Genomic DNA, 57,671 nt, shown 5'->3' with positions numbered 1-57,671 from the left:
ACAGGAATGTCGAGATTAGGTACAAATTGGCAAGAAGCCGCTGATTTTGTGCAGTTGGTACAGGGATTACCTCTTCTTGATATTGCCAGCATTTATTCTCACCTAGCAACAGCCGATAGTCCTGATGCTACAGTCATGCAAGAACAGCATAGGAGATTTGAGGAAGCGATCGCACAAATCAAAGCTAGAGGCATTGCAATTCCCAGCTTGCATTTAGCAAACTCAGCCGCTACCCTTGCAGATCCAAAATTACACTATGACATGGTGCGTGCAGGTTTAGCTATTTACGGACTCTATCCCGCATCCCATTTAAAAGACAAAATCAAATTACAACCAGTTTTACAACTCAAAGCACGTGTCACCCACGTCAAAACCATAGCTCCTGGAACTGGTGTTAGCTATGGCCATCAGTTTATCGCACCTAGAGAAATGCGTCTTGCCGTTGTTGGTATTGGTTATGCAGATGGAGTTCCCCGCAATCTTTCCAACCAAATGCAGGTATTAATTCGCGGTCAGAGAATACCACAAATAGGCACAATTACAATGGATCAAATCATGTTAGATGTCAGTTCTATACCCGATATACAAGAAGGTGAAATAGTCACCCTACTAGGAGAACAGGGAACAGAACAAATCACAGCCGATGATTGGGCTAATCAATTAAATACCATTTCTTGGGAAATTCTCTGCGGCTTCAAGCATCGTCTACCCCGTGTAGCTGTCATGTAGGGGAATGGGGACTGGGGATTGATTTGATCCATTCCCAATTCCTGATTACCTCTTGCCATCCATAATTTGTTATGCTAGTATTAGTTACTAATGCGGATATGGCGAAATTGGCAGACGCGCTAGATTTAGGTTCTAGTTCCGAAAGGAGTGAAGGTTCAAGTCCTTTTATCCGCACTTATAGAAAATAAATATATTTTTAGCTTGCTTTCTGCGTATTCTATGTAGAAAGGGAGATTCATAAATACAATTTTTTATTATCGTTTAACCGAATCGCAACTAAATAGAACAGAGAACTTAATCAACAGCTTTCCCATCTATAAATTTGGGATAAAAATAAGTATTTAAACGAACTTCACATAATATAGTGTTGACACTTTTTGCGTAATTACCCAAAAATACCGGATAATTGCAGTGTCAGTAGGTAAATTAATGAAAACTTACAAATTATTGAAGATTTGATCATCTTTAATTAACACTGTTATTGTTGAGTTTTACTACAAACCAGAATATCAGACCTTGTATTGAGGACTACAAACTATTTGATGTTTTATACTTGATTTTAATTGTGATGTATGATGCGAATTAAAATCACAAGTATTGAATTTAGCTGAAGTAAAAGCAAAATGATGACAGCACCTCTAGGTAGTTACAGGTTGTTTCATAAACTACATCCGTTATCCTTGTTGGCACAATTAAGTACTAGAAAAGTAACTGGTTGTTTAAATGTATTTACTGATGTAGTATCTTGGTCAATATACTTAGAAGGAGGTAAGCTAACTTATGCTACTTATTCGGATCAAGTATTTGAGCGTCTTGAGATTCATTTACAACGCTTAAATCAGCAAATTCCTACTTTCAACAGTGTAACTTATGAACAGATGGGATTGATGTCAACAGCCAAGACCAAAAATAAATTGATAGCAAACGCAGATTATCATGCTATTTGCTGGTTGGTGCAACAAGACTATATCACCTCTGCACAAGCCGGAATGTTGATAGAAGAATTGGCTAAAGAAGTACTGGAATCATTTCTTGGCTTAAAAGAAGGTAACTATCAACTTAATGCCGATAATTACTTAAATGAATTACCAAAATTCTGTCACTTGGATTTGCAATTAATAGTTGAACACTGTCAAAAACCGTTAAGACATCGGCAAAATATTCAAAACACAATTTCATCTGTTAGCAGTTCGGAAACTCAGATTAAACATAAAAAACAACTAGGAGAAAAATTAAACAAAGATTTGCAATCAAATTCTCAGGCAAAGTTATATACAATTGCTTGTATTGATGATAGTCAAACAGTGTTAAATTCTATTCAACATTTTTTAGATGAACAGAGATTTTCTGTGGTAATGATTAATGATCCGATTAAAGCTTTAATGCAAATCATTAGAAGTAAGCCAGACTTAATTTTACTAGATGTAGAAATGCCAAATTTAGATGGTTATGAACTATGTTCATTATTACGGAGGCATTCAAGTTTTAAAAATACCCCCATTATTATGGTGACTGGTAGAACAGGATTTGTTGATAAAGCAAAGGCTAAAATTGTCAGAGCCTCAGGCTATTTAACCAAGCCTTTTACTAGAGAAGATTTGCTGAAAATGGTATCTAAACATATCGGCTAATTTAGTAATTACTACCGATAAAACCAAATGTAAGTTTTGTTGAATTAAATCAATGACAAATTCCAAATTAACCCTTTATTATCAACCTGGTAAAAATTCCTTAGCAGATAGCTACCTGAAATTTCAACTCAATCAACAAACTACTGCTGTTTTATCAATTGATTATACCCAAGAAGCGATTATTATCCCTGTAGAGTCTGTGACTTCTATGCCTAATATGCCGGCATTTATTTTAGGATTAATGAATTGGCGTAGTCGGATTATTTGGGTAATTGATCTGCCAAAAATGTTTAATTTAGAAGGAATAGATCATCCTCTCCGACAGTACAATATTATTGTCGTTAAGGTAGAATCAATGCTTTTGGGTTTAGTTGTCCAAGAAATTAAAGGTACAGCTAAATTTAGGGCTGATGATATTCATTCTCCTGTAGGACAAGTGGCGACTAGTTTAGTGCCTTATTTGTGTGGCTGCGTCGAGCAAAAAGAAGAAATATTACTGGTCTTAGATGCACAGAATATTGTAAATTATGCTAATGCTCGCGGTGATTAATTGAACAAGGTAATAAAAATCAGGTTTTACTGGTATTATTACATAAATTTAGGGGAAATTAATTTTATGTTTAATAAAACTGATACTACTCAGAGTGGGAATACCCAAAAAAAAGTATCTCTGAGAGCATCATCGAAAGTTACTGATCATAGAATAGAAATGGTTAGCCAGTCTCATGTCAACACGGCTGGAAATTATCCTGGAAATCATGCCGTGAGGTATTTACAGCAACTCACATTAAGAACGAAAGCGGTAATTTTGGCGATCGCACTCGGCACCTTACCAGTATTCGGACTGGGCATGATGGCTTATAATTTCGGTAGTAAATCCATTAGTAAGCAAATTGTCAGCAATCAGGAAGCTCAAGCCCTGAGCTTAAGTGACACTATTAACCGTTTTATGTTGGCAAAATATGGAGATATTCAAGTTATCTCAACTCTACCATTTTTAACCAACGCTCAAGTTAGTAAAAGTACGAGTATTCCTGAACAGCAAGCAGTGCTAAACCGCTTTATTACAGCTTATAAAGCCTATGACCATCTAGCGGTTTTTGACCTGAATGGAAAAGTGATTATTCAATCTAAAGGTGGAACTAGTACTCAGGAAAAAAATCTGAAATATTTTCAAGAGGTTATACAAAATAATTCTCCTGTTATTAGTCAACCAGAAACATTAAAAAATAACGAAGTGGTTATTTATGTTGCTGCACCGATTCAAGATATAGCAACACAAAAAACTATTGCTGTGGTCCGCACACGTATACCCATAAAACTATTAGTAGAAACAATCAAAAATTATGTAGCTGATAGTGATGACTATTATTTAGTCGATGCTAAGGGCAAGTTTTTCCTCAGTCTCAAGCCGGATTTATTAGGTCAAGAAGCTACAGTAATATATCCTGGTTTAGCTAACCCTCTGGATATCCAAAATGTTGATAGTTTTACAGGAATTCAGACTATTAAACAACAGCCAGAACTAGTCAGTTATGTGCCATTTAAAAAACTAGCAGGTTTACCTGATCTGAATTGGCAGTTAATTTTGGCTAAAAATGCTGCGATCGCTTTTGAGCCGCAAAGACAATTTTTGATGCTTGTTGCTCAGAGAACCGCACTAGTAGCATTATTGTTCGCATTGCTTGCAGCTTGGTTAGCGCAGGGTATAACAAAGCCAAATTCCCAAGCATCAGCAGGAGTAGAAACTGTAGTTGAAAATGAGCTCAAAATTGGGTTGGCAAATCAACCAGATGAACAACTAACCGCCGCAATTAAAGAACAAGATATCAAGGTTAGTAGAGAATCTATAAATGAGCAGGAATGGCAACAACAAGACACACTACATTTGCAACTTCTCAATTTACTCAGCCAAGTAGAAATTGCCGCTAAGGGAGATTTGACAGTACACGCTGATGTAATAACTGGTGAAGTTGGGACTATTGCCAATGTTTTCAATTTGATTTTAGAAAACCTCCGCGATATTGTTACTCAAGTAAAACAGGCTGCTAGTCAAGTAAATACCTCCCTTGACTCGAATGAAAGTACTATTCGTGACTTAACACAAGCAGCAATTACACAAGCTAATGATATCAACCGCACCTTAGCCGCAGTTGACCAAATGACCAATTCTATGCAAGCTTTAGTAGATGGCGCTCAAGAAGTTACTACTATTGCCAATCATGCTCACCACACCGCTACCAAAAGTGGAAAAGCAATGGATTTGACAGTACAAAATATTTTGTCTTTGCAAGAAACCGTAGGTGAAACTGCTAAGAAAGTCCGGCGTTTGGGAGAATCTTCTCAACAAATTTCCCGTGTGGTTTCTTTAATTAATCAAATTGCTATGCAAACTAACTTATTAGCAATAAATGCAGGAATTGAAGCTGCGCGTGCCGGAGAAGAAGGTCAAGGTTTTGCTGTTGTAGCTGAAGAAGTAGGTGAACTAGCAGCTCGCAGTGCGGCTGCAACCCAAGAAATTGAGCAAATTGTCGATAAAATTAAACGGGATACAAATGAAGTTATGCAAGCAATGGAGGTGGGAAATACTCAGGTAATTGAGAGTACACAAATTGTCGCTGATGCCAAGCAAAGTTTGAGTGAGATTTTAGATGTTTCTCAACAAGTTGATACTTTGGTAAAATCAATTGCTATGGCTTCAGATTGTCAATTAGAGACATCACAAATTGTGAGACAATTGATGCAAGATATCTCTGAAACTTCACACCATAGTGGTGATTCTACCCAGAAAATTGGAGAATCCTTACAAAGAGATATGGAAATTTTTCAGAATTTACAAAAAAATATTGAGAATTTTAAACTCAATTGATTAAGTAATTTGTTCTTGGCTAATAATTAATAACCAACGACTAAGGACTAATGATTTATGACTAATGATAAAGAGCTTGAAATTCAGATGCAGTTTTTAGAAGAAGCAACTGATTATTTAAATACATTAGAAAGTATTTTGCTAGAAATTGATACTAGTAAACATATTGATTTAGATAAAATTAATGCTGCCATGCGGGCTGCCCATTCCATTAAAGGTGGTGCAGCGATGATGGGATTTAGGTTATTGAGTAATTTAGCTCACCGATTAGAAGATTCTTTTAAGGTTCTCAAAACTCGCAAAAAATCTCTAGAAATTGATACTCATTTGCAGAGTTTGTTATTATCTGGAGTTGACTGGCTACGGCAGATTGTAGAGTTGTTGTCAGAAAAAAAATCTCCCGAAGATAAGTGGTTAAGAACTTTTTGTTATCCAATTTTTGATGAACTGCATGACCGTTTAGGTGATCCTTCTCCAGAAGATATCACTACCATGTTATCACCAGAAGATGGACAAGAAATTATTCCTCTACTGTTTGAAACGGAAGTCGAAGAGTGTTTGCAGAATTTAGAATCTTTATTGGCAAATAGTTCAGAAACTAATTTACAGTCAGAAGTAGGAGTGATGGCTGCTGAGTTGGGTGGTTTGGGAGAAATGCTTCAGTTACCTGCTTTTACCCAGCTTTGTGAGTCAGTTACCAAGTATTTAGAAACTCAGCCTCAGCGTTTTGTAGAAATTGCTCAGTTAGCATTGCAAGCATGGAGGAGATCTCAAGCTTTAGTTCTGACAAATCAACGTAATAGCTTACCAACAGAAATTAAGTTAAATGAAGTAGTTATTAGCGATATCCAAGAACAGATTATTGAGCCTGTACAAGTAACAATACACGAAAATTCACTGATTGTAGAAGCGTTAATTCCTGATTTAACATCTCTAAAAGTAGAATTACCCCCAGAAATTAATGCTGTTGAGTTTCCTGAACATAATATAGCATTTACTCAAGAGATTCCCTCTATAGATTATAAATATATTGAACGCAAAGGCGAAATAATTGGTGTTTCTAAAGATAAGGAAATTCATGAAAATACAGTCCGAGTTCCGAGTAAACAATTAGAAGAAATTAATGATTTATTTGGAGAAATAATTATTCAGCGGAATGGATTGAATTCCCAATTAGAAAGATTACGCAAACTGGTATTAGGACTGAGCCAACGAGTGCAAATTCTTGACCAAGAACATCAAGAAGTGCGTTCGGCATATGAGAAAATTATTACCCAAAGTGTCTCTTCTGGAGTATTAACTTCAGGGGAAGAGGTGCAAGATTCTGGGGTAAAAGGTTTAGAAATAGATCGCTATCAAAAATTAAACCTGCTATCTCAGGATGTGATGGAAACAATTGTTCAGGTAGCAGAAGTTACGAGTGATATTCAACTCAGTGTCGATGATACAGATCAAATTGCCCGGAAGTTGAATAAAACATCTAAGCAAGCGCAGAGAAAATTAACGCAAGTGCGAATGCGTCCTTTATCTGACTTAGTAGAGCGTTTTCCGAGAGCAATCCGTGATTTAAATGTTGAGTATGGTAAAAATGTGCAGTTAAAAATTGAAGGTGGTAAAACCTTAATTGAACGCACTATTTTAGAGGCTTTGAATGAGCCGCTAATGCACTTGTTACGTAATGCATTCGATCATGGGATTGAAGATCCAGCTACCCGTCACGCTCAAGGGAAGCCAGAACAGGGATTGATTGAAATTAAAGGATATCATCGGAGCGATCGCACAATCATTACCATGAGTGATGATGGTAGAGGCATTTCTCTAGAAAAAATTCGCCAGCGCGCTCTAGCTATGGGCTTAGATACAGCATTAATAGCTACTGCCAGTGAAGAAGAACTACTAACACTGATTTTTGAGCCAGGTTTTACCACTTCTGATCAAGTCACAGCTTTATCTGGCCGTGGTGTGGGCATGGATATAGTTCAAAATAACCTCAAACTTGTGCGAGGTGATATTACAGTTGATACACAGCCAGGAATTGGTACAACTTTTACATTATCAGTACCATTTACACTGTCTGTAGCGCGAGTTTTATTAGTAGAAAGTGATACTGGTAGCGGTATCAACCACCGAATGGTTTTGGCATTTCCTACAGATGTAGTTGCAGAAATCTTTTTATTAGAAAATGATCAAGTTTTTTCAATGGATGGTGGAGAATTTCTCAAATGGCAAGATACCATGCTACCCTTAATGCGTCTAGGTAATTACTTTGAGTTTAATTGTTCCCATTACAATAATTTAGAAATAGAAAGTCCCACGGGAATCAATGCCAGTAGCGTATTAATCATTAAAAATGATCATCAACCAGTCGCCGTACAAATAGATCGTTGCTGGGGTGAACAAGAAGTCGCAATTCGCCAAGTTGAAGGCAACATACCTTTACCAGATGGTTTTAGTAACTGTACAATTCTCGGTGATGGTCGGGTAGTGCCACTAGTAAATACAAGTGAATTAGTATCTTGGATTACTAGCAATCAACGTCCTCATAGAAGTAATAAATTACCTACAACTAAATTAAAAACAGCTTTTCTCAAACCACCAAAGAATCAACCTCTAGTCAGACCTAGCCACCAAAAGGGCATGATTTTAATTGTTGATGATTCGATTAATGTCCGTCGTTATTTAGCTCTAACTTTAGAAAAAGGAGGGTATCAAGTCGAACAAGCTAAAGATGGTCAAGACGCTTGGGAAAAATTAGAAAGTGGTTTAAAAGTGCAAGCTGTAATTTGTGATATTGAAATGCCACGTCTGGATGGTTATAGCTTTCTAGAACGTGTCAAATCTCATGATGATTTAAAAAGTCTTCCTGTTGCCATGTTAACTTCTCGTAGTAGTAACAAACATCGCCAATTAGCAATGCAATTAGGAGCGCGAGCTTATTTTTCTAAACCTTATAATGAACAAGATTTGTTGAGAACATTGGAAGAGATAATTTTTAGAATAGCAGAAACTGGATCTGCTAATAATTGAATCATTTATATAGTAATTATATTTGATTTTTGGTAAGCATAAGCCTAACGGCAATATGCTTACAATTATGATATCACCCAAATCAGATTCGGTTTTAAGCAGGCTGTTCGTTTCTAGTTGGTTCAGGACTAGATTCTTCCATGGGGGGAGCCTCTTTCTTTTTATCCTGTTGTTCAGTTTGTTGTACTTGTTGCAGGTGAATGTTATTTACCTGGGTAATAAATTGTTCTACAGATTGACTAATCCGCTGTTGTTGTTCAGCTTCATCAGTGACATCATAACAACGATAAGCTGGGGTAATTCCCAATATAAATTTCTCTTGTTCTGCTTCTAATAACTCAACAATTGTGTTAGCAGCAACCGCATTCTTTTGAAAAGGAAAAGATGTGACTATACTAGCAACAATAGAAGCAAGAGCCGGACAAATTACTGGCAGCCACTTCAACCAAGATTGTCCAGCTTCTAATTTATCTACCAAAACTAGAATTGGTGTGACACCAGACAAAATAACAGTAGATATTTGCAAGATATAGTAAAGATTTCTTGCCCAATTTCTAGTGCCTCTGTAATCATCAATTAAGTCTTGACAATACTCCAAAGCTTTAGCTCTAGCGGGAATAATAGTATTGTTTTCCAAGGAATTACTATGAGTTAATAAAGAGGTGTAAATCTCAGCTTTTTTTTCCAGTTCAGTCTTTTGCGCTTCCTTACGAGCATTGTTTACAGAGTTTCTATTGAGTAGAAACAAAAAAATTGCAACAGCTAAAGCTCCGGCTCCAACTATTACATATTGTTGATTGCTAGAATCGAAATAAAGAATAATTGCCGCACTAATAAAAACAGCTGCTAATAGATAATCAATCAGCTTTAAGAACAACAACATTTTTTCACCTGACTAAAAAAACAGATTTAGACCTACAGGCAATTTGCAAATGAGTTTTTGCCTGATACTCAATTTAAAATTCAGTGAAGTGAAAATCCCGGTAAAGGGCTATTTTCACAAACAAACTTGTATATTATATGAAAGTAGTATTAAATACAAGTTAAAATTTATTAAAATTCAATGAGTATCTAGTAGACATAGGAGTGGAAAAGAATATAGAGTTGAGAATCCCTAGCCATAGAACGTCTCTACAAGGGTTCGATTAATGACATTCAAAAAATGAATATGCAGCTAGTACAAAAAAGCAGGAGTTATGAGGGAATAAAGCTTTAGATAGTTATTTTCTCTATGCTGTACTCAAATTTTAAACACTGAGGAAGAAAACAATTAAAATGATGCTCAGAGTCAAGGCAAAGATTAAAGCATATTCAACTCTACGACTAAAAAATCCGATTAAGGCAATTAAGCATATAAAAAGAATTGTAATACCTATATATTGCTCTTTTTGCAAACCTCTCGCTATTAATAAGTCTTTACCTGGTGTTTGTTCAGAGGGTATTTCTTGAATATTTTTATTAGTACTTTTTGTCATGATCAAATACATTGTGATGGAGATATTTTATGAAATTGAGAAGCTATCAAATAGAAGATACACCAGAAATTATAAATTTATTTAATGACACTATTCATAATATAAACGTGCGTGATTATAACAAAAAACAAATAGAGGCTTGGGCTTCAGCTAAGTTAGATATCGAAATGTGGATTAACCGTTTGAGTAATAGTTTTACTTATGTTGCAGAAGAGAATAACCAAATCATTGGGTTTAGTAATTTAGAAAAAAATGGTCATATTGATTGTTTTTATTGTCATCATGCTTTTCAAAGGCAAGGAGTTGGAACAAAAATCTTAGATGGTATAGAGTTACAAGCTAAATTTTTAGGAATAACCAAGTTATTTACAGAAGCTAGTATCACAGCCAAGCCTTTTTTTATTAGTAAAAACTTTATTGTAGTAAAAGAACAAGAAGTAGAATATCGAGGTCAGTTATTTATTAATTTTGTGATGGAAAAAATATTGAATAATTCAATTGAGAAATAAAATATATGACTTAGATAAGTTACACACTCAATGTCTCATGTAGGATGCGTCAGACCTATAAGAGTATTCCAACTAAAAAATGTCTAGGATTGTCATTTTGACAGCGCAACGTGGCGTAAGCAATACAAGATGCAGTTTAGTGAAAAATCTAGAAGATGCTTCACTCCGTACTCTGCTCTAAGGGACTTCCAGAAAATAAATGATCTCATCTTGTGGTGCAGGCCGAAAAGCCTGCTAAATAATACAAGGACGGGCAGGATGCCCATCCCACAAGATTGGATCATCTTTTTTGTGGAGTTCTCTTAAGAGGATGTTTGAAAAGTGGTGACTGATTTATTAAAAACTTTATATCCTCCTAAATCCTCCTTTTTAAGGAGGACTTTAAGCAGGTTATTCCCCTTTTTTTAAGGTGGATTAGGGGGGATCTAGATACAAGCGTAGACTTTTCAAACACCCTTTAAGCAAGCTACAACATGACTAAGCATTTTATTTCTTGGAACACTATAATAGAAAATATAATAATATGTAAAATTCTGTAAAAATTGTCATCTTACTAAAGATATATCAATTGTTTATTCCATTAGCAAGAAGCTTTTATAAGCTTATATATCTAGAGTAAATCCAAGCAAATATAGAATTCATATTTTTCTATATTTTACCGACAAAGTTACTGTTTAATCATTGTCAATAACTTCAATTTCTATTTAGGAAATTCTATTTAGGAAACTACCATTATGACCACCCAAGAACAGCTACATCAATGGCAGGAATTAGCCCAACAGTTGCGTGTTGATAGTATTCGCGCTACGACTGTCGCCGGTTCTGGTCATCCTACTTCTTCTATGTCTCCCGCTGATTTAATGGCAGTTTTATTATCTAAATATCTCCACTACGACTTCGATCATCCAGATAACCCGAATAACGATCGCTTTATTCTCTCTAAAGGACACGCTGCACCGTTGTTGTATTCGATGTATAAAGCAGCAGGCGTGATTTCTGACCAAGAATTACTATCTCTACGCCAGCTTGGTAGTCGCTTAGAAGGTCATCCTACACCTGTTTTCCCTTGGGTAGATGTAGCTACAGGTTCTCTAGGACAAGGCTTACCCATTGGTGTGGGAGTGGCTTTAGCAGGTAAATATTTAGACCAATTACCCTACAACATTTGGGTATTATTGGGGGATAGTGAAACAGCAGAAGGTTCGGTTTGGGAAGCTTTTGATCATGCCTCTCACTATAGTTTAGATAATTTAATTGCGATTATTGATGTCAATCGTCTCGGTCAACGTGGTCAAACTGAATTAGGCTGGAATACACAAGCTTATGCTAATCGTGCCAAGGCTTTTGGCTGGCAAGCTATAGAAATTGATGGTCACAATTTAACAGAAATTGATCAAGCATTTAGTGCTGCTGTGGCTGTAAATGACCGTCCCACAGTGATTATTGCTAAGACAAAAAAAGGTAAAGGAGTAAAGACTTTAGAAGATATAGGCGGTTGGCATGGTAAAGCTTTGAAAGCAGAACAGGAACAACAAGCTGTTGCCGAATTGGGTGGAGAACGTCACATTACTATCACTGTTGATCAACCAGAATCACATAGCCAACCAGCTGTACTAGGAGTACCTCAACCCCTACAACTGCCCACATATAAAAAAGATCAGAAAGTTGCTACCCGTCGCGCTTATGGTGATGCTTTATTAGCTTTGGGAACATCACAACCTGATGTAGTTGTCCTGGATGCTGAGGTGAATAATTCCACATATGCTGAAGATTTCGCTGAAGCCTTTCCTGAACGCTACTTTGAAATGTACATTGCTGAACAGCAAATGATAGCAGCAGCGGTAGGTTTGCAGGTAAGAAAATACAAACCCTTTGCTTCTACCTTCGCAGCATTTTTAACTCGTGCTTATGACTTTGTTCGCATGGCGGCTGTATCTCGTGCCAACATTAAGTTAGTCGGTTCCCATGCTGGTGTCTCTATTGGTCAAGATGGTGCTTCTCAAATGGGATTAGAAGATTTAGCGGCTTTTCGCGCTGTGTGGAATAGTACTGTGTTGTATCCTAGTGATGCTAATCAAACTGCTAAACTAGTAGCACAGATGAGCGATGCCTACGGCAAGCAAAGCGATCGCACTGGCATAGTTTATCTTCGCACCACCAGAGAAAGCACGCCTGTAATTTATAGCAGTGAAGAAACATTTCCCATTGGTGGTAGCAAAACTCTCCACCGTTCCCACGAAGATCAAGCCACTGTTATAGGTGCAGGTATTACCCTCCACGAAGCCCTCAAAGCTTACGACAAATTGAAAAATGAAGGGATCAAAGTCCGCGTTATTGATGCCTATTCCGTTAAACCCATAGATGTGCAAACATTACGTCAAGCCGCAAAAGATACTAACGGTAACTTAATAGTTGTGGAAGACCATTGGCTAGAAGGTGGTTTAGGTGACGCTGTGTTGGATGCCTTTGCCGGTAATAGTAGCACTCATCCTTACAAAGGTTCGCAACTGCAAATTATTAAACTCGCAGTTCGAGATATGCCCACTTCCGGTACACCAGAAGAACTACTCCATGCTGCTAAAATTGATGCTGATGCCATTGTGGAAACTGTGAAATCGCAAGTTAGACAACTGGTGGGAGTATCTTAGGAGACTTCCAAATAAAAAAGTCGTTTTGATGCTATCGGTAGGGGTAAAGCAAAAGCTCATTGGTGTAAACTTAACGTAAGGGAACTCCACAAAAAAGATGAACTGCTTGCAGCAGCGCTTCGCTATCCAATTTGTGAAATCAAAACGACTTTTCCTCCCCCTGCACCCTGCCCCCTGCCCTCACAAATACGGGATATTTTTTTATTTGCAAGTCTCTAAAACCTATAACCCGACTAGGAATCAATTCCCAGTCTCATAGCAAAAGTCATCTAAAGAGATGACTAAAAATGCGAAAAAATCCCCAGTTTACTTTAGTAAACTTTAGTTATTAGCCCGGAAATTCATTTCTGGGCGGGTGTGGAGTCCAACAAATAAGCTATTTCTAGCTTAAGTTGATACCTATAAGCATGGCTAAACCCCTACACATCTAGGTTTTCCCTTATTTTGCAAAAGTCAATTTCCCAACGGCGTTTAGTATAAATAATATTGACAAAAAGCTTGACTCCATTTAGCATTGACCACTGATGACCGATATTACCAATTAAAGGTGGTGTAATGGTGCAGGGGAGAAAATGTGGTCAAGTTTTAGAGATCGCTTTCAGCACTGCGCTTGGCGCGATCGCTCTCTTATTATCTCATCCTCTGACAGCGATTGCATCTGTCAAAAATCTCAACATTAATCCTGCACCATCAATAGCCCAGCAGCAAACTTTCACTCCAGCACAAGAAGAAGCGATTGCTGAAGCAAAACAATTATTTGCAGAGGCCGGAAAACTGCAACAACAAGGAACAGCAGAATCATTTCAGCAAGCAATCACCAAATATGAAGCCGCACTCAAAATTTGGCGCAAATTGGGAGTCAGTTCTTCTGAGGCAGCTACACTTGTAGGATTAGGAGGGATTTATCTTGATTTAAACCAAATTCCTAAATCCTTAGAATATTATCATCAAGCATTAGCTATTAGACGAAATATACAAGATACAAAAGGACAATCTACTATTATTTTGTTTATTGGTAATGCCTACGTTAAATTAGGTGAAAAACAAAAAGCTATTGAATTTTATCAGCAATCTCTATCTATTCTGAAAACCGAGAAAAATCAAGACTATATTATTTTTGTACTTGATGCTATTGCCAAAACTTATGCAAGTATTGGAGACACAAACAAAGCCTTAGATTATTATAATCAACAATTAGAGATTCAGCGGGCTAATAATGATAAATCTGGAGAAGCAGATACATTAGAAAGTATTGCTACAAACTATGCAAATTTAGGAGAAATCAAACAAAGCATTAACTATTTAAATCAGTCTTTAGAAATTCGCCGTCAACTAAAAGACTTATCTGGACAAGCCAAAGGTCTGGGAATGTTGGGTTTATTATATGGTTATGCTGGTCAAACAGAACTAAGTATTAATTCCTTAAATCAAGCTTTAGAGATACAAAAAACAACACAGAAAAACCTTTCTGGTCTAGATTTACAATTGAATTTATTACAACAATCAACTATTCTTTCTAGTGTAGCTGGAACTTATCTAACTTTTTATGAATACAGCAAATCTTTAAATGCGTTTGAAAATGCACGTTCTCTACTTAAACAAATTACCAACCCTATTTTACAACCAGAATCTTTTGAAGCTAAAATTTTATATAATATTAGTCTGATTTACCGGCAAACTGGTCAAAAACAAAAAGCACTTGATGTACTAAATCAAGCATTAGAACTACAACGCAAAAGCAAAAGTCCTGAAGAAGCCAGAACTCTGACATCTCTTGCAGATGTTTATCAATCAACTGGTGAATATCAAAAAGCAATTGATTTTTATAACCAAGCATTGACAATTCAGCGACAAACACAGAATTTTCTAGAAGAAGCAACAACCTTGAGATATATTGCTAAAATATATCAATATTTAGGCAATTATCAGTTGAGTATTGAAACTTTAAATCAAGCATTAACGAAGTTTCAAAAAATGGACGATTTCAGTGGTTTAGCTCAAACCATGAATAATATTGGAGATGTTTATAAAGAATTAAAAGATTATAAATCAGCATTGAAATATTATACCCAAGGATTAGAAATATCCCGAAAATTGGAAGATATTAACCAAGAATTAGCGATAACAACAGGGATAATTAGAGTACATGAAGAATTAAAAAATTATCCCCAAGCCTTAGATGCTGCTAACAAAATATTGATTGCGTCACGTCAACGCAAAAATAGCTTTAGTGAAGCCACAGCTTTAGCTTATTTGGGGAGAATTTATTTAGCGTCAGGAGATGATCAAAAAGCCCTAGAAGCTTCACGTCAGGCTTTATCTGGATTTGAAAAATTGGGTTATCCTGCGGCACAAGCTAATATATTTGGTAATATCGCTAAAACTTACAATTCCTTAAAACAGTATCAACCAGCGATTGAGACTTATCATCAAGAATTGCAACTCAGGCAAAAATTGGGCGATCGCACCGGAGAAGCTGATACACTCTACTATATCGCCCTCACAGAGCGCAATCGAGGCAATTTAGCCGCTGCCATTACCCCCATTGAAAAAACCATTCAAATAGTCGAAAGCATTCGCACCACAGTCACCAGCCAAGACTTACGCACATCCTACTTTGCCACAGTCCAGAAATATTACCAATTTTACATCGACCTGTTGATGCAACTGCACAAACAACAACCATCAAAAGGTTATAATGCGATCGCACTCCAAGCCAGTGAACGCGCCCGCGCCCGGAGTTTATTAGAAATTCTCAACGAAGCCAATGCAGACATCCGCCAAGGTGTAGATCCTCAACTCCTCACCCAAGAACGCAACCTCCAACAACAACTTGATGCTTTAGAAAAACGCCGCATTGAAATATCAAGCAAACCTGACAACGCCAAACAAGAACAAGCATTCCAACAAGAAACAACCAATCTATTAGAACAATATCGCCAAATCCAAGCAAAAATCCGCGCCACCAGCCCCCGTTACGCAGCCCTCACCCAACCCCAGCCATTAACACTCAAAGAAATTCAACAGCAAGTATTAGATGAAAATACCTTGCTTTTAGAATACTCCCTTGGTGAAGAACGCAGTTATCTTTGGGCAATTACAAAAACAAGTATTTCTAGTTATGAACTTCCTCAAAGTGCAGAAATAGAAACCCTAGTTAAAAACTTCCGTAACGAAATTGTCAAACCTACATCAAATAAAAAAACAATAACTACAGCAGCAGCATCTTTAACACAAATATTGTTAACACCCATAGCCCAACAATTAGGAAAAAAACGCTTAGTTATAGTTGGTGATGGTGCTTTACAATATATACCGTTTGCAGCTTTAACAATACCAAATACCCAAACATACCAACCATTAATTCTCAATCACGAAATTATCACTTTACCATCAGCTTCTACAGTTGCACTACTGAGACGGGAACAACAAACAAAGAAAACTGCAACTAAAACCTTAGCACTTTTAGCAGATCCAGTATTTACAAAAGATGATGAACGGCTTAATATTGACAGACAATTACCTAAAATACAGGAAAATAACAACTTAAATAGCCTAGCATTGAAAAGAGCCATACTCAATACAGCTATAAAATTTCAAAGATTACCTTTTACCCGCCAAGAAGCCCAAGAAATTTTAGAATTAGTTCCAGAAAATAAAAAATTACAAGCTTATGATTTTGCGGCTAATCGAGAATTTGTTACCAATAAACAACTGAGCGAATATCGAATTTTACACTTTGCAACTCATGGGATTTTTAACAGCGAACAACCAGAATTATCAGGAATAGTTTTATCTCTATTTGATGATCAAGGAAAACCGCAAAATGGTTTTTTACGTCTTCACGATATTTTCAACCTTAACTTATCAGCAGATTTGGTAGTTTTGAGTGCTTGTCAAACAGGTTTAGGACAGGAAATCAAAGGAGAAGGATTGGTAGGATTAACAAGGGGATTTATGTATGCAGGTAGTCCTAGAGTTGTAGTAAGTTTGTGGAATGTCGATGATCAAGCCACATCATTACTAATGCGGAAATTTTATCAAAAAATGCTCACAGGTGGATTGAAACCCTCTGCGGCATTGAGACAAGCGCAGATTGAGATGTTACAGGATGAGCGTTTTTCTAAACCTGATTATTGGGCAGCTTTTACCTTACAGGGTGAGTGGAGGTAATAAATCAAAAAGCCTAAATAAATTAAAATCAAAGATAGATTTATAGCGTTTTTGGATAAAATTATAAAAACACTTATTTTCAACTATTAATAGAAAATCAATATTCCTAAATGCTAAAACCATCTCTGTCCTGTTTAAATTATTGTCCTCTTGCTTTCTTGGTTTGTACATTGTTATTGTCCTCTCCTGGTGTAGCAACTACTGGCTATAAGTCTGTCAAGATAGCCCAACAAACACAGACAACATCATCAAATTTCAAAATTTCTGCTGACAAAGCCTTTGCAGAGGCAGACAAACTATATCAAATAGGCTCAGTAGAATCATTGAAACAGGCAATTACAAAATTTGAACAAGCAGTCATACTATATAGTCAAGCTGGTGAAAAAGGGTTAGAAGCCTTATCTCTTGCTTATATGGGCTATATCTACTCGTCCTTGGGAGAAAAGCAGAAAGCATTGGAGTTCTACAACCAAGCATTACCCATATTCAGGGAGGTAGGGGATAAAGGTGGGGAAGCTAGTCTCCTCACTGTCATGGGCTTAGTCCACTCCGACTTGGGAGAAAAGCAGAAAGCATTAGATTTCTATAACCAAGCATTGCCCATATTAAGGGTAGTGGGCAACAGAATTATGGAAAACAGTATCCTCAGTGTCATGGGCTTAGTCCATTCCGACTTGGGAATATTAAGGGCGGTGGGAAATAGAAGCATGGAAGCCACTACCCTCAACAACATTGGCTTAGTCTATTCCGACTTGGGAGAAAAGCAGAAAGCATTAGATTTCTATAACCAAGCATTACCCATATTCAGGGTAGTGGGAAATAAAAATATGGAAGCCACTACCCTCAGCAACATTGGCTTAATCTATTCCGACTTGGGAGAAAAGCAGAAAGCATTAGATTTCTACAACCAAGCATTCCCTATATTAAGGGCAGTAGGAAATAGAGGTATGGAAGCCACTAATCTCAAAAACATTGGCTTAGTCTATTCCGACTTGGGAGAAAAGCAGAAAGCATTGACATTCTACAACCAAGCATTGCTTATGTATAGGTCAGTAGGAGATAGAGTAGGTGAAGCGAATACTAACCGCAACCTTGCGTCTCTACAACGTAGCCAAGGGAACCTCGCTGAAGCTTTTCAGCAGATGCAGTATGCCATCAATATTATTGAAGAATTACGCACTAAAATCACTAGTCCAGAATTACGCACTTCTTACTTTGCCACTGTCCAAAGTTATTACAAATTCTATATTGACCTATTGATGCAGCTACACAAACAGCAACCATCAAAAGGATACGATGCGATCGCACTGCAAGCCAGCGAAAGCGCCCGCGCCCGTAGTTTGTTAGAACTTATTACAGAAGCTAATGCCGATATTCGTACTGGTGTAGATGCCAAATTACTGCAAGCAGAACGGAATATACAACAACAACTTGATAATCATGAAAAACACCGTATTCAATTACTCAGTGGTAAATACACATCAGAACAAAAACGAGCTTTAGAAACACAAACCGCTAAACTTTTAGACCAATATCAAGACATTCAAACAAAAATCCGTATTAACAGCCCTCGTTATGCTGCTATTACTCAACCACAACCATTGACATTAGCACAAATTCAACAACGAGTCTTAGATGAAGATACCATACTTTTAGAATATTCTCTAGGTGAAGAAAAGAGTTATCTTTGGGCAATTACTAAAAGAGGAATGACAAGTTATGAACTTCCTAAAAGTGGCGAGATAGAAACCTTAGTTAAAAACTTCCGTAATGAAATTGTCAAACCTTCATCAAATAAAAAAACAATCGTTAAAGCATCTGCACAATTAACAAAAATCTTAATAGAACCAGTAGCAGAAAAGTTAGGTAATAAAAGATTAGTTATCGTTGGTGATGGGGCTTTGCAATATTTACCCTTTACAGCTTTATCAATACCCAATAGCCAGAAATATCAACCATTAATAATCAATCACGAAATTGTCACTTTACCATCAGCTTCTACAGTCGCACTGCTTCGCACTGAACAAAAAGGACGTAAAACCGCACTGAAAAGTTTAGCAATGTTAGCAGATCCGGTGTTTACAACTGATGATCAACGTTTTATTGATAAAGGAAAACCAACAAAACTAAACACAGATAATTTAGAAAATCTGGTTTTAAAAAGAGCCGTAGGTAATACAGAAATCCAATTTAACCGTTTACCATTTACTCGCAAAGAAGCAGAAACAATTTTAAAGTTGGTTCCTAAAAATCAAAGTTTACAAGCTTATGATTTTTCTGCTAATCGTGATTTTGTAACAAATCCCCAACTCAGCCAATATCGAATAATTCATTTTGCTACTCACGGTATTATAGACAGTAAACAACCGGAATTATCCGGTTTAGTCTTATCACTATTTAATGATAAAGGTAAACCAGAAAATGGCTTTTTACGTTTGCATGATATTTTCAATTTAAACCTATCAGCAGATTTGGTAGTTTTGAGTGCTTGTCAAACTGGTTTAGGTGAAGAAATCAAAGGAGAAGGATTAGTTGGTTTAACAACTGGTTTTATATATGCAGGTAGTCCTCGCGTGGTGATGAGTTTGTGGAATGTCGATGATGAGGGGACTTCGGTACTGATGGAAAAATTTTATCAAAAAATGCTCAAAGATGGTTTAAAACCCTCTGCGGCATTAAGACAAGCACAGATTGAGATGTTACAGGATGAGCGTTTTTCTAAACCTGATTATTGGGCTGCTTTTACCTTACAGGGTGAGTGGCGATGATTCAATAAATCACAGTATCAATCGAAAATTTTTAACTCGTAACCAAATAGCCATCTTCCATCTTAACTATGCGATCAGCGATATCTAAAATGCGGTTATCATGGGTGACAAGCAAAATTGTACAACCTTGCTCTTTAGCTAATTGCTGCATTAAATTGACCACATCTCGTCCCGATTTACTATCTAAAGCTGCTGTGGGTTCATCCGCTAAAACAAGTTGAGGATGATGTACCAAAGCACGAGCGATCGCAACTCGTTGTTTTTGTCCCCCAGAAAGTCCATCAGGATAATAATTCAATCTTTCGCCTAAACCCACAGTAGTTAACATAGCTGCGGCGATAGCTTGCGCCTCTCGAAAGGAAATACTATGATTATTTTCAAAAGGTATTTGCACATTTTGTTGAGCAGTCAGAAAACCTAACAAATTGTGCGCTTGAAAAATATAACCAATATTTCGCCGCACCTGCACCATATCATTTTTATTCGCACCACAAAGTTCTTTACCCAAAATTTTGAGGCTACCTGATTGTACAGAACGTAAACTACCAATTAAAGTTAATAAAGTAGTTTTACCAGAACCAGAAGGGCCTGTCATAATCACAATTTCTCCTGGGAGAATATCCAAATTAATATTAAACAAAGTTTGTTTTTTTAATCCCCCTTCACTATAATAGTGATTAAGGTTAGAAACAGAGATAGCCGGGAAATTATTCATAGTCTTTATTTCTAAAAAATATCAGCAGGATCAGCAGATTGTAATTTTTGCATGGCTATCAATGCAGAGATAGAACACATTAATGTTGTCAAAATAAATATCAAAACTGCTCTTTCTAAAGTCATCATGATTGGTAACAGAGTTGCCTGTTTGGTAATCATATATAAACCTTGAGCAATAGTAATTCCAGGAATAAAGCCAATAGCTGCTAGAATTAATGCTTCTTGAAATACCACAACAATTAAATAGCTATTTTTACAACCTATTGCTTTCAAAGTTGCATATTCTGGTAAATGATCAGAAACATCACTATAGAGAATTTGATACACAATTACCGCACCAACCATAAAGCCAATGATTGCACCTAATGTAAAGGTAAATCCTACAGGTGTGCTAGTATTCCAAAAGCTTTTTTCCCTAGCCATGAATTCCTGTTTAGAAATAACCTGAACATCATTTGGTAGTTTGGCTTTTAAATTGGCTATTACCCAATCTAAATTCGCTCCAGATTCTAACTTAATTAGTCCAAAATCAATTAATCCTTTCTCTCTCTTTTTTCCAAATAAGCGGAGGAAATTGACATCACTAGTGATGATATTTCCATTTACACCAAAAGAAGTACCTAAACGGAATAAACCCACAACATTAATTTGACGATTGTTTAATTCTGTGGTGACAGTATTATTAGTTTGAATTTGGGAAACAACAGTACCAAATTCTTTACGAGAACCACGATCAAATAAAACAGTATCGGCCTCTCTTAATTTGTTTAAATTCTCTTTAACTCCAGCTAAATTCACTACTTGTTCTTCTGGATTAAAGCCAATAGCATAAATATTCCAAGTTTGTTGATTATCGGGATTTTTCCAGGGAAGAGAACCTAAATAAATAGGACTTACAGATTGTACACCTGTGAAACCTAATGTTTGATATAATCTCCTTTGAGAAAATTGATCTAATGAAATTAAGGATTTATAGCGAGAACTAACTAAAACAATTTCTCCTTCTAAACTGTTATGTAGTTGTACTGCACCATCAAATAGAGCTTCACGAATGCCAAGTTGTAAAAACATTAACACATCTGCAAAAGCAATGCCAGCAATAGCAACTAGCATTCGGGATTTTTCTCTTGACAACTGTAACCATGCTAGTGGTATTTTGCGTTTCCACATATTTTTTCTAATCCGAATTATTATTTAATTGAATTGCTACTTTTACTTTAGAGTTAGTTAAAGTTGTAACTCGTTGACTAGATTCTGGATTGAGGCGGATTTTAACTTCTACAACTCGCGCATCTATATCAGCCGCAGGATCAGTATTGAGTACATCTTTCTTGGCGATTAATAATCCTACTTCTTCAACATTTCCTGCTAATATTCCCGGTAAATTGAGTTGAGTAATAGTTGCCGATTGTCCTATTTTTACGCTATTAATATCGGCTTCATATACTTCAGCAACTACATACATTTGCTCAGTTTTTCCAATTTCTACAATGCCTTTATCACTGACAATTTCTCCTCCCCAAGTATGAACTTTAAGAATTTTTCCATCTTGGGGAGAACGCACATAAGCTAAATCTACATCTGCTTGAGCTTCACGGACTGCGGCTTTTGCACTTTCTATTTCGGCGACTGCTATTTGGATATCGGTGGGACGTATTTCTGCAATTTGATTTAAAGTTGCTCTGGCTTGTCTGAGTTTTTCTCTGAGGGTTTCTGATGTCTGAATCCGGTTAGCAATAGCTTCTTGCAGATTTGCTTCTGCTGTTTCTAAAATCAATTTTTTACTATCACGGATGGATGTAGAAATAGCACCTTCTACTTGTAAGTATTCATGCCGTTGATATTCTAATTGAGCATTTTTTACTTCTGCTTCCAACCGTTTGACTGTGGCTATTCTTGCTGCACTTTGTTGACGTAATTCTGCTTCTAATTCACTAATTGTCGCTATTTGGGTGGCGATTTCTCCCTGCTTTGCACCAGCTTTTACCCGTGCTAATTGAGATTCGGCTACTTTGACTTGTTGCTTGGCGCGATTTAGTGCTGCTAAACGGCGATCGCTACTATCCAAAATAGCAATTACTTGTCCTTTCTTAATGTTTTCACCTTGCTTAACTAATAGTTCATCGACTCGGTTACTACCCACGATTTGCGACACCGACACTTGAATAACTTCCCCTTGGGGTTCAATTCTTCCCAAAGCCGTAACCGCTTTAATTGCTGGAAGACTTTCTGCTGCTAGGGTGGTGGCGTTCTGATCGCTATTTTGTCTCCTGATTAAAAAATATGATGATGCTGCAATACTGGTGACAGCTAAAACTAGGGTACTAACAATGAGCGATCGCACTGACAAGTTAGCTTGCTTGGGATACTTGGAGGTTTTGGCTGGTTCTAGGTCAAAATTCTGCACTTAAGTCTCCACCTGAATTAATTTACTCAATTTAGTTAATTAAACTTTTTTTATTCAACTTGTTGTGTACAAAATTTAGTGTAACCTAAAGAAAATATCTGTCAAGTAGTTTTTTATGGGTTTACCGCAAGCCATTTTGACCTGTTTAATTGAAAAACCCCATAGTGGCTATGACCTTTCCAAGGTATTTAGCGAATCAATCGGTTGTTTTTGGAACACATCACAACAGCAAATTTACCGGGAACTGAGCAAATTAGAATCACAGGAGTTAATTGTTTCCGAGATTATTCCCCGTCAAGGACGCTTAGATAAAAAAATCTACTCAATTACAGAATTAGGTAAACAGCATTTATTAGAGTGGATGCGACAACCCAGCGAACCCGACATAATTAGAGAAGACATATTAGTAAAAGTTTTTTCTGGTAGTTTAGTACCAGCTAGTGTACTGATAGAAGATGTAAAACGCCGTCGTCAAATACATATAGAAAAATTGTCCAAATATCGGCAAATTGAGCAAGAGAAATTCCCTAATCCAGAAACATTAACTAGAAAACAAAAGCTCAGATATTTAGTTTTAAATGCGGGTATTCGTTATGAATTAGAATGGATAGATTGGTGTGATGAAGCCTTAGAGGTTATCAAAGATCCTCAACAATAATCAACCAAATATACCCCTGAACATTTAAAATATATATCTCCATTTTTTCTATTATTTATTTTTCGGGGATTGATACCTGATACCGTTTCTTTCAGTATTTAACCGAACATGATATTAGAGGATGGTTGAAAAGTCACAAAGTATACGAGAAACCCCTTTCCATAAACGCATAGAGGCTTCCCGTAGAGTACCTCTCCCCTAGAGAGACTTTGATTCTTACTTCCCAAATCTTGTAGGGAAGAGATTAGAGTTAGGTTTCCAAGGCTTTGATGTTACCAAAAATACTTTTCAAACGTCCCCTAAGAGGGTTATCCAAAGATTGTGTATCTGAACTGAGTAGTATTACTTCCCTTTTATCTACTTCTCTATCTTTAGTTCTATTTCTATCAGCAATCTCATATCTCACCAGACTTCAGTCATCAGCAAGAGGACAAATAGAAAAATAATTTCTACTATTGTGAATAGAAATAAGCAAAATTTGGTTGCAAACACAGTATGCCGCTTCATAAACTCGAAAATTTTGATCCCAACTATCGGGAAACTTTTGGAGGAGATGATATTAAAACCTTGCATCTCTACACAGAAGGTGGAGTAAAAATCGGTAAAATTAATAATGCCTTAGTTGATGATGATGGAAGATTTCGATATCTAGTCATTGAGACTAATATAGGATCTAACTTTGAGAAAAACATATTACTACCTATTGGACTCGCTCACATCAATTATCCGGCAAAATCTGTTTATGTTGATGGACTAAGTAAACAGCAAGTAGAACAATTACCTGAGTACCATGAAAACATAGTTGTTGATCATGATTATGAAGAACAGGTACGCAGTGTTTATCGCTCTCCTAGTGGTGCTGTAAATTATAATCCTGAAACTTACACTTACGAACAAGAACCGCATTTATATGCTTTGCATGATCAATATCATCAAACTCTCAAACTGTATGAAGAACGTTTAATTACCAATAAACACCGTGTCAAAACCGGAGAAGTAGCAGTTGGTAAACATATTGAAACAGAAACAGCACGGGTTACAGTACCTATTCAAAAAGAACGTGTTGTCATTGAGCGAGTTCAACCCACAGGTGCAGAAACGTTAGTAGATCCTAATGAAATCCATTTTCAAGAAGGGGAAGTAGCTCGCATAGAAGTTTATGAAGAAACACCAGAAATTCATAAAGAAGCATTTGTTCGAGAAGAAGTGCGAGTGAGAAAAGTAGTAGATCGGGATATGGTAGAAGCGCAAGATGTCATTCGCAGGGAGGAGCTAGATATTGATACTTCTGGTACATTACATTTACAGGAAAATAGTGATAAAGTCAATCACTGAAAATGTTTACATGGTAGTGTACAATTCCTGATTTTTGATTAGATTTGATTGGAATTTATCAACTATAGCAATCCTAATTTAATTTATTTGTGTACGAGTTTAACATTGTTAAACCCTAGCCTAATAGAGGAATAGTAATGAATTTGTGAAATACATTTAGGGTTTTGATGGATATTTTCTACTCTACATATATTTTAAAAATTAAATAGGATTGCTATATAACTTCAAGTAAATCTGTAGTTAGATTTGGTAATAATAACCAAGAATCTAGAGTTTGAGTGATTAAAGCGATTAATCTGAGATGGCACGCTGCACCATGTAACCTATAGGAATATAACTACAGCACAATTTTGCCAATATTCTTTAATGTTTGTATTACTATCACCAGCAGTATCTATCACTTTTGATAATTCTATTCCCAAAATAATTCATTCAATAGAAAGAGGAAAAATAGCGAATGAATTTGTAGCATAAAAATCAAGAAATGCTGTGATATTCCGAGGTTAAAATATAATGGTTCTTTACAAATTAGAAGACTTTGATCCTCAGTACCGCGATAGTTTTGAAGGTAATGACATTAAGGGTCTAGGAGTATATACAGAAAGCACAGATGAAAAGATAGGTACTGTACATGATGCTTTAGTTGACGAAGAAGGACATTTTCGCTATTTAGTAGTTGACTTAGGCTTCTGGATTTTTGGGAAGAAAGTTTTGATGCCTATTGGACGTACCCGCATCGACTATAATACTAAGCGTGTTTATGCTATTAGTTTAACAAGAGATCAAGCAGAAAATTTACCTGAGTTTAACGAACGTTTAGCGACAGATTACGACTACGAAGAACGGGTACGTGGAGTATATCGCAATCCCCAGTACCGCACCTCAAGTGTAGAAGCATCAGACCGCCTAGAATCACCAACACCTGTAGAATCCACAGGGGTAGGAAGAACCTCTGCAAGAACTACATCAACCGACAACCGGGATACTTATCGCTACGAACAGGAACCTGAGTTATTCGATTTAAATGAGCAAAATAATCAAAATCTGAAATTGTATCAAGAACGGCTGATTACCAGTAAACATCGCCGCAAAATGGGAGATGTTACCGTTGGGAAGCACGTAGAAACCGAAACTGCACGAGTATCAGTACCCGTAGAAAGAGAACACGTTGTTGTCGAACGTATCACACCTGAAGATGCTGGTAGAGCCGTAGCTCCCGGTCAAGCCGACTTCCGAGAAGGTGAAGTAACTCGTGTGGAAATCTACGAAGAAACACCAGAAGTTCGGAAAGAAGCTTTTGTACGTGAAGAAGTTAGAGTCAAAAAAGTTGTAGAGCAAGACACCGTTGAAACTCAAGCAACTGTACGTCGTGAAGAATTAGATGTGAATGCGCCTAATCTACCTATTGAAGAACGATAATTTTGACTTTGAGCAAAATGAATTCATTCATAACTAATTAATTAATCAAAGCCAGTACAGGTGGGGCTTTTTATCAGCTTTACCTGTATTTGTAATTGGATACATTGTCAGCACTCAGAATCAGAAAAAGAATGTATGAAATTCTCACTACCAAACATTTAATATAAATATTCTGTACTGAAAGACCGAAAGATATTTACAACTGAAATAGATTTGTTTTTAAATAAATAGCCACATCATAAAAAAAATATATGCTTGAATATTTAAATTCAGAAACACCTGGTGAACAAAAACAATCCAAAAATACCTCTATGGAAGAGCAAGAGAAAATTATTCCTCTTCTGGAAGAAAGATTGTTTGTTGGTAATAGCAAACAAAAAATTGGAGAAGTAATTGTTCGCAAACAAATCGAAACTCAGATGATACAAATTCCTGTCCGTCGGGAAAAACTGATTATTGAGCAAGTAAGCCCAGAACATAAACAACTAGCCGAGATAGATTTAAATGAAGGAGATATTTCGGAAATTTTAACTACAGCAGAAACATCGGAAGTGACCAATTTTGAAAGTGGTTTAATTGTTAGTGGAGAGTTCAGTTCACCAAAAATTGCCAGCTTAATTTTAAATGCTATCAACCTAGAAAAAGATCAGGGCTGTCAGCACATAAAAATATCAATCCTCGTAGAGAATGAGTCCCAACAACAAAGGTATCAAGAATGGTTTAACCGTTGTACTTCTAGTTAGTTATCGGGTGGGCAATGCCCACCTTTTTCATGAATTATGAGGTGTATATCTTTTTCGATTATATATTGCAAAAGCTAACACTAAAAATGTTAGCCCTCCTGCTAAGTATAAAGGATAGCCATAGGTTATAGGGTTAGATTGTTTTACAATCAGTCCGGCAATTACAGGACCAATAGCATTAGAGATACTTAAATAAGAAGCATTCAAGCCCAATACAGTTCCCTGAAGATCAGGTTTAGCATTGAGAGAAATTAAAGTGCTAATCATTGGTTGTACGAGAGAATTAAACAGCGAAAATAAGATGCTGATAATTACAAAATAAGTAATATTAGGCCAAACAGGCATTAATGCAAATGATAGACTACGAAAGAATAGACCTAAAAACAAAATTTTAACTACATCAAATTTCTTGCTCATCACAGACACTCCCCAGGTTTGCATAATTACTCCTAGTGTGCCAAAGACTAAAAATAGGAGTGTTAAAGACTGACTAGTTTGATCTAAAACCTTGATAAAGTAAGGTTGAAAAGCATAGGTAAACATAGTAAAAGTCGTACCAGTTAAAAAATTAATGAATAGCAAAATGCCAACTCCTGGCATTACTAAACCTTTAATTAAATTTCCTAAACCCAAATCGAATATATTACTAGATTTTGTAGCCTTATTTTTGAGAGTTTCGGGTAAGAAGAAAATAGTCATTAGCAAAGCCACAAGCGCAACTCCACCAGAAACTAAAAATGCAGTTCCCAAAGAAATTTGCTGTGCTAATAAACTGATAGCTGGCCCTAAAACAAAGCCTAAACCCATTGCAGCCCCATAAATACCAAATGCCTGGGCGCGATTTTTAGGACTGGTAATATCGGAAATTACCGCTTGAGCCACAGAAGCATTACCACCTGTGATCCCATCTAAAAATCGGGCAAAAAATAACAGGCTTGCAGTTGTTGCAGTTCCAGCTATACAGTTGGCAATGACAGTCCCGGCTAAACTTATTATTAATAAAGGCTTCCTGCCAAAACGGTCAGAAAGTTTGCCAATGACAGGAGTTGCAAAAAATTGAGCTATAGAGTAAATAGAAAATAATAGACTGGTTTGGAAATCGCTCAGGCCAAATTGTTTGCCATAAAGATAGATAATAGGAATTAAAATCGTCAGACTCAGGGAGTTAACAAAGGCAATTAAAGCAGTAATCCAAAAATTGCGATTCATCAGTAATTAATAACCACCAGGTTTATACTTTATGGCTGTATTCAACTCCAGTCATAGTACCATTCACCATGCTTTCAACTACTGTTCATGAAATTTAGACACAAAAAACCTTCCCGAAAGCGCCAACAGCCTAGAATTCCACGAGTTCATATCAAAATCCACAATGGACAATTTGAAATTATGGGTATGGGGGTATGGCATTCATACTGGCGTGATCCTTACCATTTACTACTAACTATTCCCTGGTCTGGCTTCTTGATCCTAATTTGTATTTTTTATGTAGCTATTAATACTCTATTTGCTTTGGCTTATAGATTAGGAGGAGATTGTATCGCTAATGCTCAACCTGGTTCTTTTCTAGATGCCTTTTTTTTTAGTGTGCAAACCTTGGCATCTATTGGCTATGGTGCAATGTATCCAACCACAACTTATGCCAATATCATAGTCACTATTGAGGCGATGATCGGTGTGGTGGGAATTGCCGTGATGACAGGATTAGCTTTTGCTCGTTTTTCTCGACCAACCGCCCGTGTGATGTTTAGCCGTGTAGCGGTAATTATGCCACAGGAAGGATTACCCACTCTATTATTTCGTACTGCAAATCAGCGCCGCAATATGATTTTAGAGGCACAGATACGGCTGTATTTAATGCGTGATGAGGTAAATCAAGATGGAGCTTCTTTACGGAAAATTCATGATCTCAAGTTAGTCAGAAGCCAAACACCTAACTTCTCTTTATCTTGGACAATTATGCATATAATTGATGAATCTAGTCCTTTGTTTGGGATGACATCAGAATCACTGGTGAAGACACAATCCTTACTAATGGTTTCTGTTAGTGGTATTGATGAAACTGTGGCACAGGTTGTCCATGCTCGTCATAGTTATGCTGCTAACGATATTTTATGGAATAGCAGATTTGTCGATATTATGCACCGGACACCAGATGGACATCGCTACGTTGATTATAATTATTTCCACGATGTATTACCTGTGGATGAAGTTATTCAGTAGTACTCAGGAATCAGCACTCTTTTAAAAAAAATACAACTCTCTTGTCATTGAAAGAAATTAATAAAAGGTGCTGAAGATGCATCTTTTTTGAATCATTTTAAACATCTAAAGATTGTCTTCAGCTTTTTATGGGTCGCCCGGGATTCGAACCCGGAACTAATCGGTTAAAAGCCGAGTACTCTACCGTTGAGTTAGCGACCCTTTTGCAGTGATTTGCAACTTTCCCAATATACCATCAAAAGCATGGGTTTTGTCAAGGGGTTTTTAGAAAAAATTTGCTGTTAACTGGAAAGATGCTGTGCAACTAGCTCCTGGTGCTAACACAGTCAGGTTTTCTCCAGTGTTGAAGGCGTTGCGGGTGGCACTCCAAGGCTCTAGACAGTAGAATTCTTTGCCTTTCACTGTCCAGAAAACTAGCCAGGTAGAGAAATCATCGTAATCTAGGGTTAGCTTTAACTTGCGGCTGTTATCTGTCACAGATGCAGATTTACTAGTTAACCCTCCAAAAGCAAAATCAATTTCATCTTGGTTAAAGTCAAATTTGCCGTTAAAAGCGTGAAATTCTTTGGTTTTATTGTCTTGATACTGCACGGAAGGAATTTCTACCTCTATTTGAGATTTATCACCGCAGAGAAAATAGGGATGGAACCCAGCCGAAAAGGGCATTGGTGTGGATGACAGATTTTTATACTCCTGATGCACTACTAAGGTATTACCCCGTAATTCGTAGGTGAAAGCCAGTTCAAAGTCAAAAGGATAAACCGCTTTGGTTTCGTCGTTACTTTTGAGAACAACAGTCAAACTAGCTTTACCATCAGTTTTTTGCTCAGTTGCTTCCCAAGGTAAGTCACGAGCGAAACCATGTTGTTTGATGGTGTACTGTTTACCTTCAACGGTGTAAGTATTATCTGGTAAGTTACCGCACAGAGGAAATAAAATCGGATTTCCACCTCTGACGCTCAAATCTGGATGGGTAAAGCGTTCAGTATCTAAATAAAAGACTTCTTGACCCTGAATCCGCCAACGGGTAATGATACCACCCCGTTCAGGTACAACTTCTATTTGTGTACCAGCACTATCATCAGAAAGGATGTAGGTTTTGTATTGTTGTCGTTCAACGGCAATGGTATACACAGGTTTATTCCTAAAGTTATGGTTAATCTTGAGTACTAGTGAGTACTAAATACTGAATTTTGAAGTTTCTCTACTCAACACTCAGCACTCAATACTCGGTACTCGGTACTCAATACTCGGTACTCTCTAAACGTCTTCTGCAAAAATGAAGCGATATAACTCGCTAGGGTCTGGTTCGGGGCTGTCTTCGGCGAATTTCACGGCTTCGTCGATGATATCCTGAATTTTATTTTCAACGCCTTTTAATTCTGCTTCGTCTGCTAAATTTTTCTCCAGCAAGTAAGCGGCTAATTTTTTAATGGGGTCACGAGCAAACCAGAATTCTTTTTCTTCTTTGCTGCGGAGTTCGTCTGGGTCGGCTAGAGAGTGACCACGGAAGCGATAGGTCATGGCTTCTATGAGGGTGGGGCCTTCTCCTGCACGAGCGCGGGCTACGGCTTCTTGAGCTACTTGACGGACTGCGAGAACGTCCATTCCGTCTACTTCTACGCCTACCATGTTAAACACGCTGGCTTTTTTGTAAATTTCGGGTTGGGAAGTGGCCCGTTCGTGAGCCATGCCGATCGCCCATTTATTATTTTCTACCACAAACAGGATTGGCAGTTTCCATAGTGCTGCCATGTTTAATGTCTCGAAAAATTGACCGTTGTTAGCTGCACCATCTCCAAAGAAGCAAGCAGTTACTTGGTCGGCGTTTTTATCTCCTAAGACTTCCCGCCGGTATTTGCTTTGAAATGCTGCACCAGCTGCAACGGGAATACCTTCTGCTACGAACGCATACCCACCTAATAGGCGATGTTCGGCAGAAAACATATGCATGGAACCACCGCGCCCTTTGCTGCAACCTGTGGCTTTACCAAATAATTCTGCCATTACTTCTTTTGCTGGCACTCCTGCGCTCAAAGCATGAACGTGGTCGCGGTAGGTGCTGGAAACGAAGTCTTCGCCGGGTCGCATTGCTCCTTTGATAATGCCGCTGCAAACGGCTTCTTGACCGTTGTACAGGTGGACAAAACCAAACATTTTTCCTCTATAGTACATTTCGGCGCATTTATCTTCAAAAAAGCGACCGAGGATCATGTCTTCGTATAAGCCTAACCCTTCTGCTTTGGTAATTTGGACGGTGGCAGCATCAAAGGTGGGTAACGTGCGTTCTTGAACCATTTTTGTAAAGTATCCCTATCGTAAAAGTTAAATAATTTAGTAAGCCAGGGTTGGTAAGAGTCAACAATCAAATTTTATAAGAATGTTGAAGGTAAAAACCGTCGCTTTTAGCGATCGCTCTCTAAGTTAGCAATTGCGATCGCTGTCTGTCTGCATACCCATTAACAATTTAGAAAAGTTTAGATGCAGGTAGACTTCAAAAAATTTTTCCCTCTACCTACTATCTTACTTGAAAATCGTCTTATTTGAGTAATAAAATATACACTGGTATCCGTAATTGCCATTAAATTTTAATCATGATATATTGTTTTTTTTAGTTATCCAGAACTAACCAGTGCTGGTATTGTTTATTCAACTGCCTGACTGGGAACAACCCAAAAAGATCATAAATCTTAGACTACACTGGGTGCAACATCTCGACTACTACCAAAAGCGGTACTTGTGCTTGCAGATGTTGAGGGATGACAAGGGTGTATTTATGTTGCAGCAGCATATACTAAGAATCACAATTCAAGGCTAAAGCTTCTGAGGCGATTTCAAATCATGAGCTGGGTGCGATACCTTAGGGGGGTTACGCCAAAGCCAAAAATCAATTCTGAGGATATGACTTACTGTGGGAGAAAAAAACAAAAAGAACTGTGACAATATACACTTCAAGTGTATACTTGACACGGTATTAATAAAGCTATTATTATGGCACGGTTTTACATACCTGGAATCCTCTAGGTGAACTATGTCTATGTCTATCTCTAGGAGACGCTACGCGACCACGGTGCAGGGGAAGTAGGCTGTGCGAATTCCGCTCGATTACTACCGAATTTTAGGATTACCGTTAGCGGCAAGTGAAGAGCAATTGCGGCAAGCATACAGCGATCGCATTGTTCAGTTGCCCCGACGCGAGTACTCAATTACAGCCATCTCTTCTCGTAAACAACTCATAGAAGAAGCTTACGTGGTTTTATCAGATTCCAAAGAACGCAGCAGGTATGATCAGATTTATCTTGCCCACGCCTATGATCCAGATCGGGCGGCAAATACATCTGTATTAGAAAATCGTACCGAAAACAACCGCCGTAATCATGATGTTCAAAGTCTCAGCATCGAAATTGCCCCTGAGGAACTAGTTGGCGCTTTATTACTCCTCCAAGAGTTAGGGGAATACGAACTAGTACTCAAATTAGGTCGTCCATACCTGGTCAATAAAAATGGAGTCGGTGTCAGAGTAGGCAGCCATCTATCCGGCGAGGAATACTCAGCTAGTCCTGAACTATCAGATATTATTCTCACAGTGGCCTTAGCTTGCCTAGAACTAGGACGTGAACAATGGCAGCAAAATCATTATGAAAATGCGGCCATATCTTTAGAAACCGGGGAAGAATTATTAATGCGCGAAGGTATATTCCCTAGCGTGCAATCAGAAATTGCAGCGGATCTTTGTAAGTTGCGACCATATCGCATTCTAGAGTTACTAGCACTACCTCAAGAGAAGACTAAGGAACGCCGTCAAGGCTTGGAATTATTACAGAATATTTTAGAAGAACGGGGCGGAATTGATGGCGCTGGCAATGATCAATCCGGCTTAAATATAGATGATTTTCTCAGATTTATTCAGCAGTTACGCAATCATTTAACAGTTACAGAACAGCATAAACTATTTGAAGCCGAAAGCAAGCGACCCTCCGCTGTTGCCACATATCTAGCAGTCTATGCCTTAATCGCCAGGGGTTTTACCCAACGTCAACCAGCTTTAATTCGCCAAGCCAAGCAAATGCTGATTCGTCTGGGTAAACGCCAAGATGTGCATTTAGAACAATCTCTTTGTGCTTTGTTACTGGGACAAACCGAAGAAGCAACCCGTGTTTTAGAATTAAGTCAGGAATATGAAGCCTTAGCGATTATTCGAGAAAAATCCCAAGATTCACCAGACTTGTTACCAGGACTTTGTTTGTACTGTGAACAGTGGTTACAACAAGAGGTATTTCCTCACTTTCGGGATTTAGTCAGAAAGCAAGCTTCTTTAAAAGATTACTTTGCTGATGCCCAGGTACAAGCTTATTTAGAAGCATTACCAACGGATACCCAAACAACTCATGAATGGTCTGCAATTAACAACCAACCTTTAACCCCACCACAAATAAATAGTCCCCGTTATCACAACCATAACAATACAACTACTCGACCCATCAATCACACACCTGATTCTGAATTAGCAGAACCAGTCAGCCGTGAAGTACCCGAATCTGGACATTTCTCCCTACCTCGATGGCATACTTCACCTAGACCTAGTGGTAGTCAAACACCAGAAATGCCTGGAGAACATTCGGCGACAGCAGAAGTAGTAGCTAAAGGAAATCATCAGCCAATGAATGTCCCTACTCAGACAACTGCACCCGGTCAACCTCAAAAGCGGAAGCGACGCAAGCCAACTTCAGCTAACAGTCGAGGTGTTGGGGAATATCGTCCGTCTCAATCTCGACAAAGGCGTACTTTTGCTCACAGCTTAGATGCAAAAACCCGCTTAGTCTGGATGGTTTTCTTGTCTTTGGGGGGTTTATTAGTTTTTTGGTTACTAGTTTCCACAGCTTTTGGATGGTTAAACAATCTGTTTTTCCCTAGACCATCTCTACAGGGAGAACCGTTGGCGATAGAACTGAGTCAACCACCGATTAGCATTCCTGACCCCAATAGCCCACCAGAAGTAGCTGAAGGTATATTAACAAATGCGATCGCTCAAGAAGTAATTCAAACTTGGTTATCTACCAAAGCCGCAGCCTTGGGACCCAATCATGAAATTAATCGTTTAGATCAGATTTTGACAGGTTCAGCCGTATCACAATGGCGGCTAATTGTCCAGCAAGATATAAAAGACAGCCGCTATCGCACGTATGAGCATGATTTGAAGGTAGAATTTGTCAATCAGATTCCTAGTGTTGCAGATAACGCTGTGGTAGAAGCTACAGTTAAGGAAGTTACGCAATTTTTTGAACTGGGTCAGAATAAAAAGTCTTCTCAGGAACGGTTGCGAGTTCGTTATGATTTAATTCGCAAAGAAGGTGCATGGCGAATTCAGGGTATGTCCGTTGTGAAAAATCTCGGTGTGAGTCAGTAGTTAATATCTGTCTGGTTCTGCGGGAAAAAATCTTTAACCAACCGCAGAGGCGCAGAGAACGCGGAGGGAAGAAAGGAAGAGGGGGTATTCAAAGAAAACAAATGCTGAGATGAATATATTTTAAGGCTAGAATAATCAGGCATTTGTGAATATCCCGGCTTTAAACAGATTATATTTAAATATGAACGCTACACAAGAACAACTCAAACTGAAATTAGCACAGGCTTTGGTAGCTGCGTTTGGTGCTGATTACACCGGGGTAGATCCGATTTTAGTGTCTGCGAGTAATCCTAAATTTGGTGACTTTCAAGCGAACGTGGCTTTATCCCTGAGTAAGAAATTGGGAATGCAACCGAGAGCGATCGCATCTGCTATTGTAGAAAAATTAGATATATCTGATATTTGCGAACCACCAGAAATCGCTGGGCCTGGTTTTATTAATTTAAAATTGCAAACATCCTACCTGGAAGCACAACTGAACGCAATTAAAGCAGATTCTCGGTTAGGAGTTCCAAAAGCCAAAAATCCCCAAAAGGAAATTGTCGATTTTTCCAGTCCGAATATTGCCAAAGAAATGCACGTCGGACACTTGCGTTCTACAATTATTGGTGATTGCATAGCCCGGATTTTAGAATTTCGTGGACATGATGTATTGCGGTTAAATCATGTCGGTGATTGGGGTACGCAATTCGGGATGTTAATCACCTATTTGCGGGAAGTTTACCCAGAAGCACTTACCACCGCTGACGCTTTAGATATTGGTGATTTAGTTAATTTTTATCGTCAAGCTAAACAAAGATTTGATGCAGATGCAGATTTTCAAGAAACCGCACGTCAAGAAGTTGTGAGATTACAAGCAGGTGCAGAAGATACACTTCATGCTTGGAAATTATTATGTGAACAGTCACGAAAAGAGTTTCAAATAATTTATGATTTGCTGAATGTCAAATTAATTGAACGGGGAGAATCTTTTTATAACTCATTTCTGCCAGCAGTTGTAGAAGATTTAGAAGCATCTGGTTTATTAGTAGAAAACCAAGGGGCAAAATGTGTTTTCTTGGATGGTTTTACAAATAGAGAAGGTGAACCGTTACCATTAATTGTGCAGAAATCAGATGGTGGTTATAACTATGCGACCACAGATTTAGCATCTCTCCGTTACCGCATTCAAAAAGATCAAGCCAAACGGATAATTTATGTTACAGATTCAGGACAAGCAAACCATTTTGCTCAATTTATGCAAGTAGCAAAAAAAGCAAATTGGATACCTGATGATGTGGAATTAGTTCACGTTCCCTTCGGTTTGGTTTTAGGAGATGATGGAAAGAAATTCAAAACTCGTTCTGGTGATACAGTCCGGTTAAGAGATTTATTAGATGAAGCAGTTTCTCGCACTCGTGCAGATTTAGAAGCGAGATTAAAAGAAGAAGGTAGAGAAGAAACTGAAGAATTTATTAATAACGTTGCTGACGTGGTTGGTATTAGTGCTGTGAAATATGCAGACTTAAGCCAAAATCGTACTAGCAATTATGTTTTTAGTTATGATAAGATGCTTTCCCTCAAAGGGAATACAGCACCTTATATGATATATGCTTATGTGAGAACTCAAGGCATTAGTCGAGAAGGTAATATTGATTTTGGTAATTTGGGAGCAGATGCTAAAATTCTTCTCAGAGAAGATACAGAATTAACTTTAGCAAAGCACTTATTACAACTAGATGAAGTGATTAGTGAAGTTGAACAAGATTTATTACCAAATCGTTTATGTGATTATTTATATAATCTCAGCGATAAGTTTAACAAGTTCTATGAAAATTGCCCGGTGCTGAAATCTGAAGAACCTATCAGAACATCGCGGTTGATGTTATGTGATTTGACTGCGAGAACGTTGAAGTTGGGATTAGATTTATTGGGGATTAAGGTATTAGAGAGGATGTAGGAGGAAGGTTTATAGTAATATTGTAGGGTGCGTTAGGATGAAATCTGTAAAGCACCATTATCAAGGTTTTTATGCTCGGTAAAAGCCATTATGTCTCCCCTTTTGTATTATTTAAATAGTCCCTGATAATTTCTAAGATTACTTGTTCAATATCTGGAATATTAAATGGGATAATTTTATCTTTAATGTGTTTATGATTTGTGTAACCTAAATCAGGCTTATATTTTGCATTGTCATAGCGAAATATTAAGTTGTTTTCATGCTCTTGATAATGGAATGAATAGGAAAGCTTGTCAAGAGATTCTTGTAGGTCAACATATTCTTTAAAAAATAGGTGAGAGCCTTGCAGAAATTCCAAATTACCTTGGATAAAACCCACGTAACTTGATCTAGAATCTACTGAAAAATTAAAGGATAATATCCATCCATCATTTACATATTTTTGAATAACAGAAATAATATTAGCTTGGTAATTGTTGAGTAACATATTCAATTGCTTCTAACTTTGGCAGAGAATTAGTTAATTTTTCTTTGATTTTTATCTCCCCAAGCCAACTCACATATTCTTCATCACCTCCTTCCAGGTCTTCTGCTGTCCAATGCGTGAAAAAAAAACTCGGACGAAACTTGATATTTTGCTTCAAATTCCATCAATAAGTTATTGGTTTTTGCTAATGAGCGTTGTAAGCTTTTAATCTCAGATTCAATGGCTGTTCTAATTAAATTTTGGACAATTTCAATATCGGGAGAATCGGATCTAATTTGTAGTTGCAACATCACGTTTACCTCAAATAAATTGTCTAAGGCTAAGTTTAATTAACGATAATTGGCGTTGCTGAAACCAAGTATGAATTTAGGTGTAGAGATGCTCCGGCAGAACGTCTCTACAAGAGTTTAGATATCATCAAAAATCATTTTCATACATCAAATCAGCAACGCCCGATAATTTATTCGTTCATTATAGCGGTATGCACTTGAATGAGATACATTATAGTCCCCTCCTCGCTTGCGAGTAGGGGTTTGGGGTGGGGTTCTTGTATTTCATTCAACTGAGAACTGCTATAGCATCGGTTACTTATTGATTGCCGATTTGTCTATATTTTAATTAATATCAATAATCGCTACATGAAAATAAGCTTTTAAAACGTTTTCTTAGAAAAGTTTAAACTTCAAAACCCTGGTAAGTCTGGTACTATACCGTTAACCGTGTGTAATCTGCCACCTTGCCCCAATTATGCTCACAACTCTCCGCCATAATAGCAAGCATTCTCGCTTCCTTCTTTATTCTTTAGCCTTCATCCTTTCTTTCCTCCTTTGCCTACCTTGGGTAAGTGCCAAAGAAACCCCTAAACCCAAACCAGAAGCATGGCAGATTAAAGGTATCGTAGCAGCCCTTGATGATGGAAATGACCAAGTTAAGAAACTTGCTTTTGACAAACTCAATGAATATGATCTGAAAAATTTGCAAGTAGGTGAGAAACCAGAAAATATTGCTCAAAAAGCTGCCAAAATCCTCAAGGATGAAAAGGTGGACTCCAACGTTCGTTATGGTGCGGCTGTGGCATTGGGCAACCTGGGGTCAGCGGCGGCTAACTATGTCCCTGACATCGCCAAAATCCTCAAGGATGAAAAGGTGGACTCCAACGTTCGTTACGGTGCGGCAGTGGCATTGGCAAAAATCAGACAATTAAAGTTAGAAGAAGTTGTTGTCGTTTTGAATTATGTCTATGAGCCAAACCAAGGAATATTTGGGTCAAGTACGGAAGGAAAATTTGAATTTTGGCGGTTTTGGTCTTATTTTTTGAGTGGCGGCACAGATGAAGTCAAAACCCTGCTGACATGGCTAGGCAGACCTGAGCGAAAAACAATTCCTGATAAGCTTACCCATGATGAAGGCAAAAAAACGCTAGAAGTTTTTCTCAAAGTCTGGGAACCAAGTAACGGGTTGGAGAGATTCAGAGAAGATTTAGCAGAACAGATTTCCATAGTTGCCGAGAACAAAAAAGTTGATTGGCAATGGCAAGATATTGGTTTGCTACAATCCCACTACGACAACCTCAAAACTGCCGACTCTACTAAAGCTTATGCAGTTCGTGAGCAAATCATAAACCTCAAAGGTTGGCAGTGGTTTTTTAACGCCCGAATTACTATCATTTCTCACGCTGCCTTTTGGCTGGCACTCATCTTTGCTTATCCCAAATTCCCCCAAATCCAAGCCATCTTCTTTTGGAATCCTTGGGTACGCCGCATTCTCGGTGTCGGTTACGTCGGCTTTCTCCTCACCTGGTTTCCTCCCTTTCGCCGCAAATTATTTGAACCATTCCAGCCATCTCTGTTAGCTGATGTAGGCTTAGATAAATTTAATGACCAATCATACTTCCCAGAGTCAAGAGTCAAAATTCCCGGTTCTGAAGAAATTCTCCCTGTCACCGCAGCCCTCCCCAGCATCACAGGGCAAATTGTCTTAGAAGGCGATTCTGGTTTGGGTAAATCTATGTTTCTGCGTCATCTTGTCAAGAACTCCCAGCGCATTCTTGTTTATCTCCCTGCCCAAAAGTGTCATAAAGGCGTAATTGAAGCCATTCAAGACAAACTACACGGACAGGCACAAGATGCCGGCTTCCTCAAAAATCTGATTTACAGTGGTGCAATAGATATTTGCATAGACGGACTCAACGAAGTCACCGCCGAAACACGGGCAAAAATCGTCCAGTTTGTGGAAAGCTATTTCCGGGGCAACATTATTATGACTACTCAGCCTCTAGAGTGGATACCACCTTCAACGGCAAAGATATATAAATTGCAGCCCCTAGAATCACAACAAATTCAAGAATTTTTGATTTCTCGTCAACCGCGACTACCTAAAAATGCCCAAATTCAAGGCGCTGATTATGAAAAAGCTTGCACTGATTATTTAAAAGAAGTCCTCAAGCAGCAACAAGCCAAGGAAGAGTTAGATGCTGCCCAACGCATTCTATCAAATCCAATGGATTTAACTGTGGTAGCCCTAATGTTATCACAAGGCAAATATCCTAATTTATTTCGTCTGCAAGAACAGCAATACAACTTAATAGCGACAGAATATCTCACAGAATGGAAACAAGAATTTCCCTTGAAGAAATTTTCAGCCGCTGTTTATGAAATGCGAGTCCAAGACAAACAAGCTTTACCAGCAGATGAGTTTTATCAAGTTTTAATGTCTTTAGAAGATGAAAAATACAAGATGGTAGTTAGCCGTCAATGGCAAGATGAAAAAGGCGAAGCCAAGAAAGAATGGTATTTCCGTCACGATAAAATCATGGATTTCTTTTTGGTGCAGAACTTTATCGGTGAAAACGATGCAGCCGAAAGATTATTAGTTGATAGAATGGGTGATCCTCGTTTTCGTGGTGTATATTTCTTGTTAGCAACCTTACTTCCTTTAGATGCAGCCAAAGAATTGCGGGAAAAATTGATTCAGTATGCTGCTGATACTAAAGACAATACTGTTAGTAATACCTTTGTGCAGTTGTTACGAACTAGGTGAAAGGAGCTACTTAATACCATTCATGCATTTAAGCGATACCCTGCTCCACGAACAGTTTCGATGAGGTTGCTACCTAATTTTTTTCGCAAATATCCAACATAAACATCGACAATATTAGACCCAGGCTCGTAATCATATCCCCAGACTCTATCAAGCAGTTGCTGGCGGCTTAGAACCTGTCCTGGATGACGAAAAAAAGTTTCCGCCAAGATAAACTCACGGAAAGGTAGTTCGATTAACTGATTATTTACCTTTACTTTTCTGGTTCTTAGATCCAATACAATGTTATGAGCATTTAGAGTAAATTTTTCTGATGTAGAGATTTGATTGACTGTTCTGAGACGAACACGAATACGGGCAAGTAACTCTTCAAATCGAAAGGGTTTTGTCATGTAGTCATCTGCACCAGCTTCTAAACCAAATACCTTATCTTGGAGATCATCACGGGCAGTCAAAATCAGGATGGGTAGAGTTGCACCTTGCCCCCGCAGGTCTTTCAAGACCTCAAAACCATCTTTACCAGGTAGTCCTAAATCGAGGATAAGAAGTTCAAACATACCACTTAGCCCTAATGACACTGCCTTTTGGGCATCAGTAGCAACCGTGGTGATAAAACCGTGACTCTTAAGACCTTTTTCGATAAAGGACGCAATGCGGGGTTCATCTTCTGCAATCAGAATTTGTGACATCTATCTTCTACTCTTGAAGAGGATTAAGGGGTATGACAATCAAAAAGGTCGATCCTGTTCCTGGTTGACTTTGGAGTTGAATCAAGCCACGGTGTGCCTCTACGATCCCTCGGACAATTGATAATCCCAGCCCCGAACCATCTGAACAACGATGGCTATTCTTGACACGAGCAAACCGCTCAAAAATGCGTTCTTGCTCAGAGAGGTCTATTCCTTCTCCCGTATCCTCAACCCATATTTTCAACTCCCCATGATTGAGGGCAGCACCTAGTGTAATGCGATCGCTTTCCTGGGTATGTTGGACAGCGTTCTGAGCTAAATTCATCACTGCTTGGGTGAGACGCTGGCGATCGCCAACCAATATTCCTTTCACCTTGATCTGAAATTGCCAATTCCGATGGGCTAAAGCCTGTACTTTAGCAGATAATGTGTCTAAAAAAGATTTAGCATCAATGGTTTCGAGTAGTAAAAAGTCTGGACGCTCAGACTTTGCTAATAAACTCAGATCATCCACCAGCCGACTCATGCGGTCAATCTCGTCAATTACTAAATTAATGGTTTCCTGTTCAATACCAGAAGCCTGATCTAGATCGATTAGTTCCAAATGCCCTCGAATGATTGTGATTGGTGTTCTCAATTCATGACCGACATCATTCATAAAGTGTCGTTGACTAACAAAGGCAGCTTCTAAACGATTCATCATGGCGTTGAAAGAGTTTGTTAATTCAGCTAGTTCTCCACTTGTTTGTACTTCGATTCGCTCGTTGAGATTTGTTTCAGTGATTTTAATTGCTGTAGAAATAATGGAGCTAAGAGGAGAAAGGACTTTTCCTGCCATAAACCAAGTCACAACAACAGATAATATAAAGACACCTATCATCACCCAAAAAACTATTTTTAGGGTATCAAAAGCTTCTTCTTGTTCTCCACGTACAGCATGAGCAACAATCAAGCGTCCAATAATCTGTTCTTGCAAGCGAATGGGTTTAACGATATATAGAATATTGCCAGTCCTTGTATTAGGTTGTAGTTTAATACCCTCATGGACTGTTTTTATTTTTATCAAAGACTGCATCAATGATGATTCAGGCTGCAATTCCTTAGGCATTGCTTCCGGACTGGAACGATAAAAATCTTCATTCAAGACACCGATGAGATAAGTGTCATCTTCTGGGATGCGTCGTGAGAGATAAATGTTAAATAAGTTAGCGAGTTGCCCAGCATTTTTTGGATATTGTATTTCTTGATTCCTGAGAGCTAATTTAGATTTAATATGACGGTCATTCTGAAGCAGTCCTTCAAATATCTCTACTTCTTCTCTAATATCTTCAGTAACCCGATTAGCAATTGCAGAAAATACAAATTTGAATATTAATGGTACTGTAATAACTAAAAATAGAGATAACAAAATAAAATAAAAAATGAAAATTCTTGACCGGATAGAGGTAAATATAATGTTTCGACAATTCCACATAAAACTAATTACAGTTATGAATTAAATCTAGTTATGCATATATAAATTCAGTCAAACTTTTTTTTCGGAGTTTAATTAAGGTAGTATCAATCAATTTTACCAAAGAGTGATGCCTACGGGGAGGGAAGCGATCGCGCAGCGTGCCGTAGGCATCGCTCCTTGGTACAGAGTTAGTAAATGAAAGTGGAGTTTATCAAAGTATTCTTCTCAAAAATCACTGTGATTTTTATAACTTTGCACATTGATCTTCTTTACTACCTTGGACTATATTGCCACCACCAGTCGGCTTAGGAGCATTTTCTTTACACTGCAAATTGCCGTTAATGCGATTTTTCTGAATTGTCACCCCTCCAGTATTTTGAACGGCTTGTAAATTTCCGCCAATCTGGTTTTGGTTAGCAACCATTTTTCCTGAGTTTGACTCGAACTGCACATCTCCAGTAACGCGTGTACTCACCACACGAGCAGCACTACCTTGCTTGACTTGGATGCTTCCACCCACGGTAGCACTAGAATTTACATCGACTAGAGTTGCTCCCTCTGCTTGAATACTGCCATTTACTTTTGCACCTATGGCCTTGAGGGTTGCACTGCGTTCGACAACAATATTTCCTTTAACAGTTGTTCCTTTGAGTGTACAAGTTTTGCCTTGAGGTACCTTCACATTATCGACTGTGATTGCACCTAAGCTTCCTTGACAAGCTATTTCTTCTGCGATCGCAATGTGAGGGAACATCAGACTAGTGCTAAGTCCGATCAATGTCATCGCCACACCAGAAATTGATTTTAGCATTATGGTTAAAGTTTTTGTGAAAGGTTACAGTTATTAATGTCACACTGTTATATGAAATTTACTTAAATAATTTATGAGAAAAAGTTCATCAATGAAAAAGCAACCCGAAGTATTTTTTACTTGGGTTGCCTGGACTGCTTTTGATAGGATTAGAAAAAACTGAATTCAGAATCAATTAACCGTGAATAGCAGGAGCAACTAAAGCTACAGGTTGAATATCCCCAGCAGCTAAATCTAAGGGGAAGTTATGAACGTTGCGTTCGTGCATTGTTTCAATTTGTGACTAGAAAAATAAATAGCGATACCGAAAATATTCAGGCACTTAGTTTAGGTGAAATACGTCACGATTATTTATTGTGGCAAATAGTGAGGAGAAATAAATGAAACCAGTAGTTATAATCAAAACTCTCATTACATCACTGGGTTTATTTGTTTTGTTGAACCCCAGTCAAGCATCAGCACAAATTGTACCCCAACCTTGGGTTTCCGTGGGAGGAAAAGATGGTGATGTTACCTATGCTGTGGGTGCGAAGGCTTTTAGTTTAGGTGTTGAAGTGGGAACTGGTGCTGACGGTGCAACAGGGGTAGATATCCTAAAATTCATCAATTTACCTGTAATTTCTCCTTATGTTGGAGTTGGTTACTATTCAGAAAATAAGGGTGTTGCTTTCTCTGGTGGTGTCCAAGCAAACGCAACTAAACACGTTTTTGTCGGTGCTGGTTATAATTCTGTACGTGGTTTCAATGGACAGCTAGGAGTTAAATTCTAATTTTTATCACTGATTTAACGGATTTAAGGATTGCACGGAATGAAGGATTTTTTTGTAAATGAAAGGGTTTAAGACCCCTACGTCTATAGGTAGTGGGAAGGGAGTAATAGGGATTTATTAGGTTTCTCTAGATGTGTAGGTTGGATTAAGGAAAGCAACCCAACATTTTTAGGGATTTTTTTAGGTTTTTCTATATTTTACTCAAGCTATCTATCGCATTCTTTATTATGGGTGTGTTGGGTTTCTCTACGTTCTACCTACCTGTTATTATTATTCTTTTTATAAACAAAAACTATGCCTTAAGATAGTAGTATAGCTATTGTCTATTTATTTTATCTATTAATAATAGAGGTTGGTAAAGAATATTACCTAACTTTTTATTGTGCTATTAATGTAATTTATTTGACAGGAAATTAATTATGCAACCAGGTTTAAATCTACTAGTTCAACTGGTATTAGAGTTTGCACCTGTGATGGTGAATATCATCCAAAAGCAAACAGAAGGTAACTTAAAAAACAATATTTCTCCAATTCCTAAAGCAATCCAAGATTTTATTAAAACTGTAGATAACATTACACACATAGATATTACTGCAACTGAATTTACCCAGCAACAGCAATTAGCTATCTATCACCATGCAACACAATTAAAAATAGCTAATCAAGAGAGAGAAACAGCTATTAAGTTACCAGAAGTGCATAAAATTCTGGATAGCTGGCCTTTGCGATTGTATCCTTCTCAACTTTTAGATTCTTCTCCCAATTGTCAACGTGTCCCACTCAAAGTTTTTCTGGCCGCACCACAAATCCAGTTTGATCAATTTGATTTTCAAAATTCCCAACTTACTGAAGAAATTGAACTAAAATTAGCTGAGGGTTTGCGTGAATTTATCAACAATAATTATTCTCTGCATAACCCAGAAAGACCAATTGAGTTTTTAGCTGGTGCTTGGGATAGTAAGCGGTTTCATAGTGAATCTAGCATTAAGGCTTTGTTTGGTAGTTTAAAAACTCAACCTACTTTAATTTTAGAATCTGAAAAAGATGGAGATTATCTGAATTTCCGCATTGCTTATTGGGGATTAGGACAAGAGAATTATTATTATAAAACTATTTCTCGATTACCCTATCGGCAAATTTTACAAGAGTCTGCTAAAAATCGGGCTTGGGAATGGAAAAAGGTTAAAAATCAACTTTTAGCGCTAGGAGAGGATTTAGAAGTAATTAACAATTTAGGTGGAGAAAGAAACCTAAATTTGGAAATTTTAGAAAAAGTCGAAAAATGGCAATCTCAAGGAATTGATGTTAGTCAGTTATCTTTAGAATATCACATTAGTTATCATGATTGGGAACATCTTTTTCAGGTTTTAATTACTTGTCACTGTTTAGTTACTGCTTGGGTAACAGATGCTTATCATTTGGTTAATTATGATGTCAATCCCTTGTTACCAGAATTGCTACCAAGCTTACTCAATGATGCGGTAGATTTACAATCATTACAGCTAATTGCTAATAGTTATAAACAAGTTTACCAAGCTTTAAAAAATGAATGCCGTTCTAGGGTTCCAGAGTTAGTTTTGCAATTAGCTCAAAGTTTATCTCATATTCCTAATTTTAATTGGTCACAAGAACAAGTTGATTACTCTATTGATACTTGGTTAGAAATGCGGCAAGTATCAACAAAAGATGTAATTCATCCTTTAAAAGCGATGCAATTAGCATTGAAAGTGGAAGATGAAACTTATATCAGCAAATTGAAAGAATATTTTACCAAAAATTGTGATGGTGAAAATCTTGTTTACGTGGAAAGTCTTTTGGAAGAAATATCCATTCTTAAAGTCAAACGCAATTTAGAAAATGTCAATCTTAAGTATACCCTTACAGGACATTATGGTAAAGTTACTTCTGTAGCAATAAGTCCAGATAACGAGTTTTTAGTTAGTGGCTGTGCAGACAAAACTATTAATATGTGGAATCTGCAAAGTGGTAAGTTAATTCGCACTTTTACAGGTAATTCAGGTGCTATTTCTTCTGTATCTGTGAGTCCTGATGGCAATTTTCTTGCTGTTGGTAGTTCTGAACATCCACAAAGTAATGTTAAGGTATGGAATCTAAAAACGGGTAAACTTATCCATACTCTTTTAGGACATCAAAAACCTGTTAATGTAGTGGCTATTAGTCCAGATGGTGCAATTCTTGCTAGTGGTAGTCATAAAATCAAAATTTGGAGTTTACAAAAAGGAGAAAGAATTTGCACTTTGTGGCATTCATCAACAGTTGATGCTATTGCTATAAGTGCAGATGGGACAATTCTTGCTAGTGGCAGTTCTGATTCTAAAATTAGATTGTGGAATCCCCACACAGGTGATCCGTTACGCACTATTGCTGGTCATTTAGGTGAGGTGACATCAATAGTTATTAGTGCAGATGGGAGATTTCTATTTAGCAGTAGTGCTGATAAAACAATTAAAATTTGGCATTTGAGTACAGGTAAATTGCTAAATACTTTAACTGGACATACAGATAAGGTAAAATCTATTGCTGTTAGTCCAAATGGGGAATTTATATTTAGTGGTGGTGCGGATCATAATATCAAGATGTGGCGTATTTCTACAGGTGAAGTTTTGCAAACTCTGACGGGACATTCTGGGGTGGTGAATTCGATTTCGTTAAGTGCAGATGGTAGGTTTCTAGCTAGTGGTAGTGCTGATAAAACCGTTAAAATGTGGGAGGTGATCAAGTAGGAGTGTTTAAATTTCATGGGACAATATGGACCGAATCCTCTCTATCCCTTTCCAATAGCAGAACATCGTCGGGTTTGCTTTATTAAAAGTTGTGTCAAATCACCAAATATCATTGTTGGTGATTACACTTATTATGATGATCCAGTGAACCCGGAGGAGTTTGAAAACAATGTCCTTTACAACTATGGTAGTGATTCTTTAATTATTGGTAAGTTTTGCGCGATTGCAACTCATGTTAAATTCATCATGAATGGTGCAAATCACAAAATTGATGGAATTTCTACTTACCCATTTCCGATTTTTGGTCATGGTTGGGAATCAGGAATATCAAATTTGATGAATTTACCCAATAAAGGTGACATCATCGTTGGTAATGATGTTTGGATTGGTTATGATTCCCTGATTATGCCCGGAGTAAAAATAGGTGATGGTGCTATAATTGCAGCGCGTTCCGTAGTTGTGAAAGATATTCCCCCCTATACTATCGCTGGTGGTAATCCTGCTGTTCCTATTAAGCAACGTTTTAGTGATGAGGAAGTAGAAGTTTTGCTTTCTGTTCGGTGGTGGGATTGGGACATCGAGAAAATTACGCGCAATATTAATGTGATTATGAATGGGGATATTCAGAAGTTGAAGGATTTGGTTTAAAGATTGAACTAACCACAGAGACACAGAGAACGCAGGGGGAATTTGATTTTAACCGATGGGATAAACTAGTTCTCTAACACTGGTTGCTGAGTCTTGCTGTAGTGCTACAGATGCGATCGCTTGAGCTTCTGTTATAGTCATGTGTGAGATTACCTGTTTGAGTGGGGCTATGGCTTGGGGATTGACACTCAGTTCATCTACTCCTAAACCTAATAAAATGGGTGCAACTATGGTTTCTGCTGCGACTTCTCCACATAATCCTACCCATATATTAGCAGTTTGAGCAGCTTGGACAGTTTGTTTAATCATGCGTAATACCGCAGGTTGCAAGGCATCGGCTAAAGTTGCTACTCTAGGATTTGTGCGATCGCCTGCCATGACATACTGGCTTAAATCATTTGTCCCAATACTAAAAAAGTCAACTTCCTTGGCTAACTGATCAGCTATAGCTACTGCTGCGGGTGTTTCTATCATCATTCCCACTTTCATTGTTTCATCAAAACTGATCCCCGCTTGTCGCAGTTCCCTCTGTACCTCCACCAAAATTGCCCTAGCTGCCCGTAATTCTGTTAAAGTGGCAATCATCGGCCACATGATTTTGATATTATTCCCCACACTAGCGCGTAAAATTGCCCGTAACTGAGTTTTCAATAACTGGGGATTTTCTAAACAAAAACGAATTCCCCGCACACCTAAAAACGGGTTAGCTTCTGTCACCCCCGAACTTAGATAAGGAAGGTGTTTATCTCCACCTATATCCAAAGTGCGAATAATTAACGGTTTATTTCCTAAAACCTTGACTATGGCTTGATAAACTTCTAATTGTTCCTCTTCACCTGGTGCATTTTTCCTTTCTAGATACAAAAACTCGGTGCGAAGTAATCCCACACCCTCAGCACCATGATTTATCGCCGCTTGGGCATCCGCAATACTACCAATATTAGCAAAGACTTTAATGTGCTGACCATCACGGGTAATTGCTGGTTTGTGTGCCAGCTTTCGGGCTTCGGCTTGGGTTTTCTGCCATATCTGACGCTTGGATTCTAGTATATTTAATGTCTCTACATCTGGTGCTACCCAAGCTTTACCGGTTTCGCCATCTAATGCTATCAAAGTCCCATTTTCCAGGTTTAACACCTGAGCATCTACACCCATAACCGCAGGAATCCCCAATGTCCGGGCAATAATGGCACTGTGAGAAGTCGCACTCCCAGAGGTCATGCAAATACCCATCACCTTGCTGGGGTCAAGCTTGGCCGTATCTGAGGGGCTTAAATCTGTTGCTACTATAATTGATGGTTCTGTCAGTTGTAAGTCAGTAGGAGCATTACCCAGTAAGATTCTTAATACCCTGCTGCCCACATCAACCACATCATCAACTCGTTCTTTTAAGTAAGCATCCTCAAGTCTGCGGTAGGAATTCGTCACTTCATCAACTACGGCTTGCCAAGCAAATTCTGCATTCAGATGTTGTTCTACTATATGATGACGTGCGGCATCGAGCAAGACGGGATCTGTTAAAAATAGCAGGTGAGCATCAAAAATTGCCGCTTCTGCATCACCAATTTGAATAGATGTGTGGGAGAGTAAAGTTTGAATTTCCTGTTTTGCTATTTGTATAGCAGATTGTAATCTTTGCCACTCTATTTCTACATTTTCTATATGATATTCGGTTATTGCAACTGAGGCAGATTGATAATGAAATAATGGTGCGATCGCAACTCCTGGAGAAGCCGCAATTCCCGCTAGTTCACCCTGAGTAGGGGCAACAAATTCCTGGGGAGGTGCTGTTAATTCAGCAATGCTATCATCTTCGCCAAAGTTGTTGATAATTAATGCTTGTAACGCTTGCAGGGCTTCCTGGGCATCAACACCAGTAGCAGTAATCCGCAATTCATGCCCTTGACGTACCCCCAAGGTGGCAACTTGATTAATACTGTCACCCCGGACAGCCTCTGAATTTCTGGTTAAATTTTGTACCTGGATTTGTGATTGAAAGCGGGATGCAGTAGCGACAAATTGGGCAGAAGGACGAGCGTGTAAACCTAGGCGGTTACTGACTTTTAAGCGTATTTCTCTGGTGGCAACTTCGGTGTTAGTGATGGGTTGACTACTTACCACTGGTAAGGGATGAGCATCTAAACCCAACTGTGTGGCTTTGGCTACTAATGCCCCGTTTGCTTCTGCCATGACTTGTTGGATATTCATACCCGCAGCAGCAGCAACAGTAGCAGCAATAGCCCCTTCTACTAAGGGTGCAGCACAAAGATATACTTTTTCTTGTTGTTCTGGGGGTAGAAACTCCAGAGCCATTTCTGCACTCATTAAAGCACTACCCAAATCCATCAGAACTAGAACACCGTCATCAGAGAATACAGAAGCGATCGCTTCATAAACCTGCATTACATCTGTACCCAGTGGATTTGCAGGATCATCAACACCTGCTGCGACAGCAAGAGGAACTTGTCCTTGAACCATCTGTGCGGCTAGTTCCCGCACTCCCAAAGCTAATTGTTTACTGTGAGAAACAATAACTATTCCCAGCACTGCAATACCTTAGCCAGTTACCCATTCTATTATTCCTTGACAATATACCAATGACGACATTTATTTAGGTTGATTTAGGTTTTGACAATTTTTATTTGCTTCCTCGGTTGTAGGCGATTCCTACGGAGCGCTTTCCTTCGGAACACTTCGTGAACGCTATCGCAATTTTCTATCTTCCTTCACCTAAACATGGACATCCTAAATGCACACACAGATTTTGGCAATGTTGATTTACCTGTGGTTGTAGACTAGATATAGTGATGGGATTAGCAGGTAATAGTGTTGCAAAGGATCTTCCTGAGTGTATTTCATCCCATAGTGATCGCATTTGTAAACCCCGTCCTTTACCGGGTGCATGAATGCCAAAACCAGAAATGATACTGCACCAAACAGGCCGAAAATGCCTAATCAGAACAGACTCACCCCAAGCTACTAAATCTACAGCCATTGCTACTACCGTAAAGTGAAAATCTGCAACATTGAGATTGTTAGCTTGGCGAATAGAATTTCTATGTTCTCTTAAACGACCAATCAAACCGCCCGTAATAGTTCCCTTTCCAGTCCGCTTCCCTGGATTTTCCGCTTTACCAATGTAAATTGGCAGACAACAAGAATTTTGATTGGCGTAAGTTATGGCTGAGTAGAGCGGAAATTCTCCCCTGTAATAAAGTACATAGACACCAACATACCCAGCTAACTCTTCTTTGAGTTCTTCCAGTTCAGAAAGAGGATAACAATGCTGTCTAGCTTGAAACTCAATTAACTTATTGCGTAGTGTAGGCGGTGCTTGAAAAACTTCTAATGGCATGAGCAATTTTAACTAGACAGCAGTCTCAATTTTGAGCGAAGATTGAACTTCTTGTAAATGGGTGCGGATGCTAGTAGCGATAATATAAGCCAGGTTAACAGGTACAGCATTACCAATTTGACGCATTGACTCACCCCAAGTGCTGGGAAAATAGTAATCATCAGGGAAAGTCTGTAATCTTGCTGCCTCACGTACCGTAAAATAGCGGACTTGTCCATCGGGGAAAGCAAGCATATTTTCACCTCCAGGGACACCATGGACACCCGCTTTGAGGGTTTTAGCTGGTTCATCCCAAGGGCTACCCGTGTGGCCTGGATAACTTCTAGCACCTGGAATGTAGATATGATTAGGAATTTCTGCTGCCAAAATACTATTTTCAGGTGGTGGTAAGTCGGCTATTGCATCCCGCACAGTCAGCCAAGGGGAAGTTATGCTACCAATTAAACTTGCTCCCTTCCGTTGGTAGCGATCGCGTATTTTTGTGGGCATTTCTGGGCGGTATAATTTAGCAATACCGTGACGTTCCCAGTATTCACCTGTTATCCATTTATGCCAAATCAGCGCCTCTTCTGTATGGGTTGGTTCAGGAAAAGACCATTTAGCTTGTAAATCTGAGCGCAAACCAACAATAAAAACTCGCTCCCGTTTTTGTGGTACTCCATAATCAGCTGCATTTAACAGCTGCCACGTCACCCGATAACCAAGTTCATCATTGGTATGACTGTGCTGATATTGCTCAAGTCTCACTAAATGATCAGCCCAAGATTCATCAGCCTTGGGTTGCACTTCAGGATAATTTAACTGTAAAAGAATATACTGAAAATAATTGATGAAATTACGTCGCACTAAACCACGGACATTTTCAATTAAAAAAGCTTGGGGATTTAATTCCCGCACAGCCCGGAAAAATTCGGGAAACATATCCCGTTTATCTAAATAACCATGATGATTTCCTCCAATAGAAAAAGGCTGACACGGTGGACCACCTGCTAAAAGGTCTATTTCTCCTCTCACATCAGAGTAGTCAAAATCAGCCACGTCCATTTGATGGAGATACCAGTCACTCACAAGTCGCATCCCTCGACGTTGATTTTCGCGGATGGTGTTGCAACTATGTTTATCCCGTTCCACAAGTGCTTGATGCTGGAAGCCCGCGCGATCGCACCCCATCGCCAAACCTCCAGCACCTGTAAATAACTCTAGTGATTTGAATTTAGACACAGACTAGTTATCAATTTTCTTGCCAACTTACTTAGCTAACTTGATTAAATCATCTAATTCTTGTTGCATTTGACTTTTCACTAACTCATAGCATTCGTTAACATAAGAGCGATCGCTCGCGGCTTCCCTACCATAGCGTTCAAATACAATTGGTGGACAAATTCTTGTGTACATAGGCACTGGCATAGGTATATTTGGCAGCGGACCAATCGCTAAACCCCAAGGTAATCCCAGATAAACGGGAAAAACCAAAGGATCAACCCCAAACAGCCAAGGCATCCCCCATTTGTGCAATTGCTGCATAACTTCATACACATCAGCCAACACAATCAGAGTGTCATGAGAACCCCAGGAAATAGCAGGTACAATTGGCACATTTTCACGCAAAGCCAGTTTGATAAATCCCCGACGTTCAGCAAAATAAATTTTGTCCCGCATTTGATGAGGTCGAAATACATCTTCTGGACCACCGGGATAAACCAACACACTAGCTCCAGAATGCAAAGCCGCATAAGCCATTTTGGGGTGAGCCATAATAGCTCCAGCTTTCATGGCCATTTCTGCAATCGGGGGAACAACTTCCCAGACTTTGGGATGCATTAAACCGTAAAGTGGTTTTTCTGCCCCAAACCGACGCACCCAGTCATACAACATCATGGATGTATCAGGGGAAGCCAGTCCTCCATTGTGAGAACCAACAACAAGGACTTTTCCCTCTGGGACATTTTCCCAACCACTGGTTTGAACTCGAAAATAGTAGTTATATAAAACGCCTAATATAGGCATGAGATTTTCGATGAACTTTGGATCTCGCTCGTCCAAAGACCACCCTAATTTTGTGTTCTGGGGGTGTTTTAGTTTTAACATCGAAGCATTTTATCAAATTATTACGAATTATTAATTATTTTAACCAGGTTTCCACGGTACTTGGAAACTGTGGGGAATCACACTAGGTAACCCTAGTTTGCAAACTGGTTCATCATTTAAGCCTTGGCTCTCAAATACCCAAACTTCACTATGATCAGTATTACCATCATAAACCACTGTTAAAATCCAACCTTGCTCAGAGTTTTGAGGATCTTGAACGTGAATAGGTTCAGAAGGATAACGATTTTCACCTAAATCTGCTTCTGTGAGAGTTGCGGTTTGATAGTCGAAACGAGCAATATTATTTAAGATTTCTCCTTCTTCTGTTCCTTCCCGAAAAATAGACATATAGCTACAGGGAGAAAATTTACTGACATTTTTAGCAGGAACAGAAGGAAATTCACAATTTCTATCCAAGAGAGTTTCAATTCCCCTCACTTTGCCAGTTTGGGGATTAAGTTGTACCCGCGTCAACGTAGTTTTAGCAACTGTTTGAGTTTTCCCAGTCGCTACTTCCCGCAAAAACTCGTTAGTCTGAAAATCTGCATACTTAGCAAAATCTACAATTACTGTACCGCTCTCATCAACATAGCCATTACCAAAATGCCATTGAAACCAAGGTTCTGTTTCTCCCCGACTCACCACAGATAAAGTTTCTCTATCAATAACTACAATCTGATTTCCCTTTTCCGGTTGCCAGCTTAAAGAATCACTATAGCTACTAGTTCCAAAAAGAACAGGCCAAATATTTAACCGCACCGCCGAAGCAAAAAATACTAAATATTGTCCTGCTAACACAAAATCATGTATGACGGGAAAACCTTCTAAGGTAAATTTTGCCTTTTTGAGAATCTTTCCAGTTAAGTCACTTTTGTAAATATGCAGTATGGCATTAGGCCCAGGACTCATACCAAAATTAAAAATTTCCCCCGTTGCATAATCAACTTTAGGATGTGCAGAATAAGGTTGTTTCTTCTCCAAACCATCTAAATTATCTAATCCTTGGGTTTCTAAAGTCTGCAAATCTAACGCATAAGGATTATCCCCTTCCCACAATGCCAGCAGTTTATCAGGTAACGCCAAAACAGAAGTATTTGCAGCGTGCTTAACTGGTTTTCGCCATTGATTCAAAATAGCCCCCGGTGCAGTCATGCCATAATTACCATACAGAAATTTACCCGCAGCAGTTTCTTCTTGATAACCACCAGTCTGCACATAGCGATAAACCCCAGTCGCACCAGCATCAGTAAAATGAACAGCCAAAATAGCCCCATCTCCATCAAACCAATGTCCTACTGACAAACCACCCCTTTCTAGTCGCGCTGCACCGTTGCGGTAAAGTGTCCCTCGTAAACCATCAGGGATTTTACCCGCGATAACAGGTAGTTGAGTAAGAGGAAATTCAGTTGCAGGTTGAGATATTGCCCCTGCCCATGCTTTTTTAGTTGACTTTCTATCAATTGTTTGCATAGTTATAAATTAGATATTTTCTAGAAATTCTTCAACAGCAAGTTTCTATCTTCCTTCATCTAAACACGGACATTCCAACCGCGCACACAGATTTTGGCAATGTTGAGTAACTTGTGGCTGTAGGCTAGAGATAGTGATGGGATATGGAAATTTTCCTGAGTGTATTGTAAAACTTCGCCCAATTTATAGACAAATATAGTCATCTCTACAAAATATAGGATTACTATTTGATTTTTGAACAGGATTAAGTATTGTAGGGTGCGTTAGGATGAAATCCGTAACGCACCATTCTCAAGGGTTTGGTGCGTTACGCTGTCGCTCTAAGTGTAGCCATGCCCGCAAGGGCTTTACACACCCTACGTATATTTTCAATAATCAAACCGGATTCCTATATTTATCACCGTATATACTTACTGGATTGCATAGGATTTATTACAACTTTTATCGAATTTATACAGTAATATTTATTTTTCTCGTCCCCGCACTTCATGTATCAAATAAATTTCACTTGGTGTAGCTTTTCATCAATGATTTTTTCTTCTTGTGAGAAATCCGGGTTTAAGTTCGGTAATAATTTCTGACGGTAAAATGAGTTTCATAACTGATGAATTAGTCGATTATTTTTGTGGTGTTGACAAAATCCAATCATTTAACTGGAAATCTGACTTTGCTAATTTCTGAGAAACTAAAAACTGTTTTGTTCCTTCCAATAATTGCACTCCATTTGTGGGAAGTGCTTCTTCTGGAAACTGTGTTAAAGGAAAGGAATCTTTAACAACATCAAGAGGATATCCAGAAACATCGGCATGAAATTTATAATAGGCTTCTGAGTTGGTTTTGATATCTTTTACCGAGGCTTGTTTAATCTGATTCCATGTTTGTGGTAAATTGGGATGTTTAGCAAGAAAATCTTCTGTAATAACAGTTACACTTGTTCCTGGTAAATCAGGATGTTTGATTGCTTCATCAACAACTGGATAGCCTTTTAATTTTAACAGTGATCCAGTACCAGTTGCAGCGGCTATAGCTGCTACATCACCTCTTTCTAATGCTGATTGGGCTTCATTAGTAAGTAGATGAACAACAGTAACTTGCTGCTCAATGCCATATTTTTGTAACAGCCCAATTAAGTAGCGGTGCATATAAGAACCTTTTGCTGTTGCTACCTTTTTTCCCTTTAAATCTGTTACGGAACTTGTTCCATTTTTCTTTGCTAATAACCAAGCATTCATTCCTACTTGTTCTTGACTAATTAAGCGTGTGGGAGTACCATTTGCTTTGGCAATTAACGCAGGTGTATCGCCATAAATACCGATATCTATTTGTCCTGCAACTAAAGCTTCGTTTAAGTTCGGTCCATTGGGAAATGAAATTGTTTTTACTTCTGTAATTCCTACTTTTTGCAATTCAGGTATTAGTTTACCTTGCTGCATTGCCCAACCTGTCGGTCCTGTGGGAACTTTAGTTTTAGAAGTGCTGATAAAACCTAGACGTAAGGTGGAAGTAGTGGGTTTAGCTTCTGTTGGATTATTTGCAACTGATTGGGAGAAGTTTTGAGTAAAACTACAAGCAGTGCTAAGAATTAAAAGGCAAGATACAGCCAGTAAAGATAGTTTATGGAGACGAAAATTAGTCATAATAAACAAACCAGCGAAGAGGGGAAAGAGAATGTTCTATTTCATTTTTTCAACAATTGATATGTTAAATCTTGTTTGGCTGTATTTGTTGAAGATTTTCCCCAACCGATATTTTTTCGATAGCTTCCTAAAAGTTCGGCTTCTTGTAATGATTGTTCGTTTATCTCTGATAATGTGTCTACTTCTGGTGCAACATATAATGCATCTACCGGACAATATAATTCACACATAAAACAAGTTTGACAATCGCTTTGTCTGGCAATTATTGGAGGTGCATTTGGTACTTTGTCAAAAACATTTGTCGGGCAAACTTTGACGCAGATATTACATTCAATGCACCGCGATTTACTAACTAATTCAATCATCTTAATAACCAAAAAAAATTAATATGAATGTAGGTTGGATTAAGCAATAGCGCAACCCAACAAAAGTTTTGATAATGTTGGGTTTCCTTGCGTCAAACGCCATTCGCCACAAGCCGGGAAACCCGTCCAAGGTGATGGCTCCCCAACCTACGATTTACACAGTTACGAGTTCTTTTGTTTTTGTATCCTCTATAGACGCAGCTTTCACCCACACTTGATCCAAACCACCACTAATTAAATGATGTTGTTGGTTAGCATCCTGTTGTGGATAATCTAAATGTTTGTGCATACCTCGTGTTTCTTTCCGTTCCAAGGCGCTGCCGTACATCCATCTGGCTGTTGCTACCATTGCGGCTGCTTCCCTGGTGCGAACAATATTGCTATCATCTGCAACCTCGCTGTTGCGAATTTTATGCCAAAGGAAATGTAATCTTTGCAATGATTCGGTCAAACCTTGTTGATTACGGAAATAATTGCGATCATAAGGGAACACTTCCGCTTGAGTAGCTTTAATTATTTCTTCACTGTCAGTTTGGCGCTGACTACCAGATATAAATCCTGCTCCACCTACAGCTTGAACTGGTCTTTGGTTGGCTTGTACATCTAAATCACGGGAGTATGTAGCCGCAGATTGTCCCGCCCAGTAGCCTGAAGATAGCGCCCAAGCTGCATTATGACTACCACCACCGGTAAAGCCACCACAAATTAATTCTCTTGTTGCGGCATCACCAGCGGCATAAAGTCCGTGTACAGAAGTTGTACAAGTATAATCAGTAATTCTAATGCCACCTGTACCACGTACAGTTCCTTCTAAACGCAGAGTCACAGGGAAACGTTGAGTAAAGGGATCAATACCTGCACGATCAAAAGGTAGGAAGAAATTGGGTTGAGATAACCGCATTGTTACCCGCATTTCTTCTGATGCTTTATCTATAATTGCGTAAACAGGCTGAGTTAGCAAAGTTTCAGCAATCACAGAACGTCCTTTTTGTGAACCAGCACCAGGGATAGGTGTCCCATCTTCGTAGGTAAAAGTTGCCCAATTATAGAATAAGGTTTTAGTCACAGAAGAAAAAGCAGGTGCGATACCATAGGCGTTGGAAAATTCCATTCCCGACATTTCTGCACCCGCTTCTGCTGCCATCAGGTATCCATCCCCTGTTAGCACATTGCAACCCAAGGCTTTACTCAAGAAAGCACAGCCTCCGGTAGCAATGATCACTGAATGCGATCGCACAATCCACTTTTTACCAGTCTGACGATTAATCCCTGTCGCCCCAGCTATAGCCCCTTCTGCATCTACCAATAACTGTAAAGCCGGACTGTGGTCTAAAATTTTCACCCCTGCCCGTTTTACTTGCGATCGCATCAACCGCATATATTCTGGACCTTGCAGACTGCGCCGATAGGGTCTACCTTCCTCATCTACAGGAAA

General features: G+C 38.4%; 41 protein-coding genes, 2 tRNA genes and 1 pseudogene (2 of these 44 cut by a window edge). 21 read left to right on the top strand and 23 right to left on the bottom strand.

Going from position 1 to position 57,671, the window contains the following annotated elements; translation table 11 throughout:
* The 6 genes from alr to ACSQ6I_RS14605 form a co-directional block, all read left to right on the top strand.
* Positions 1-729 carry the 3' portion of an alanine racemase gene (alr, locus tag ACSQ6I_RS14630; protein WP_438891044.1) on the top strand. Its footprint begins 459 nt before the window's first position, so 729 of the gene's 1,188 nt are visible here — the last part of the coding sequence; its start codon lies off the left edge, out of view; the stop codon is at positions 727-729.
* A 92-nt stretch (positions 730-821) separates the two neighbouring features.
* Positions 822-903 (top strand) — tRNA-Leu (locus tag ACSQ6I_RS14625).
* A 449-nt stretch (positions 904-1,352) separates the two neighbouring features.
* Positions 1,353-2,360: a response regulator gene (locus ACSQ6I_RS14620; protein WP_438891043.1), complete on the top strand. Its 1,008-nt coding sequence runs from the start codon at positions 1,353-1,355 to the stop codon at positions 2,358-2,360.
* Positions 2,361-2,412: 52 nt separating this feature from the next.
* Positions 2,413-2,910, top strand: a complete 498-nt coding sequence (locus ACSQ6I_RS14615) for a chemotaxis protein CheW (RefSeq protein WP_438891042.1) — start codon at positions 2,413-2,415, stop codon at positions 2,908-2,910.
* A 66-nt stretch (positions 2,911-2,976) separates the two neighbouring features.
* Positions 2,977-5,229 (top strand): methyl-accepting chemotaxis protein, encoded by a 2,253-nt coding sequence (locus tag ACSQ6I_RS14610; RefSeq protein WP_438891041.1) that lies wholly within the window; start codon positions 2,977-2,979, stop codon positions 5,227-5,229.
* A 57-nt stretch (positions 5,230-5,286) separates the two neighbouring features.
* Positions 5,287-8,256, top strand: coding sequence for a hybrid sensor histidine kinase/response regulator (locus ACSQ6I_RS14605; protein ID WP_438891040.1), 2,970 nt, complete (start codon positions 5,287-5,289; stop codon positions 8,254-8,256).
* A gap of 94 nt (positions 8,257-8,350) precedes the next feature.
* Here ACSQ6I_RS14605 and ACSQ6I_RS14600 read toward each other — a convergent pair whose 3' ends face one another.
* The gene (locus ACSQ6I_RS14600) at positions 8,351-9,139 is read right to left on the bottom strand and encodes a DUF4231 domain-containing protein (RefSeq protein ID WP_438891039.1); all 789 of its coding nucleotides are present in this window, start codon (positions 9,137-9,139) and stop codon (positions 8,351-8,353) included.
* Positions 9,140-9,503: 364 nt separating this feature from the next.
* Positions 9,504-9,731, bottom strand: coding sequence for a hypothetical protein (locus ACSQ6I_RS14595; RefSeq protein ID WP_438891038.1), 228 nt, complete (start codon positions 9,729-9,731; stop codon positions 9,504-9,506).
* Between the two features lie 29 nt (positions 9,732-9,760).
* On the opposite strand from ACSQ6I_RS14595, the gene ACSQ6I_RS14590 reads away from it, so the two are divergent.
* The 4 genes from ACSQ6I_RS14590 (at position 9,761) to ACSQ6I_RS14575 (ending at position 19,829) form a co-directional block, all read left to right on the top strand.
* Entirely contained in the window at positions 9,761-10,240 is a 480-nt protein-coding gene (locus tag ACSQ6I_RS14590) for a GNAT family N-acetyltransferase (RefSeq protein WP_438891037.1), read from the top strand.
* Between the two features lie 734 nt (positions 10,241-10,974).
* Entirely contained in the window at positions 10,975-12,888 is a 1,914-nt protein-coding gene (locus ACSQ6I_RS14585) for a transketolase (RefSeq protein WP_438891036.1), read from the top strand.
* 555 nt (positions 12,889-13,443) lie between these two features.
* Positions 13,444-17,061, top strand: a complete 3,618-nt coding sequence (locus ACSQ6I_RS14580; protein ID WP_438891035.1) for a CHAT domain-containing protein — start codon at positions 13,444-13,446, stop codon at positions 17,059-17,061.
* Positions 17,062-17,171: 110 nt separating this feature from the next.
* Positions 17,172-19,829 carry a CHAT domain-containing protein gene (locus ACSQ6I_RS14575; RefSeq protein WP_438891034.1) on the top strand — a complete coding sequence of 886 codons (2,658 nt, stop codon included), beginning with the start codon at positions 17,172-17,174 and terminating at the stop codon, positions 19,827-19,829.
* Between the two features lie 31 nt (positions 19,830-19,860).
* On the opposite strand, the gene ACSQ6I_RS14570 is transcribed toward ACSQ6I_RS14575, so the two are convergent.
* Genes ACSQ6I_RS14570 through ACSQ6I_RS14560 form a run of 3 tightly spaced genes read right to left on the bottom strand, consistent with a single transcriptional unit; the run spans position 19,861 to position 22,953 of the window.
* A complete protein-coding gene (locus ACSQ6I_RS14570; protein ID WP_438891033.1) occupies positions 19,861-20,544 on the bottom strand; it encodes a DevA family ABC transporter ATP-binding protein in 684 nt (227 codons plus the stop codon).
* Positions 20,545-20,555: 11 nt separating this feature from the next.
* The gene (gene devC / locus ACSQ6I_RS14565; protein ID WP_438891032.1) at positions 20,556-21,716 is read right to left on the bottom strand and encodes an ABC transporter permease DevC; all 1,161 of its coding nucleotides are present in this window, start codon (positions 21,714-21,716) and stop codon (positions 20,556-20,558) included.
* Positions 21,717-21,723: 7 nt separating this feature from the next.
* Positions 21,724-22,953, bottom strand: a complete 1,230-nt coding sequence (locus ACSQ6I_RS14560; protein ID WP_438891031.1) for an ABC exporter membrane fusion protein — start codon at positions 22,951-22,953, stop codon at positions 21,724-21,726.
* Positions 22,954-23,068: 115 nt separating this feature from the next.
* Here ACSQ6I_RS14560 and ACSQ6I_RS14555 point away from each other — a divergent pair, with 115 nt between their 5' ends.
* The 4 genes from ACSQ6I_RS14555 to ACSQ6I_RS14540 all read left to right on the top strand — a co-directional run bounded on the left by ACSQ6I_RS14555 (position 23,069) and on the right by ACSQ6I_RS14540 (position 27,108).
* Entirely contained in the window at positions 23,069-23,611 is a 543-nt protein-coding gene (locus ACSQ6I_RS14555; RefSeq protein ID WP_438891030.1) for a PadR family transcriptional regulator, read from the top strand.
* A 495-nt stretch (positions 23,612-24,106) separates the two neighbouring features.
* Complete coding sequence (locus tag ACSQ6I_RS14550) at positions 24,107-24,946, top strand: DUF2382 domain-containing protein (RefSeq protein ID WP_438891029.1); 840 nt, start codon at positions 24,107-24,109, stop codon at positions 24,944-24,946.
* Between the two features lie 513 nt (positions 24,947-25,459).
* Positions 25,460-26,365, top strand: coding sequence for a DUF2382 domain-containing protein (locus ACSQ6I_RS14545; protein ID WP_438891028.1), 906 nt, complete (start codon positions 25,460-25,462; stop codon positions 26,363-26,365).
* A 251-nt stretch (positions 26,366-26,616) separates the two neighbouring features.
* The gene (locus ACSQ6I_RS14540) at positions 26,617-27,108 is read left to right on the top strand and encodes a DUF2382 domain-containing protein (RefSeq protein WP_438891027.1); all 492 of its coding nucleotides are present in this window, start codon (positions 26,617-26,619) and stop codon (positions 27,106-27,108) included.
* Positions 27,109-27,135: 27 nt separating this feature from the next.
* On the opposite strand, the gene ACSQ6I_RS14535 is transcribed toward ACSQ6I_RS14540, so the two are convergent.
* The gene (locus tag ACSQ6I_RS14535; protein WP_438891026.1) at positions 27,136-28,317 is read right to left on the bottom strand and encodes an MFS transporter; all 1,182 of its coding nucleotides are present in this window, start codon (positions 28,315-28,317) and stop codon (positions 27,136-27,138) included.
* Between the two features lie 87 nt (positions 28,318-28,404).
* On the opposite strand from ACSQ6I_RS14535, the gene ACSQ6I_RS14530 reads away from it, so the two are divergent.
* Positions 28,405-29,331: an ion channel gene (locus ACSQ6I_RS14530; protein ID WP_438891025.1), complete on the top strand. Its 927-nt coding sequence runs from the start codon at positions 28,405-28,407 to the stop codon at positions 29,329-29,331.
* A 129-nt stretch (positions 29,332-29,460) separates the two neighbouring features.
* Here the strand turns inward: ACSQ6I_RS14530 and ACSQ6I_RS14525 are convergent.
* From ACSQ6I_RS14525 to pdhA, 3 genes are all read right to left on the bottom strand, one after another.
* Positions 29,461-29,532: transfer RNA gene (locus ACSQ6I_RS14525), tRNA-Lys, on the bottom strand.
* Positions 29,533-29,595: 63 nt separating this feature from the next.
* Positions 29,596-30,465 carry an aldose epimerase gene (locus ACSQ6I_RS14520; RefSeq protein ID WP_438891024.1) on the bottom strand — a complete coding sequence of 290 codons (870 nt, stop codon included), beginning with the start codon at positions 30,463-30,465 and terminating at the stop codon, positions 29,596-29,598.
* Between the two features lie 126 nt (positions 30,466-30,591).
* The gene (gene pdhA / locus ACSQ6I_RS14515) at positions 30,592-31,629 is read right to left on the bottom strand and encodes a pyruvate dehydrogenase (acetyl-transferring) E1 component subunit alpha (RefSeq protein WP_438891023.1); all 1,038 of its coding nucleotides are present in this window, start codon (positions 31,627-31,629) and stop codon (positions 30,592-30,594) included.
* A 790-nt stretch (positions 31,630-32,419) separates the two neighbouring features.
* On the opposite strand from pdhA, the gene ACSQ6I_RS14510 reads away from it, so the two are divergent.
* Positions 32,420-34,738, top strand: coding sequence for an IMS domain-containing protein (locus tag ACSQ6I_RS14510; protein WP_438891022.1), 2,319 nt, complete (start codon positions 32,420-32,422; stop codon positions 34,736-34,738).
* A 181-nt stretch (positions 34,739-34,919) separates the two neighbouring features.
* Entirely contained in the window at positions 34,920-36,677 is a 1,758-nt protein-coding gene (gene argS, locus ACSQ6I_RS14505) for an arginine--tRNA ligase (RefSeq protein ID WP_438891021.1), read from the top strand.
* An 88-nt stretch (positions 36,678-36,765) separates the two neighbouring features.
* On the opposite strand, the gene ACSQ6I_RS14500 is transcribed toward argS, so the two are convergent.
* Together ACSQ6I_RS14500 and ACSQ6I_RS14495 are read right to left on the bottom strand one after the other, a co-directional pair.
* Positions 36,766-37,164 carry a toxin-antitoxin system TumE family protein gene (locus tag ACSQ6I_RS14500; protein WP_438891020.1) on the bottom strand — a complete coding sequence of 133 codons (399 nt, stop codon included), beginning with the start codon at positions 37,162-37,164 and terminating at the stop codon, positions 36,766-36,768.
* Entirely contained in the window at positions 37,139-37,321 is a 183-nt protein-coding gene (locus tag ACSQ6I_RS14495) for a hypothetical protein (RefSeq protein ID WP_438891019.1), read from the bottom strand. Before ACSQ6I_RS14495 ends, ACSQ6I_RS14500 begins: the two co-directional genes overlap by 26 nt.
* A gap of 653 nt (positions 37,322-37,974) precedes the next feature.
* Here ACSQ6I_RS14495 and ACSQ6I_RS14490 point away from each other — a divergent pair.
* Positions 37,975-40,203, top strand: coding sequence for a HEAT repeat domain-containing protein (locus ACSQ6I_RS14490; RefSeq protein ID WP_438891052.1), 2,229 nt, complete (start codon positions 37,975-37,977; stop codon positions 40,201-40,203).
* Between the two features lie 20 nt (positions 40,204-40,223).
* On the opposite strand, the gene ACSQ6I_RS14485 is transcribed toward ACSQ6I_RS14490, so the two are convergent.
* The 4 genes and pseudogenes from ACSQ6I_RS14485 to ACSQ6I_RS14470 form a co-directional block, all read right to left on the bottom strand.
* Complete coding sequence (locus ACSQ6I_RS14485) at positions 40,224-40,892, bottom strand: response regulator transcription factor (protein ID WP_438891018.1); 669 nt, start codon at positions 40,890-40,892, stop codon at positions 40,224-40,226.
* 7 nt (positions 40,893-40,899) lie between these two features.
* Positions 40,900-42,366, bottom strand: a complete 1,467-nt coding sequence (locus ACSQ6I_RS14480; RefSeq protein WP_438891017.1) for an ATP-binding protein — start codon at positions 42,364-42,366, stop codon at positions 40,900-40,902.
* A gap of 226 nt (positions 42,367-42,592) precedes the next feature.
* Positions 42,593-43,159 carry a hypothetical protein gene (locus tag ACSQ6I_RS14475; protein WP_438891016.1) on the bottom strand — a complete coding sequence of 189 codons (567 nt, stop codon included), beginning with the start codon at positions 43,157-43,159 and terminating at the stop codon, positions 42,593-42,595.
* Between the two features lie 175 nt (positions 43,160-43,334).
* Positions 43,335-43,436: pseudogene (locus ACSQ6I_RS14470) on the bottom strand (photosystem II protein D1); the annotation flags it as partial.
* A 103-nt stretch (positions 43,437-43,539) separates the two neighbouring features.
* Here ACSQ6I_RS14470 and ACSQ6I_RS14465 point away from each other — a divergent pair.
* The 3 genes from ACSQ6I_RS14465 (at position 43,540) to ACSQ6I_RS14455 (ending at position 47,321) form a co-directional block, all read left to right on the top strand.
* A complete protein-coding gene (locus tag ACSQ6I_RS14465) occupies positions 43,540-43,929 on the top strand; it encodes a hypothetical protein (protein WP_438891015.1) in 390 nt (129 codons plus the stop codon).
* A gap of 419 nt (positions 43,930-44,348) precedes the next feature.
* Positions 44,349-46,673: a WD40 repeat domain-containing protein gene (locus ACSQ6I_RS14460; RefSeq protein WP_438891014.1), complete on the top strand. Its 2,325-nt coding sequence runs from the start codon at positions 44,349-44,351 to the stop codon at positions 46,671-46,673.
* A 15-nt stretch (positions 46,674-46,688) separates the two neighbouring features.
* The gene (locus tag ACSQ6I_RS14455) at positions 46,689-47,321 is read left to right on the top strand and encodes a CatB-related O-acetyltransferase (RefSeq protein ID WP_438891013.1); all 633 of its coding nucleotides are present in this window, start codon (positions 46,689-46,691) and stop codon (positions 47,319-47,321) included.
* A 48-nt stretch (positions 47,322-47,369) separates the two neighbouring features.
* Here ACSQ6I_RS14455 and ptsP read toward each other — a convergent pair whose 3' ends face one another.
* From ptsP to ACSQ6I_RS14415, 8 genes are all read right to left on the bottom strand, one after another.
* Positions 47,370-49,868 carry a phosphoenolpyruvate--protein phosphotransferase gene (gene ptsP / locus ACSQ6I_RS14450; RefSeq protein WP_438891012.1) on the bottom strand — a complete coding sequence of 833 codons (2,499 nt, stop codon included), beginning with the start codon at positions 49,866-49,868 and terminating at the stop codon, positions 47,370-47,372.
* A 169-nt stretch (positions 49,869-50,037) separates the two neighbouring features.
* Positions 50,038-50,676, bottom strand: a complete 639-nt coding sequence (locus tag ACSQ6I_RS14445; RefSeq protein WP_438891011.1) for an Eco29kI family restriction endonuclease — start codon at positions 50,674-50,676, stop codon at positions 50,038-50,040.
* Between the two features lie 12 nt (positions 50,677-50,688).
* Positions 50,689-51,897 carry a DNA cytosine methyltransferase gene (locus tag ACSQ6I_RS14440; protein WP_438891010.1) on the bottom strand — a complete coding sequence of 403 codons (1,209 nt, stop codon included), beginning with the start codon at positions 51,895-51,897 and terminating at the stop codon, positions 50,689-50,691.
* Positions 51,898-51,924: 27 nt separating this feature from the next.
* A complete protein-coding gene (locus tag ACSQ6I_RS14435) occupies positions 51,925-52,764 on the bottom strand; it encodes a lysophospholipid acyltransferase family protein (protein ID WP_438891009.1) in 840 nt (279 codons plus the stop codon).
* A 39-nt stretch (positions 52,765-52,803) separates the two neighbouring features.
* Positions 52,804-54,234, bottom strand: a complete 1,431-nt coding sequence (locus tag ACSQ6I_RS14430) for a carotenoid oxygenase family protein (RefSeq protein WP_438891008.1) — start codon at positions 54,232-54,234, stop codon at positions 52,804-52,806.
* Between the two features lie 617 nt (positions 54,235-54,851).
* Positions 54,852-55,871: an ABC transporter substrate-binding protein gene (locus ACSQ6I_RS14425; protein WP_438891007.1), complete on the bottom strand. Its 1,020-nt coding sequence runs from the start codon at positions 55,869-55,871 to the stop codon at positions 54,852-54,854.
* 41 nt (positions 55,872-55,912) lie between these two features.
* Complete coding sequence (locus ACSQ6I_RS14420; RefSeq protein WP_438891006.1) at positions 55,913-56,236, bottom strand: 4Fe-4S binding protein; 324 nt, start codon at positions 56,234-56,236, stop codon at positions 55,913-55,915.
* 154 nt (positions 56,237-56,390) lie between these two features.
* Positions 56,391-57,671: the 3' portion of an FAD-dependent oxidoreductase gene (locus ACSQ6I_RS14415; RefSeq protein WP_438891005.1), read on the bottom strand. It continues 354 nt past the right edge of the window; the window shows 1,281 of its 1,635 coding nt (coding positions 355-1,635); its start codon lies beyond the right edge, outside the window; its stop codon occupies positions 56,391-56,393.

Source organism: Anabaena sp. WFMT (genome assembly GCF_051781005.1).
In the GTDB taxonomy this organism is placed as follows: Bacteria; Cyanobacteriota; Cyanobacteriia; order Cyanobacteriales; family Nostocaceae; genus Anabaena.
The sequence above is the reverse complement of the archived record's forward strand: the minus strand, read 5'-3'. Positions and strand labels throughout refer to the sequence as shown.

Bases quoted from the DNA above. Each gene is read 5' to 3' on its own strand.
- ACSQ6I_RS14620 (WP_438891043.1), top strand. From the start codon at position 1,353: ATGATGACAGCACCTCTAGGTAGTTACAGGTTGTTTCATAAACTACAT.
- ACSQ6I_RS14615 (WP_438891042.1), top strand. From the start codon at position 2,413: ATGACAAATTCCAAATTAACCCTTTATTATCAACCTGGTAAAAATTCC.
- ACSQ6I_RS14610 (WP_438891041.1), top strand. From the start codon at position 2,977: ATGTTTAATAAAACTGATACTACTCAGAGTGGGAATACCCAAAAAAAA.
- ACSQ6I_RS14605 (WP_438891040.1), top strand. From the start codon at position 5,287: ATGACTAATGATAAAGAGCTTGAAATTCAGATGCAGTTTTTAGAAGAA.
- ACSQ6I_RS14600 (WP_438891039.1), bottom strand. From the start codon at position 9,139: ATGTTGTTGTTCTTAAAGCTGATTGATTATCTATTAGCAGCTGTTTTT.
- ACSQ6I_RS14595 (WP_438891038.1), bottom strand. From the start codon at position 9,731: ATGACAAAAAGTACTAATAAAAATATTCAAGAAATACCCTCTGAACAA.
- ACSQ6I_RS14590 (WP_438891037.1), top strand. From the start codon at position 9,761: ATGAAATTGAGAAGCTATCAAATAGAAGATACACCAGAAATTATAAAT.
- ACSQ6I_RS14585 (WP_438891036.1), top strand. From the start codon at position 10,975: ATGACCACCCAAGAACAGCTACATCAATGGCAGGAATTAGCCCAACAG.
- ACSQ6I_RS14580 (WP_438891035.1), top strand. From the start codon at position 13,444: ATGGTGCAGGGGAGAAAATGTGGTCAAGTTTTAGAGATCGCTTTCAGC.
- ACSQ6I_RS14575 (WP_438891034.1), top strand. From the start codon at position 17,172: ATGCTAAAACCATCTCTGTCCTGTTTAAATTATTGTCCTCTTGCTTTC.
- ACSQ6I_RS14570 (WP_438891033.1), bottom strand. From the start codon at position 20,544: ATGAATAATTTCCCGGCTATCTCTGTTTCTAACCTTAATCACTATTAT.
- devC (WP_438891032.1), bottom strand. From the start codon at position 21,716: ATGTGGAAACGCAAAATACCACTAGCATGGTTACAGTTGTCAAGAGAA.
- ACSQ6I_RS14555 (WP_438891030.1), top strand. From the start codon at position 23,069: ATGGGTTTACCGCAAGCCATTTTGACCTGTTTAATTGAAAAACCCCAT.
- ACSQ6I_RS14550 (WP_438891029.1), top strand. From the start codon at position 24,107: ATGCCGCTTCATAAACTCGAAAATTTTGATCCCAACTATCGGGAAACT.
- ACSQ6I_RS14545 (WP_438891028.1), top strand. From the start codon at position 25,460: ATGGTTCTTTACAAATTAGAAGACTTTGATCCTCAGTACCGCGATAGT.
- ACSQ6I_RS14540 (WP_438891027.1), top strand. From the start codon at position 26,617: ATGCTTGAATATTTAAATTCAGAAACACCTGGTGAACAAAAACAATCC.
- ACSQ6I_RS14535 (WP_438891026.1), bottom strand. From the start codon at position 28,317: ATGAATCGCAATTTTTGGATTACTGCTTTAATTGCCTTTGTTAACTCC.
- ACSQ6I_RS14530 (WP_438891025.1), top strand. From the start codon at position 28,405: ATGAAATTTAGACACAAAAAACCTTCCCGAAAGCGCCAACAGCCTAGA.
- pdhA (WP_438891023.1), bottom strand. From the start codon at position 31,629: ATGGTTCAAGAACGCACGTTACCCACCTTTGATGCTGCCACCGTCCAA.
- argS (WP_438891021.1), top strand. From the start codon at position 34,920: ATGAACGCTACACAAGAACAACTCAAACTGAAATTAGCACAGGCTTTG.
- ACSQ6I_RS14500 (WP_438891020.1), bottom strand. From the start codon at position 37,164: ATGTTACTCAACAATTACCAAGCTAATATTATTTCTGTTATTCAAAAA.
- ACSQ6I_RS14485 (WP_438891018.1), bottom strand. From the start codon at position 40,892: ATGTCACAAATTCTGATTGCAGAAGATGAACCCCGCATTGCGTCCTTT.
- ACSQ6I_RS14480 (WP_438891017.1), bottom strand. From the start codon at position 42,366: ATGTGGAATTGTCGAAACATTATATTTACCTCTATCCGGTCAAGAATT.
- ACSQ6I_RS14475 (WP_438891016.1), bottom strand. From the start codon at position 43,159: ATGCTAAAATCAATTTCTGGTGTGGCGATGACATTGATCGGACTTAGC.
- ACSQ6I_RS14465 (WP_438891015.1), top strand. From the start codon at position 43,540: ATGAAACCAGTAGTTATAATCAAAACTCTCATTACATCACTGGGTTTA.
- ACSQ6I_RS14460 (WP_438891014.1), top strand. From the start codon at position 44,349: ATGCAACCAGGTTTAAATCTACTAGTTCAACTGGTATTAGAGTTTGCA.
- ACSQ6I_RS14455 (WP_438891013.1), top strand. From the start codon at position 46,689: ATGGGACAATATGGACCGAATCCTCTCTATCCCTTTCCAATAGCAGAA.
- ACSQ6I_RS14445 (WP_438891011.1), bottom strand. From the start codon at position 50,676: ATGCCATTAGAAGTTTTTCAAGCACCGCCTACACTACGCAATAAGTTA.
- ACSQ6I_RS14435 (WP_438891009.1), bottom strand. From the start codon at position 52,764: ATGTTAAAACTAAAACACCCCCAGAACACAAAATTAGGGTGGTCTTTG.
- ACSQ6I_RS14430 (WP_438891008.1), bottom strand. From the start codon at position 54,234: ATGCAAACAATTGATAGAAAGTCAACTAAAAAAGCATGGGCAGGGGCA.
- ACSQ6I_RS14425 (WP_438891007.1), bottom strand. From the start codon at position 55,871: ATGACTAATTTTCGTCTCCATAAACTATCTTTACTGGCTGTATCTTGC.
- ACSQ6I_RS14420 (WP_438891006.1), bottom strand. From the start codon at position 56,236: ATGATTGAATTAGTTAGTAAATCGCGGTGCATTGAATGTAATATCTGC.